Annotated in this window: 40 protein-coding genes and 2 riboswitches; of the genes, 20 read left to right on the plus strand and 20 right to left on the minus strand. The window is 67.7% G+C overall.

All coding sequences use genetic code 11. The features are described 5' to 3' along the window. From N5E02_RS07885 to N5E02_RS07905, 5 genes are all read right to left on the minus strand, one after another. The coding region (locus N5E02_RS07885) for a PepSY-associated TM helix domain-containing protein (protein WP_279946152.1) at window positions 1-1,189 on the minus strand (1,189 nt) is incomplete at its 3' end. 645 nt (window positions 1,190-1,834) lie between these two features. After that, window positions 1,835-2,398, minus strand: a complete 564-nt coding sequence (locus tag N5E02_RS07890) for a TlpA disulfide reductase family protein (protein WP_139727808.1) — start codon at window positions 2,396-2,398, stop codon at window positions 1,835-1,837. Continuing rightward, complete coding sequence (locus N5E02_RS07895; protein ID WP_139727806.1) at window positions 2,395-4,776, minus strand: protein-disulfide reductase DsbD; 2,382 nt, start codon at window positions 4,774-4,776, stop codon at window positions 2,395-2,397. Before N5E02_RS07895 ends, N5E02_RS07890 begins: the two co-directional genes overlap by 4 nt. Beyond that, on the minus strand, window positions 4,773-5,111 hold the full coding sequence (gene cutA, locus N5E02_RS07900) for a divalent-cation tolerance protein CutA (protein WP_139727804.1): 339 nt from the start codon (window positions 5,109-5,111) through the stop codon (window positions 4,773-4,775). The genes N5E02_RS07895 and cutA overlap by 4 nt, the downstream gene beginning before the upstream one ends. Before the next feature lie 68 nt (window positions 5,112-5,179). Further along, the gene (locus N5E02_RS07905; RefSeq protein ID WP_235646051.1) at window positions 5,180-6,955 is read right to left on the minus strand and encodes an endonuclease; all 1,776 of its coding nucleotides are present in this window, start codon (window positions 6,953-6,955) and stop codon (window positions 5,180-5,182) included. A 311-nt stretch (window positions 6,956-7,266) separates the two neighbouring features. Between N5E02_RS07905 and N5E02_RS07910 the strand changes: the two genes are divergently transcribed. The 3 genes from N5E02_RS07910 to N5E02_RS07920 all read left to right on the plus strand — a co-directional run bounded on the left by N5E02_RS07910 (window position 7,267) and on the right by N5E02_RS07920 (window position 10,035). After that, the gene (locus N5E02_RS07910; RefSeq protein WP_005411227.1) at window positions 7,267-7,554 is read left to right on the plus strand and encodes a co-chaperone GroES; all 288 of its coding nucleotides are present in this window, start codon (window positions 7,267-7,269) and stop codon (window positions 7,552-7,554) included. An 81-nt stretch (window positions 7,555-7,635) separates the two neighbouring features. Next, on the plus strand, window positions 7,636-9,285 hold the full coding sequence (gene groL, locus N5E02_RS07915) for a chaperonin GroEL (RefSeq protein WP_005411226.1): 1,650 nt from the start codon (window positions 7,636-7,638) through the stop codon (window positions 9,283-9,285). A 138-nt stretch (window positions 9,286-9,423) separates the two neighbouring features. Then, window positions 9,424-10,035 (plus strand): DUF6445 family protein, encoded by a 612-nt coding sequence (locus N5E02_RS07920; protein WP_053497029.1) that lies wholly within the window; start codon window positions 9,424-9,426, stop codon window positions 10,033-10,035. 69 nt (window positions 10,036-10,104) lie between these two features. Here N5E02_RS07920 and N5E02_RS07925 read toward each other — a convergent pair whose 3' ends face one another. Next, a complete protein-coding gene (locus N5E02_RS07925; RefSeq protein WP_139727800.1) occupies window positions 10,105-11,265 on the minus strand; it encodes a serine hydrolase domain-containing protein in 1,161 nt (386 codons plus the stop codon). A 68-nt stretch (window positions 11,266-11,333) separates the two neighbouring features. After that, window positions 11,334-12,179, minus strand: a complete 846-nt coding sequence (locus N5E02_RS07930) for an aspartyl protease family protein (RefSeq protein ID WP_306463098.1) — start codon at window positions 12,177-12,179, stop codon at window positions 11,334-11,336. A 184-nt stretch (window positions 12,180-12,363) separates the two neighbouring features. Here N5E02_RS07930 and N5E02_RS07935 point away from each other — a divergent pair, with 184 nt between their 5' ends. The 6 genes from N5E02_RS07935 to N5E02_RS07960 all read left to right on the plus strand — a co-directional run bounded on the left by N5E02_RS07935 (window position 12,364) and on the right by N5E02_RS07960 (window position 17,523). Next, window positions 12,364-13,071: a response regulator transcription factor gene (locus N5E02_RS07935; RefSeq protein WP_065178812.1), complete on the plus strand. Its 708-nt coding sequence runs from the start codon at window positions 12,364-12,366 to the stop codon at window positions 13,069-13,071. Between the two features lie 32 nt (window positions 13,072-13,103). Continuing rightward, a complete protein-coding gene (locus N5E02_RS07940) occupies window positions 13,104-14,402 on the plus strand; it encodes an ATP-binding protein (RefSeq protein WP_065186316.1) in 1,299 nt (432 codons plus the stop codon). A 71-nt stretch (window positions 14,403-14,473) separates the two neighbouring features. Further along, window positions 14,474-14,974: a MarR family transcriptional regulator gene (locus N5E02_RS07945; RefSeq protein WP_279946153.1), complete on the plus strand. Its 501-nt coding sequence runs from the start codon at window positions 14,474-14,476 to the stop codon at window positions 14,972-14,974. After that, window positions 14,971-15,711: a DNA alkylation repair protein gene (locus N5E02_RS07950; protein ID WP_065178809.1), complete on the plus strand. Its 741-nt coding sequence runs from the start codon at window positions 14,971-14,973 to the stop codon at window positions 15,709-15,711. The genes N5E02_RS07945 and N5E02_RS07950 overlap by 4 nt, the downstream gene beginning before the upstream one ends. 185 nt (window positions 15,712-15,896) lie before the next feature. Next, entirely contained in the window at window positions 15,897-16,154 is a 258-nt protein-coding gene (locus tag N5E02_RS07955; protein ID WP_005419663.1) for a hypothetical protein, read from the plus strand. Window positions 16,155-16,449: 295 nt separating this feature from the next. Then, window positions 16,450-17,523 carry a 3-deoxy-7-phosphoheptulonate synthase gene (locus N5E02_RS07960; protein ID WP_065186318.1) on the plus strand — a complete coding sequence of 358 codons (1,074 nt, stop codon included), beginning with the start codon at window positions 16,450-16,452 and terminating at the stop codon, window positions 17,521-17,523. A gap of 248 nt (window positions 17,524-17,771) precedes the next feature. On the opposite strand, the gene N5E02_RS07965 is transcribed toward N5E02_RS07960, so the two are convergent. Further along, window positions 17,772-18,389, minus strand: a complete 618-nt coding sequence (locus tag N5E02_RS07965) for a trimeric intracellular cation channel family protein (protein WP_005419661.1) — start codon at window positions 18,387-18,389, stop codon at window positions 17,772-17,774. An 84-nt stretch (window positions 18,390-18,473) separates the two neighbouring features. Continuing rightward, a riboswitch (glycine riboswitch) is annotated at window positions 18,474-18,577 on the minus strand. Window positions 18,578-18,590: 13 nt separating this feature from the next. Next, window positions 18,591-18,680: riboswitch (glycine riboswitch) on the minus strand. 40 nt (window positions 18,681-18,720) lie between these two features. Here N5E02_RS07965 and N5E02_RS07970 point away from each other — a divergent pair. The 3 genes from N5E02_RS07970 to N5E02_RS07980 all read left to right on the plus strand — a co-directional run bounded on the left by N5E02_RS07970 (window position 18,721) and on the right by N5E02_RS07980 (window position 19,946). After that, complete coding sequence (locus N5E02_RS07970; protein ID WP_005419660.1) at window positions 18,721-18,987, plus strand: GIY-YIG nuclease family protein; 267 nt, start codon at window positions 18,721-18,723, stop codon at window positions 18,985-18,987. Between the two features lie 71 nt (window positions 18,988-19,058). Beyond that, window positions 19,059-19,490 carry a nuclear transport factor 2 family protein gene (locus N5E02_RS07975; RefSeq protein WP_032954574.1) on the plus strand — a complete coding sequence of 144 codons (432 nt, stop codon included), beginning with the start codon at window positions 19,059-19,061 and terminating at the stop codon, window positions 19,488-19,490. Window positions 19,491-19,493: 3 nt separating this feature from the next. Beyond that, window positions 19,494-19,946 carry a hypothetical protein gene (locus tag N5E02_RS07980; protein ID WP_065178806.1) on the plus strand — a complete coding sequence of 151 codons (453 nt, stop codon included), beginning with the start codon at window positions 19,494-19,496 and terminating at the stop codon, window positions 19,944-19,946. A gap of 80 nt (window positions 19,947-20,026) precedes the next feature. On the opposite strand, the gene N5E02_RS07985 is transcribed toward N5E02_RS07980, so the two are convergent. Continuing rightward, on the minus strand, window positions 20,027-21,307 hold the full coding sequence (locus N5E02_RS07985) for an NAD(P)/FAD-dependent oxidoreductase (RefSeq protein ID WP_065178805.1): 1,281 nt from the start codon (window positions 21,305-21,307) through the stop codon (window positions 20,027-20,029). A gap of 123 nt (window positions 21,308-21,430) precedes the next feature. Here N5E02_RS07985 and N5E02_RS07990 point away from each other — a divergent pair, with 123 nt between their 5' ends. Together N5E02_RS07990 and N5E02_RS07995 are read left to right on the plus strand one after the other, a co-directional pair. Beyond that, window positions 21,431-22,210 (plus strand): NYN domain-containing protein, encoded by a 780-nt coding sequence (locus N5E02_RS07990; protein WP_049470953.1) that lies wholly within the window; start codon window positions 21,431-21,433, stop codon window positions 22,208-22,210. Window positions 22,211-22,321: 111 nt separating this feature from the next. Beyond that, window positions 22,322-22,942, plus strand: coding sequence for a glutathione S-transferase (locus N5E02_RS07995; protein WP_005419650.1), 621 nt, complete (start codon window positions 22,322-22,324; stop codon window positions 22,940-22,942). 96 nt (window positions 22,943-23,038) lie between these two features. Here the strand turns inward: N5E02_RS07995 and N5E02_RS08000 are convergent, their stop codons facing one another. Beyond that, window positions 23,039-25,216: a primosomal protein N' gene (locus N5E02_RS08000; protein WP_005419648.1), complete on the minus strand. Its 2,178-nt coding sequence runs from the start codon at window positions 25,214-25,216 to the stop codon at window positions 23,039-23,041. A 413-nt stretch (window positions 25,217-25,629) separates the two neighbouring features. Between N5E02_RS08000 and N5E02_RS08005 the strand changes: the two genes are divergently transcribed. The 4 genes from N5E02_RS08005 (at window position 25,630) to sppA (ending at window position 30,817) form a co-directional block, all read left to right on the plus strand. Further along, window positions 25,630-26,634: a hypothetical protein gene (locus N5E02_RS08005; protein WP_095378171.1), complete on the plus strand. Its 1,005-nt coding sequence runs from the start codon at window positions 25,630-25,632 to the stop codon at window positions 26,632-26,634. After that, the gene (locus N5E02_RS08010; RefSeq protein ID WP_032954564.1) at window positions 26,627-27,208 is read left to right on the plus strand and encodes a DUF3106 domain-containing protein; all 582 of its coding nucleotides are present in this window, start codon (window positions 26,627-26,629) and stop codon (window positions 27,206-27,208) included. The genes N5E02_RS08005 and N5E02_RS08010 overlap by 8 nt, the downstream gene beginning before the upstream one ends. A gap of 206 nt (window positions 27,209-27,414) precedes the next feature. Beyond that, window positions 27,415-28,779, plus strand: a complete 1,365-nt coding sequence (locus tag N5E02_RS08015) for an MATE family efflux transporter (protein ID WP_005419642.1) — start codon at window positions 27,415-27,417, stop codon at window positions 28,777-28,779. Between the two features lie 115 nt (window positions 28,780-28,894). Beyond that, window positions 28,895-30,817 (plus strand): signal peptide peptidase SppA, encoded by a 1,923-nt coding sequence (sppA, locus tag N5E02_RS08020; protein WP_065178802.1) that lies wholly within the window; start codon window positions 28,895-28,897, stop codon window positions 30,815-30,817. Between the two features lie 98 nt (window positions 30,818-30,915). On the opposite strand, the gene N5E02_RS08025 is transcribed toward sppA, so the two are convergent. Next, on the minus strand, window positions 30,916-31,128 hold the full coding sequence (locus N5E02_RS08025; RefSeq protein ID WP_279946154.1) for a hypothetical protein: 213 nt from the start codon (window positions 31,126-31,128) through the stop codon (window positions 30,916-30,918). Between the two features lie 111 nt (window positions 31,129-31,239). Between N5E02_RS08025 and N5E02_RS08030 the strand changes: the two genes are divergently transcribed. Beyond that, window positions 31,240-32,016 carry an SDR family oxidoreductase gene (locus N5E02_RS08030; RefSeq protein ID WP_005419635.1) on the plus strand — a complete coding sequence of 259 codons (777 nt, stop codon included), beginning with the start codon at window positions 31,240-31,242 and terminating at the stop codon, window positions 32,014-32,016. A 93-nt stretch (window positions 32,017-32,109) separates the two neighbouring features. Here the strand turns inward: N5E02_RS08030 and N5E02_RS08035 are convergent, their stop codons facing one another. From N5E02_RS08035 to N5E02_RS08075, 9 genes are all read right to left on the minus strand, one after another. Next, the gene (locus N5E02_RS08035) at window positions 32,110-32,820 is read right to left on the minus strand and encodes a hypothetical protein (protein WP_197598661.1); all 711 of its coding nucleotides are present in this window, start codon (window positions 32,818-32,820) and stop codon (window positions 32,110-32,112) included. Window positions 32,821-32,854: 34 nt separating this feature from the next. Next, on the minus strand, window positions 32,855-33,544 hold the full coding sequence (locus tag N5E02_RS08040; protein WP_235649060.1) for a DUF4124 domain-containing protein: 690 nt from the start codon (window positions 33,542-33,544) through the stop codon (window positions 32,855-32,857). A gap of 43 nt (window positions 33,545-33,587) precedes the next feature. Continuing rightward, window positions 33,588-34,178: a Sua5/YciO/YrdC/YwlC family protein gene (locus tag N5E02_RS08045; protein WP_235649061.1), complete on the minus strand. Its 591-nt coding sequence runs from the start codon at window positions 34,176-34,178 to the stop codon at window positions 33,588-33,590. Between the two features lie 131 nt (window positions 34,179-34,309). Then, a complete protein-coding gene (locus N5E02_RS08050; protein WP_235649062.1) occupies window positions 34,310-36,793 on the minus strand; it encodes a DNA topoisomerase I in 2,484 nt (827 codons plus the stop codon). A 193-nt stretch (window positions 36,794-36,986) separates the two neighbouring features. Then, entirely contained in the window at window positions 36,987-37,916 is a 930-nt protein-coding gene (locus N5E02_RS08055) for an RDD family protein (protein WP_279946155.1), read from the minus strand. Between the two features lie 49 nt (window positions 37,917-37,965). Continuing rightward, window positions 37,966-38,724, minus strand: coding sequence for a pilin (locus N5E02_RS08060; protein WP_053496977.1), 759 nt, complete (start codon window positions 38,722-38,724; stop codon window positions 37,966-37,968). A gap of 39 nt (window positions 38,725-38,763) precedes the next feature. Then, window positions 38,764-39,237, minus strand: a complete 474-nt coding sequence (locus N5E02_RS08065) for a DUF494 family protein (protein WP_005419622.1) — start codon at window positions 39,235-39,237, stop codon at window positions 38,764-38,766. Between the two features lie 43 nt (window positions 39,238-39,280). Next, on the minus strand, window positions 39,281-40,408 hold the full coding sequence (gene dprA / locus N5E02_RS08070) for a DNA-processing protein DprA (protein WP_235649063.1): 1,128 nt from the start codon (window positions 40,406-40,408) through the stop codon (window positions 39,281-39,283). Window positions 40,409-40,518: 110 nt separating this feature from the next. Further along, window positions 40,519-41,649 carry a LysM peptidoglycan-binding domain-containing protein gene (locus tag N5E02_RS08075; RefSeq protein ID WP_005419620.1) on the minus strand — a complete coding sequence of 377 codons (1,131 nt, stop codon included), beginning with the start codon at window positions 41,647-41,649 and terminating at the stop codon, window positions 40,519-40,521. Between the two features lie 126 nt (window positions 41,650-41,775). Between N5E02_RS08075 and def the strand changes: the two genes are divergently transcribed. Next, a complete protein-coding gene (gene def, locus N5E02_RS08080) occupies window positions 41,776-42,288 on the plus strand; it encodes a peptide deformylase (protein WP_005419619.1) in 513 nt (170 codons plus the stop codon). Window positions 42,289-42,325: the final 37 nt, after the last annotated feature.

The following is a 42,325-nucleotide window of genomic DNA, read 5'->3' on the forward strand; positions in this document are numbered from 1 at the left end:
GCTGTTCGCCCAGTCCGCTCTGGCTGGCATGCACCACCAGCCACGCTGCGTTGCCGGCGTCGCTGGCCGGCATCGGTAGCGCCTGGCGCAGCCCGCGCGCGGCACGCTGGCTGCGGCGGCGGTCCAGGTACAGCATCCAGCCGGTGATGAAGAACAGGCTCATGCCCAGGCTGCTGAGCATCACCACCACGCGTCCGGGTACACCGAAGTAGCTGCCCGAATGCAGCGCGAACACGCTGGTGGCCAGCTGTCCGCCCGCGCCCTGGCGTGCGTACGGGCGGGCATCGAGAACCGCACCGCTGGCCGGATCGAGCTGCAGCAGGTCATGCGCACGATCGTGGTGGCCGCCGCGCTGCGACGGATCACCGGCCATCACCCGAACATTCAGTGCCTGTCCGGGTTTCTCCGGCAGGCGCAGGTCAATGAAGCCGGCGCGCACGCCCGGCAGCGCGTACAGCGTGGCTTCAATGCGGTGCAGGTCCAGCGACGCATCGGTGGCAACCTGGTGCTTGGCCGCCGGTGGGACGCCCAGCAGCGTGCTGGCCGCACTGCGATACCCGTCGAACGACCACCACAGGCCGGTCAGCGCACTCATCAGGTAGATCAGCAGCACCCAGGTGCCGACTACCGAGTGCAGGCTCCACAGGAAGCCGCGCCCGCTGCGTTTCCACTCCACTGCCAGCCAGCTGCGCCAGTGCCACCAGCGTCGTGGCCAGCGCAGGTAGAGGCCGGACAGGGTGAAGAACAGCAGGGCGATGGCACAGCTGCCGGTGATCCACTTGCCGCGTTCGCCCGCGGCAAGGTGGCGATGCAGGTCCTCGACGAAGTCAAAGAACGCCTGGCCGCGCAGGGCGCTGAAGCGCTCACCGCTGTACGGGTCGAAGTACACCCAGTGGTCCTTGCCGCCGGCAAAGCGCGCGACCGACGGCCGCTGTCCGGTGGCATCGATACGCAGGCGTTGCAGGGGGCGTTCGCTGCCGGCCTGGAGCAGCGGCACCAGTTCACTGAGTGCAAGGGGATGCTGTCCGTCGGCATGGTGCTCGGCGATCTCGGCAAAGCCGGGATTGGCGGCGCGCAGCAGCTCGTCCTCGAAGGACAGCACGGCGCCGCTGAGGCCCATCACGGCCAGGACGGCACCGGCGGTAATGCCCAGCAGCCAATGCAGTTGGAACAGGACGTTCTTGAACATCGAAGGAGAGGGGCCCGGGAGGCTGCCGCCCGCATCCTGCGCAACAGCAAATGAGAATTAGTCGCGGAATTCTCCGTGGCGCGTTGGCTGCGGTCAAGCTGGAGGTACCGGCCGGGCGGCACCCGGCACCCGCGGTAGTGCCGGCCGCTGGCCGGCAACCTCAGAAGCAACAGCCGAAGCAACAGCGGGTTTCCTGTGAGGAGGCGGGGTGGGTCCGGTTGCGGGGGACGGCGCAAGTACGTCCCTGTAGCCTTGGTCACGGCATCCATGCCGCGGACACCCCCTCAACCGGACCCACCCCGCCTTCGACAGTTTCCTGCGATCTGTCGGAACGGCGTTCTGCTTTGGTGGGTGCCGACCGTTGGTCGGCACGGGGTCTGATTCCGTTCTGAATATCGATATCTGACAGATGTGTCGACCAAGGTCGACACCTACCAACAGCCGCGAAGATCTGTCAGAGGTGGGGCGGTGTCGGAGTGCGGGGTGTCAGCCGCATGGATGCGGCTGCCAAGCTTACAGGGACGTACTTGCAGCGTCCCCGCACTCCGACACCGCCCCGCCAACCCACGGAATGCCCGCTTTGGCTTTGGCTGTTGCCGTTGCATTGAGCAGGGTGCAGGGCTGCAAGCCCTGCAAAAAACACCCTCACTTCACCCAGCCGTCGATCTCGCCGTGGGCGAACGGTCCCAGCTTCGCTTTTACCATTCGCCCCTGCGCATCGAACAACACGCTGTAGGGCAGCAGGCCTTGCGCGTTGCCGAGCTGCACGCTGGCATCGCGCGGGCCCGGTGTCTCGATCACGATCGGGTAGTCCACTGGCACCTGCTGCAGGAAACCGCGCACGTCGTCCGTCGTGTCCAGCGCCAGACCCAGCACCTGCACACCGTTGTCGCCCTGGGCATCGGCGAAGCGCGCCAGTTCGGGCATCTCTTTCACGCAGGGCGCACACCAGCTGGCCCAGACGTTGATCAGCAGCGGCCGGCCGGCGAAGTGATCGCGCAGGACCAATGGCTGACCCGCCAGGTCCGGCAGTGTCAGCGCGGGCAACTGATCGCCCACCTGCAGCGTGGGCTTCACGGCCGTCGCCCTGGAAGCCGTTGCTGGCGCGGCAGGTGCTGATGTGCCGGGTGACAGCCGATGCCCGGCCCACAGGCCGAGGCCGGCGGCCAGCACCGCTGTCCACAGCAGCGCTGGCCGTTGCCACTTCATCGTGCGGTGCGCAGCAGCGCTTCCTCGACCACCGCCTGGGTCAGCAGGGTCGGCAGCACGGTCGGCGGCGCGCCGGGGCCGTACACCACGTACAGCGGTACGCCAACCGCCTTGTGCTCTTCCAGGAACGTGGTGATCTGCGGGTCGACGTTGGTGTAGTCACCGCGCATGTACACCGCATTGGTGCGCTTGAGCAGTTCCTTGAACTCCGGCCGTGACAGCACCGCACGTTCGTTGGCCTTGCAGCTCACGCACCAGTCGGCGGTCATGTTGACGAACACCACGCGGTTGTCGGCGCGCAGGCGGTCCAGCAGCTGCGGCGAATACTCGACCACGTTGTCGCTGGCGGCCTGTGCTGCCCTCGCCGGCGGTGCAAGCTGGGTCACGCCCCAGGCCGGAACCAGCGCACCGATCGCCAGCAGCACACCGAGCAGGGTCACCGCACGCGAGCCGGTCCAGCGGTTGCGTTCAAACAGCCACAGGCCGAACGCGAACAGCAGCAGGCCACCCAGCACCAGCGCCATGCCGTCCACGCCGCGCTGCTTGCCCAGCACCCACAGCAGCCACAGCGCAGTGGCGTACATCGGGAAGGCCAGCACGTGCTTGAGCGTTTCCATCCACGGGCCGGGCTTGGGCAGGCGGCGTGCCAGCGCTGGCACGAAGCCGATCAGCAGGAACGGCAGCGCCAGGCCCAGGCCAAGGAACAGGAACACGGTCATCGCCTTCAGCGGTGGGGCAATGAAGGCGTAGGCGATCGCACCGCCCATGAACGGGCCGACGCAGGCACTGCCGACCACGCAGGCCAGCGCACCGGTGAAGAAGTCACCGGCCGGGCCGCTGCGGCTGGCCAGCGACTGGCCAAGATTGCCGATGCCGCCGCCGAGGGTGAATACGCCGGACAGGCTCAGGCCCACCGCGAACATGATGTAGGCCAGCGCCGCCACCACGCCCGGGTGCTGCAGCTGGAAGCCGATGCCGACGGCGTTGCCGATCGCACGCAGGCCTACCATCAGCGCGCCGATCCCCGCGAACGCGACCAGCACGCCCAACGTGTACCAGAGGGCATGGCTGCGCGCGCGCTCGGGGCTCTCGCCGCTCTGCGCCAGGCTCAGCACCTTCAGCGACAGGATCGGCAGCACGCAGGGCATCAGGTTCAGTACCAGGCCACCGGCCAGCGCCAGCAGCAGCACCCAGACGAACGATCGGTCCGGGTTCGGGGTGGTCGCCGGCGGACGCGTGCGCAGGGCGTTGCCATCGCGCGCATCGGCGGCGAACTCATTGCGCGCGCCCTCACTGCCGCTGGCGGCGGGAGCGGCGTTGCCGTCGTTGGGTACGGTCGGCAGCAGGCGCAGCGGTACGCCATTGGCGGATTCACGCGGCGCACCGGCAGCGCCCAGCGCATTGACTGCTTCCTCGCGCACTGGCGCCTGGCCGGTGCCGGCGTTGAGCTTGCCGGCCGGAATCGACAGCTTCACCCGACGGGTCATCGGCGGGTAGCAGATACCATCGGTCTGGCAGCCCTGGAAGGTCACCACCAGGGTGCTGTCGACCGCATCAGTAACGGTGCGGCGCAGCGGCAGCGGCACTTCCACCTGGTTGAAGTACACCGAGACATCGCCGAAGTGCTCGTCGCGATGCGACTGCGCGGCCGGCCAGCGCGGCTTGTCGGCGAGCACGCCGGCGCTGCCTTCCAGCTTCAGCGAAGTGCGGTCGCGGTACAGGTAGTAGCCGGGTGCCGGGCTGAAGCGCAGCAGCAGGGTGTTGCCGTCGCTGGCGATGGCATCGAAGCCGAACGCCTGTTCCGACGGCAGCGGCAGCGCCTGGCTGTTGTTGGCCGCGCCCGGCAGGCGCAGGCCACCGCTGTTGCCGGCACCGGCCAGCGGGTTGTTGAACGGACTGGCGGCACCGGTACGCGCGGCAGGCACCACGGCCGCCGCACCGGCACCCGGCAGGGTGACCTGCACCACGCGCTTCTGCGGTGGGTAGCAGACGCCGGCATCTGCGCAGCCCTGGTAGCGGACTTCCAGGCTGATGGTGCCGGCAGCGTCCGTCGGCGTGCCGGGCAGGGTGGCCTGCAGGCGCTCGCGATAGGTTTCGACCTCGCCGAAGAAATCATCGTGGTGCCTGTCACCCTTGGGCATCTGCAGCGTGCCGGCATTGAAGGCCGGATCCGCCTTGACGCTGGTGCGGTGGCGATACAGGTAGTAGCCCGGTGCGATCTTGAACTGCAGCTGCACCTGGCCCCGTTCGGGGGCAGTGGCGGTCAGCGCGAACGCCTGGTCCACCGGCAGCAGGTCCTTCTCATCCAGGGCCAAGGCGGGCAGCGAGAGCCACAACAGGGCGCACAAGGCGGCGCCACGCGCAAACAGAGTCTTCAATCAGTGTCCTCCCGGGTCTGTGCCCGGATCCAGTCCAGATATGCCGGCAGGCCGGCCCGGGTTTCGACCGCGATGCACTCCGGGAGTTCATACGGATGCAGTTCGACGATCCGGGCGATTGCGTCATCGACGCGGCTCGCGGTGGTCTTTACCAGCAGCTGCAGCTCGGCATCGGTGGTCACCTCGCCCTGCCAGCGGTAGGTGGACTGCGCGCCATCAAGGCGGGTCACGCACGCGGCCAGGCGCTCGCCGACCAGCGCGTGCGCAATGCGCTCGGCACTGGCCCGGTCCGGGCAGGTGGTCAACAGCAGCAGGACGGGATCGACGATCGGCATGACCGCCGAGTATAGGGCCGCCGCCGGGTCAGGGCCCGGCGGCGGCAGTGGACCGCTGCGTTGCGCGGTCAGTTGGCCAGCTGGCAGGTGGCTGGCTTGGCCGAGGTGAACAGGGCCGGGGTCGCCCACTCGGGGTGGTCGATGAACGGGTTGCGATTGCCCTGGAAGCTGTAGACCACGTCATTGCGGGCACGCTCGGCATCATCCGGCGGATCGGACAGGTGCCAGTCGATCAGCGTCGACAGCAGGCCCATGTAGGCCGGCGAACTGCTGGTCTTGACGATCTTGCTGCGGTCGTCGGTCAGCTCCAGGTCCGGCTCGGACTGACCGGTGGCCGCATCCTTGCCACCCTCATAGCGGATGGCCATGTACATCACCGCACGCGCCATGTCGCCCTTGCGCTTGCCCCACACCTCGAAGGTGCCGGTGTTGCCGTCCGGCGTGCGCACCCAGTTGGAGTTGCCCGGGTAGCCGCCGCTGCCGCCGCCCTGCCCATTGTTGGCTTCGGTGGCACGCTCGCCGCAGCTGGCATCGCACTTGGCGAACGGCTTGTTGCCACGGTCGGCGTTCCACTGCGCGTCGGTCAGGTACAGCATGTGGGTGTCGGTGTACGGCGCGTAGGGCAGGCCCTTGTCACCGGTGGTGGTGGCAAAGCCCAGCGAGTTCGGCCAAGTGTGCTCGCGGTTGTAGGTCAGGCCGCTGCCGGTGCCCGCACGATCACTGACCTTGGCGTAGCTGCGGTTGCGGTACGCATCGAGGATGCGGTTCGGGTTGTTCGGATCCTCGTCGGCGATTTCCAGGATGGTCCAGGTGCTGGTGCCCGAGCCGCTGTACGGGTAGGCGGTATGGCCCTTGATGGTGGCGTGCAGCGAGCAGCGCAGCTGGCTGGGGCTGTTGGTGTTGACCCTGGAGTAGTAGCCGGCCGGCACGCCCGGGTTGCCGCCGGTGCTGGCCACGGTGAAGGCGATGCGGCTGTCGGCGGCCGGATGCGCGCCCTGCAGGTCGGTGATGCGCGCGGCGCGGATGTCGAAGCGGCAGGCTTCACCGGCCACCAGCGCGGTATTGGTGGACAGCTTCACGCTGCGGCCGCTGGCCGGGAAGGTCAGCGGCACGCTGCCGGAGGTGCCGCAGCTCAGGGCGAAGGCGCCACTGGCCAGGTTCACCGTCTCGCTGAACACCACTTCCAGGTCGGCGGCAGCGGGGAAGGTGCTGCTGCCCTGCGCCGGGGTGGTGGTGGAGACTGACGGCGGCGTGTTGGGGCCTGGCGTGCCACCGCCGCTGAAGGTCTGGCCGTTGTTGCAGCTGCCGAACGTCTGGCCGGCAGATTCGGCCCAGGTGAAGTGGGCGTACTGGCTGCCGCTGCCGGTCAGCTGCAGCGAGGTGCCCGGCGCGGTGCTGTTGCTTTCGGCCACCGGGATGTTCTGGCTGGTCATGCCCGCGGCGGGGCCACCGGAGGCGGTGATGGCGCCCTCGTAGCTGAGGAACTGGACCACCTTGCCGCTGGCATCGACCAGGGCGATGCCGTCGTTCGGACCATTCTGGAGGCCGTTGGTCGGATAGTTGACCACGGCGATGGTGGCGCTGCCGCAGCCGGCGGCGGTGCCGGCCGGGACCGGATTGTTGGCGTAGACGGTGGCGGCCGACGGGTTGCTGCCGTTGTAGAGGTACAGGCGGTAGCCGGACAGGTCCTCACCGGCAGTGGCTACGACCTCGATCGCTTCGCCGACGTCACCGGCGGCGGTGCTGTCGTCGTAGTGCAGTTCATTGATGAAGACCTCGGCCTGGACCGGCGCAGCGGCCAGCGCCAGCAGGCAGGCGGCGGCAAGCGGGGACAGCAATCGCATCGACTACTCCTTGTGATTGGGAATGCCTGACCGAGCCTAAGGCCGATCCAGTGACACTTTGTCGTAAATGAACGTCAGATATCTGACAGTGCGACGCTTGTCACCGAAATTGATCTGGACCGACGCCCTGGCCGAGGCGCGCGGGCGAAAAAATTTTTTCATTCCGCCCTTGAAAGGGGGCGGCAGGGCTCCATCTCTGCCCTGCTCCCGACGTTGTCGGGTTTCTTCACGTGCGGTTCTGGCACTCGCCTGGGGTGAGTGCTAACATCGCCGGACTTTTTTAGACCAATCAATCACTTAAGAGGTCTCCTATGAGCATCAAGCCGCTGCACGACCGCGTTGTGGTCAAGCCGATCGAAGCCGACGAAATCTCCGCCGGTGGCATCGTCATCCCCGACTCGGCCAAGGAAAAGTCCACCAAGGGTGAGGTCGTGGCCGTCGGCCCCGGCAAGCCGCTGGACAACGGCAACGTGCGCGCGCCGTCGCTGAAGGTCGGCGACAAGGTCATCTACGGCCAGTACGCCGGCAGCTCGTACAAGAGCGAAGGCGTCGAATACAAGGTCCTGCGCGAAGACGACGTGCTCGCCGTCATCGGCTGAGCTTCGGCGCGACCTGTTTCAACCTGATCCCAAACTCCCAGCCGCCGGGCCTCGTCCGGCGCTACCAATGAGGTAAATGCAATGGCTGCCAAGGATATTCGTTTCGGTGAAGACGCCCGTTCGCGCATGGTGCGCGGCGTCAATGTTCTCGCCAATGCCGTCAAGGCCACCCTGGGCCCGAAGGGCCGCAACGTCGTGCTGGAAAAGAGCTTCGGCGCCCCGACCATCACCAAGGACGGCGTCTCCGTCGCCAAGGAAATCGAACTGGCTGACAAGTTCGAGAACATGGGCGCGCAGATGGTGAAGGAAGTTGCGTCGCGCACCAACGACGATGCCGGCGACGGCACCACCACCGCCACCGTGCTGGCCCAGGCCCTGATCCGCGAAGGCGCCAAGGCCGTTGCCGCCGGCATGAATCCGATGGACCTCAAGCGCGGTATCGACAAGGCCGTTTCGGCTGCCGTCGCCGAGCTGAAGAACATCTCCAAGCCGACCGCCGACGACAAGGCGATTGCCCAGGTCGGTACCATCTCGGCCAACTCGGACGAGTCGATCGGCCAGATCATCGCTGACGCGATGAAGGAAGTCGGCAAGGAAGGCGTCATCACCGTTGAAGAAGGCTCGGGCCTGGACAACGAGCTGGACGTGGTCAAGGGCATGCAGTTCGACCGCGGCTACCTGTCGCCGTACTTCATCAACAACCAGCAGTCGCAGACCGCTGACCTGGATGATCCGTTCATCCTGCTGCACGACAAGAAGATCTCCAACGTCCGTGACCTGCTGCCGGTACTGGAAGGCGTCGCCAAGGCCGGCAAGCCGCTGCTGATCGTCGCTGAAGAAGTCGAAGGCGAAGCGCTGGCGACCCTGGTGGTCAACACCATCCGTGGCATCGTCAAGGTCGTGGCCGTCAAGGCCCCGGGCTTCGGCGACCGCCGCAAGGCGATGCTGGAAGACATGGCCGTGCTGACCGGCGGCACCGTGATCTCCGAAGAAGTCGGCCTGTCGCTGGAAAAGGCCACCATCAAGGACCTGGGCCGCGCCAAGAAGGTGCAGGTCTCCAAGGAGAACACCACCATCATCGACGGCGTCGGCGACAAGGCCAACGTTGATGCACGCGTGGCGCAGATCAAGACCCAGATCCAGGACACCTCGTCGGATTACGATCGCGAGAAGCTGCAGGAACGCGTGGCCAAGCTGGCCGGCGGCGTTGCGGTGATCAAGGTCGGCGCCTCGACCGAAATCGAAATGAAGGAAAAGAAGGATCGCGTCGACGACGCCCTGCACGCCACCCGTGCAGCCGTTGAAGAAGGCGTGGTCCCGGGCGGCGGCGTTGCCCTGGTCCGCGCGATCACCGCGCTGGCCGGCCTGAAGGGTGCCAACGAAGACCAGAACCACGGCATCCAGATTGCCCTGCGTGCGATGGAAGCCCCGCTGCGCGAGATCGTGGCCAACGCCGGCGACGAGCCGTCGGTCATCATCAACAAGGTCAAGGAAGGCACCGGCAGCTTCGGCTACAACGCGGCCACCGGCGAGTTCGGCGACATGCTGCAGTTCGGCATCCTGGACCCGACCAAGGTGACCCGTTCGGCCCTGCAGAACGCGGCCTCGATCGCCGGCCTGATGATCACCACCGAAGCCATGGTTGCCGAAGCTCCGAAGAAGGACGAGCCGGCCATGGGCGGCGCTGGTGGCATGGGTGGCATGGGCGGCATGGGCGGCATGGACTTCTAAGTCCACGCCTCCGGCGGTCGTTGCCGGCCTCGGTCGGCACGCCTTCCCGATGTGATGTTAAAGAAGAACCCCGCCGCAAGGCGGGGTTTTTTGTTGCCCGGTTGCCGTCGCCGCAGTGCATCGCTACGCTCGGTGACCATGCCTACCTCGTTCATCGTCGTTGACGACTTCCTTTCTCCCGCCGATGCGCAGGGGTTGCGCCAGGCGGCACTGGGCCTGGACTATCCCGTCCAGGAGGGCGCATTCCCCGGCCGCAATTCACAGCAGCGGCTGGAGCTGGATGGCCTGTCCGGCGCGGTCTCGCGACTGGTCAACGAACCGCTGCGGCCGGTCAACCCGCTGCAGTCGCACGGCAAGTTCCGCCTTACCCTTGCCGGCGACATCGGCCGCGCCAAGGTACACGCCGACCACTCGCACTGGTCGGGCATTCTCTACCTGAGTGCACCGGAGCACTGCGAGGGCGGCACCGAGTTCTTCCGCCATCGCCGTACCGGCACCGAGCGCATGGCCCTGGACGCGGCGGAGCTGGCCGCATTGGGCTACGCCAACGGCGGCGACATGCATCGCGACATCATCGAGCGCGACAGCAACGACGACAGCCAGTGGGAAATGACCATGCGCATTCCGATGCGCTTCAACCGGCTGGTGCTGCTGCGGCCCTGGTTCTGGCACACCGCCGGGCCAGCGTTCGGTGATCGACCGGAGAATGGCCGGCTGGTGTACCTGATGTTCTTCGAGCAGGCGCGCTGAGGAGTGCCATCCACGCATGGCGTGGATGCTCCCCCTGGCCGCGTTCGCCATGCAGGCGTCATCGCACCCTCATTCGACGAATACCTTCGCCGCGCCATACTCCCACTGCCACGGCACGCCGGTATCGCCCAGTACGAATGCCACCAGTGCCGGGAACGCAGCTTCCGCCCGTACATCGTTGCCCAGGATCACCACGCAGCGTCTGTACCGTTCGATGCACACCAGCGTGTTGCCGACCGCATCGTCGTGGCCACCCTTGTAGAAGCCTGCGCCCTGCGGGCCGCGGAACGTCACCACGCCCAGGCCTGAGGCCAGATCCTTGCGTTGCTGCGCCACGGGCAGCTCCGGCTGCAACGTGGGGAACTGGCTGGCGGTGGTGATCGGCAGCTGCGGCCGCACCAGTTCCCTGCGCATTGCAGGCGACAGCCCATCGCCGCGGACATAGCCGGCAGCGAAGCGCGCCATGTCGGCGATGGTGGTATCCATCGAACCGGCCGCACGCACGCGGCTGCGTTCATCGTGCGGCTCGGCCGTGCCTTCCGCCGTCCAGCCATCGGCCAGGTTGGCGGCGAAATCCTCACGCCACATCATGCTGGTGCGGACCATGCCGAAGCGGTCGAATACCTGCCGCTGCATCAATGCACCCACGTCCTGGCCAAGCCGTCCACGCTCGATCACGAACTGCAACAGGATCAGCCCTTCGCCGGAATACCCATAACGACTGCCCGGATCGAAGTGGAACTTCAGGCGGCCATCGGGTTCCAGGAACCCGAAGTTGGCAAAGCCACTGGAATGGTTGAGCAGCAGGCGCGGAGTGAGCTGGCGCCAGCGCGCATCATCGGTCAGTACGCTGTAGTCGGCGTACTTCTTCGGCTCTGGCGGGTAGTCCGGCAGCGGCTTGTCCAGCGCCGTGGCGATGCTGGCGTCCAGCTCGATCCGTGCGTCCTGGGCAAGCTGTGCGACCAGGTGGCCGAACGCCATCTTGGTCAGCGAGGCGGCGTACATCACGGTATCGGTGCGCAGCGGCTCGCCTGCGGCGTTGCGTTCGCCGTAGGCGGCCACGTGTACCACCTTGCCGCCATCGATCACCGCCAGCGCCATCCCGCGCGCATGGGCCGCCTGCATCAGCCGCTGTGCTTCGGCATCGATGCGCGCGGGCGAGGGTAGCGGCGGCGCGGCCAGCACGGCCGGCGGGAGCAGCGTCAGCAACAGCAGGACAGCACGGCGCATGCGTGGAACTCCTGGCGGGACGTGGCGCGATGCTACGCCTGCCAGCTCCCGCCGTCATGCGCCAGACGTCAGCCGGGTCGGCGCAGGCAGATCCGCGCGGCACCCGCACCGATGTCCACCTGGCCACCGCGCATCGCGTCGGCACCGAGGATCAAGGCCGGTCGCGCCTCCAGGCCGATCGCCCTGAACACCGGCAGTTCGCTGATCCGGACCTCCATCGGCGGGTGCTGCCAGTTGCCGCCGGTCATGCCGGGCAGGGTGTACAGCCAGGTTGCCTGTGCACCGCCACCCAGCCCCTCGGTGCCCTCTTCACGTGCACGCACCCGAGCATCGCTGCCGTCGGTGCGCAGGCCCAGTGCGCGGGCTGCTTCGGCGTTGAGGACGGTCTGCGCGGCACCGGTGTCGACCACGGCGATGGCGTCCACGCCGGGCGTACCCAAGGCAAGCGTGATGAAGCCGAACTGGCGCAGGCCGTCATCGCGGCCGGGCAGCGCATTGGGTTGGCAACCCGGTCCTTCCAGGTCCAAGCCGCCGGGTGTCCACAGCGCCAGTTGATTGCGGCCGAAGTCCCAACGGGTGTCCCAGCGCCCGGTCAGGTCGTTGCCGATCAAGCCGTCAATGGCCGGATCATCGCCCTTCGCCAGCGATGACAGGTCGACCTGCATGCCGCTGGCCTTCAATTGCCAGCTGCCCAGCTGCCACGCTGTGCTGCGCATGCGCTGCAACCGCGCCGCCTTCGCGCTCGCGCCCTGGGCCTGCGACACTGCCGCTTCCGCATCCTGCAAACCGTAGCGCCGCACTACGCGTGCATCGACCAGGGTTGCCCCGGCGGCACTGTCGACCACGAAGCGCAGCGGCTCTGAACGCCCGTCCAGCGAGACGGCCACTGCCGGATGACCGCCCTGCATCCACATCGGCAGGACGTGCTCGGCGGCATCGGAGGCGAGCGCCGGCAAGGGGATGGCGAACAGGGGCAGCAGGAACAGGCGCAAGGGGAGACTCCGCAGTGATCGTGGGCGACCATTGGCGCGCAGCGGCGTATCACCGCGATATCGGCGTTGATACCGTCCTGATACACAGGTGCGGGATACTGGGCGAATGAACACTCCCATCCGCGTCATCGTCGTCGATGACGATGCCAGCATTCGTGACGCCATCGCCGACCACCTGCTGCTGCACGGCTACCAGGTGCGTGTGGCGGCGGATGCAACAGCGCTGGACGTGTTGCTGCAGGTTGAACGTCCTGACCTGATCATCCTCGACTGGATGATGCCCGGTGAGGACGGCCTGTCGGTATGCCGCCGGCTGCAGGCGCGGGCGATCCCGATCCTGATGCTGTCGGCGATGGGGGCCGCGCCGGATCGCGTGATCGGCCTGGAGATGGGCGCGGACGACTACCTGGCCAAGCCGTTTGACCCGCGCGAGCTGTTGGCGCGGGTTCGCGCGCTGATGCGCAGGCAGGACAAGCTGCGCGCACAGGTGGCCAGCGAGCTGCGGTTTGATGGCTGGCGATTGCTGCCTGACCAGCGTCGCCTGTTCGCGCCGGATGGCGCCGAACTGGTGCTGAGCCGCGGTGAATTCTCCCTGCTGCTGGCACTGGCTGAACGTCCCGGGCGGGTGCTGGCGCGCGAACAGCTGCTGCAGTTGAGTCGCGGAGAAGCCAGTGACAGCGTGGACCGTGCCGTCGACCTTGCGATCAGCCGCCTGCGCCGCAAGCTCGGGCAGGCCGCGTCCGGCGCTGAAGCCCTTGTGCAGACACTGCGTGGCGAAGGGTACCGCTTCAACGCGGAGGTAGGGGTGTTGTGAGCAGCCGGTGGTCAACCACCCGCTGGATCGCGATGCTGGCCTTGGCCAGCCTGCTGCTGGCAACCCTGGTCAGCGTGGCGGTAGTGGGGTGGATGCCCCGGCCCGCGCCGCCACCGATGCGGCTGGACCATGCGATGCAGGTGCTGCGTGGGGAACAGGCGCCGGCGCCACTGGGATTGCATATGTCGACGCAGGACGCGCCACCCCGGGGCAGCGCCAGTGACTGGCTCACCCAGTTGGCGGCGCTGCAGATGGACCTGCCGGCCAGGAATGTACGCCTGGTGTGGACGGGGCAGGGCAGGGCGCCCGATGTGCAGGTCATCGAGGGTGGCGCGGTACTGGACGCCTCCGCTCGTGCTGGCGTGCTGAAATCGCAGGCCGCGTTGCTGACCGCCATGCAGTGGCCGCCGTTCGAACTGGGGATGCGGCAAGCCGATGGCCGATGGCGGGTGGTCGGCAGCGACCACAGTGAACTGGCGGCCTGGCGCCGCCAGGTGATGCTCGCCCTGCTGGGCGGTGCGATCCTGCTGGCCCCTCTGGCGGCGTGGGCGTCGATCCGGTTGGGGCGCCCGCTGCGACGCCTGGCTGAAGCCAGCGCACGGGTCGACCTGCAGGCCGAAACGCCATTGCCTGATGACGGTCCACGCGAAGTGCAGGTACTGGCCACAGCGATCAGCACCGGTCGCGAACGTCTGCGCGCCCAGGCACGGGACATGACCCATATGCTGGCGGCCGTGGCGCATGACCTGCGCACGCCCCTGACCGGCCTGCGCCTGCGCGCGGAGTTCGCTCCCGCGCCACAGGCCGCCAGGATGGTGGCAGACATCGAGCGCATGGATACGATGATCGAGCAGGTGCTCGACTACGCACGCGGTGAGCTGCAGCCGTTGCAGATGCGGATGCTGGATCTTTCAGCGCTGCTGGAGGACTGCGTGCAGGCGGCGCTGCTGCGCGGGGTCGACATTTCCCTTCAGGGCCCGGATACGTTGCCGTGGCATGGCGATGCGCTGCTGCTCCGGCGCGCGGTCGACAATCTCATCGACAACGCCGAGCGCTACGCGGGCGCCGTGGAGCTGTGGGTCGCCATGGCGGGGGATGGAGTGCAGCTGGACGTGATGGACCGCGGCCCTGGCATCGCCGAGATCGATCGCGCACGCCTGCTGCAACCGTTCCAGCGCAGCGAGGGCTCGCGTAGCCGCGCCACCGGGGGCGCCGGACTTGGACTGGCCGTGGCTGCCAACGTGGCGAAGCGCCACGCGGGCGAACTTCAGCTGTTGCACCGCGAGGGCGGGGGGCTGATCGCGCGGCTGCTGCTGGGACGCACTTCCTGAGTCAACTCCGATTTGCTTCCACTGGCCACTCCTCCATATGATTAGGTGCCTAATCATTCAGTGAGGAAAGGATGATCGAAGCCAAGCATAAGGCGTTGCTGGAGGAAGCGCAGCGGCGCGGCCACGCCAACATCGCGCAGCTGCGCCTGTGCTTCCAGCTGCTCTCGTTGTCCTCGTCGATCGATCGCGACTGCGCTGCACGGTTGGCACCGCACGGGCTCAGCGAGGGTCGCTTCATCTTGCTGTTCCTGCTGCACGGGGCCGGCGGCGCACTGGCGCCGCACGCGCTGGCCGAGCGCGCTGGCGTGACCCGGGCCACCATCAGCGGCCTGCTCGATGGCCTGCAGCGCGAAGGCCTGCTGCAGCGTCGCAGCGATGACGAGGATGGCCGTCGTCTGCAGATCGTGTTGACCGCACCGGGCAAGCGTTTGGCCGAGTCGCTGTTCGAGCGGCACACACAATGGATCAGCGGCCTGTTCAACGGCCTGGATGCTGATGAACGGCAGCAGCTGTCACAACTGCTGCACAAGGTCTGGCAGCACACGGACACCGGGCGGGAAGCCTCCGCATGAGCACGCCCATTCCCGCGGAACGGCTGCGTGCACTCAACAGCGGTGGTGCCGCTGCCACGCATCTGGCCGAATGCCTGGCAGTGGATTTCGCCGCGCTGTTGCAGGGGGTGGCACCTGTGCTCGAGCCGGAAGCGCTGCAATGTATGCGCGACGCCTCCGGCAAGGGCATCACCCAGCGCATGGCGCTGGCGGCGCGGTTGCTGCACGAATCCGGGCAGGGTGATCCCGCGCACTGGCAGGCACACGCATCAGACACCGTGCGTGGCTGGGCCTGCTACCTGATTGGCAGCGATGCCGGCGCGGCGCTGCCGGCCAAGCTGCGGGCGATGCGTCCGCTGGCTGACGACCCGCACTTCGGCGTGCGCGAATGGGCATGGCTGGCGCTGCGCAGCGACATCGTTGCCGCACCGTTGCAGGCGCTTGAGTACCTGCAGGTGTGGACGCAGGAAGCATCGCCTTACCTGCGCCGCTTCGCCTGCGAAGCGCTGCGCCCACGAGGCGTGTGGTCCACGCATATCGCGCTGTTCAAGCAGCATCCAGAACTCGCGTTGCCGATGCTGGAAGCAATGGCCAACGACCCGGAGCGCTACGTGCAGGACTCGGTCGGGAACTGGCTCAACGATGCCGGCAAGACTCGCCCGCAGTGGCTGCGTGAGCTGTGCGCACGATGGCAACAGCAGCACCCTGGCGATGCCAATGCCTACATCCGCAAACGCGCCATGCGCTCGTTGCGGTAGTGCCGGCCGCTGGCCGGCAACCTCATCAACCTCAAGGAAGGCCTTCCATGTCCTACACCCTCATCGAGCTCTACACCGCTCTGGCCACCTTGTAACAGCGCCTCCGGAGGCGCATGGCACATGCGTCTGTCACCCGGACGCGGTAAACAGGACATTGCCCATGTCCATCCGCAGGGAAGTTGATCATGCAGAGCACGCTCCAGGTAACGCTGTACGGCCCGCAGGGCGATACGCCGGCACTGCAGCTGCCGCAGATGGAAGGGCCCTCGGTGGCCATCCCGGAAGCGGTACTGCGCCGGCTGGTGTCCGATCTCTACACCACCCGTTCCCTGCTCAATCCCGAGCAGCTGGACGAGGCCCGGCAGGAGCTGGACCGCGTGCTGGAGCGCTGGGCCGACATCCACGAAGGCCTGCTGCTGGACGTGGAAGTGCATGGCAGATGAGCGACGTTGCACAGCGGCCACCACGTGCGCTGCGCAGTCAGGCGCATCACTGAACCGCGCCCCCAGTTGCGGATGAAACATTTTGCACTGCGCAAAAGCTGTGCTATCAATAGATCCCATGAACGCAGCCGCTACCCGCTTTTACTGGTATTACTTTCCGAAGCCACTGGCGGAGGAAGGACTGCGCTCACCCTGAAGAAAGCTTCAGACGCATTCCCGAAAGCCGCCAGCGAACCTGGCGGCTTTTTTCATGCCGCCACGCTGGGGACCCCCAACGTTCCGGAGATCTCCTGCAATGCCCCCGCACACCGACGACCTGCGTATCCGCACCATCGAACCGCTGACACCGCCCGCCCAGCTGCTGGCGATGCTGCCCTGTGACGATGAGGCTTCCGACACCGTCAGCGCCTCGCGCGCGGCCCTGCACCAGATCCTGCACGGCCGTGACGACCGCCTGGCGGTGGTGGTGGGCCCGTGCTCGATCCACGACCCGAAGGCCGCCATCGAGTACGCCCAGCGCCTGAAGCCGCTGCGCGACGCGCTGGCTGGCGAGCTGGAAATCGTCATGCGCGTGTACTTCGAGAAGCCGCGCACCACGGTGGGCTGGAAGGGCCTGATCAACGACCCGGACCTGGACGGCAGCTTCAGGATCGACAAGGGCCTGCGCATCGCCCGTGGCCTCCTGCGCGACATCAACAAGCTCGGCCTGCCGGCCGGTGTTGAATTCCTCGATGTGATCTCGCCGCAGTACATCGCCGACCTGGTGGCATGGGGCGCGATCGGCGCACGCACCACCGAAAGCCAGGTGCATCGCGAGCTGGCTTCGGGGCTGTCGTGCCCCGTCGGCTTCAAGAACGGCACCGATGGCAACGTGAAGATCGCCGCCGACGCGGTGGGTGCGGCATCCAACCCGCATCATTTCCTGTCGGTCACCAAGCAGGGTGGCACTGCCATCGTGTCGACCACCGGCAACCCGGATTGCCATGTGATCCTGCGCGGTGGCAAGCAACCGAACTACGACGCTGGCAGCGTGGCTGAGGCCTGCCAGGTGCTGGCCAAGGCCAAGCTGCCGGCGCGCCTGATGATCGATGCCAGCCATGCCAACAGCCTGAAGAACCCCGAGAACCAGCCGAAGGTGATCGACGACATCGCCGCTCAGATGGAAGACGGCGAACAGCGCATCGTGGGCGTGATGATCGAGAGCCATCTGGTCGGGGGCCGCCAGGAACTGGTGGAAGGCCAGCCGCTGGTCTACGGGCAGAGCATCACCGATGGCTGCATCGACTGGGACACCACCGTGACGGTGCTGGAGCGACTGGCTGCGGCCGTGCGCGCCCGTCGCGACGTGAAGGTGTCCGAAGCCGCCTGAGTGCGGCACGTGTGTGGATGGCGGCCAGCGCCTGCGGGGGTGCGGCCGCGATCAGGGCCGGCCGGAGTTGGAGACCGGCCCATCTGCACCGGCGATGCGCCTGGCGCTGCGCATGAGCGACAGCGCCAGGTACATCGCCGGGGTGGTGATGCCGATATTTGTAGCGTCGAGCCATGCTCGACGTGCGCGCGACGCGCGTTGGCGTCCTGCAAAGCGCAGTCGAGCATGGCTCGACGCTACGAAGAGGCTCAATGCACTTCGTCGTGGTACACGAACTTCGGCATTTCCCAGCGATAGTGGATCGCCAGCAGGCGCAGCGCGAAGCCGCCGCCCAGGCAGCACAGGATCGCGGTGGCGTCGGCCACGCCCCAGTGCAGCAGCAACAGATACGCCGCGCCGGTCAGCAGCGCGATGATCGCGTACAGCTCCTTCTGGAAGATCAGCGGCACCTCGTTGCAGAGGATGTCGCGCAGCACGCCGCCGAACGCGCCGGTCAGCATGCCGGCGATCAGCACGATCGGCATCGCATGGCCGGCCTCGCGCGCGATCGAGCAGCCGATCAGGGTGAAGGCGATCAGGCCCAGGCCATCGAGCACCAGGAAGGTGCGCCGGAAGTGGTGCATCCAGCGCGCCACCCAGGTGGCGATCAGCGCCGCGCACACGGTGAAACCCAGGTACTCGGGATGCTTCACCCAGCCCAGCGGATAGTGGCCGAGCAGGATGTCGCGCAGCGAGCCGCCCCCGAGGGCGGTGACGCAGGCGATCATGACCACACCGAACAGGTCCATGCGGCGGCGGCCGGCAGACAGTGCACCGGTCATGGCTTCGGCGGAAATGGCAACCAGGTAGATGATGGACAGCAGCATGGAACAGGCTCCGGGCGCGGTGGGGCCGGCCATGCGCAACTGCCACCACTGCCTGCGCAATGACGGGATGACGATGACCGGTGCCGCTCCCGCTGTCCTTTTGCCTGAGAGTTCAGCGGCGTTGGCCGCGTGCCCCTTCGGCGGATCGTCCCGGGCGTGCCCGGTGACCTCTCTCCAGCTCGGCGAGTCGAATGCATGGTTGGTGGGATTCCAGCCCACCGGCCTGAGCGATCATGGGAGCCTGCGCCTTCGGCGGGCGCCAGCGCGGCGCCACTCTCCTGCATTCGGGCGCCAGTATATCCGCTGCAGTGCAGCACGGCATAATCCGGGCATGGCCCCGTCCCTCCGCCCGTGGTTCCTGTACCTGCTCGAATGCCGCGATGGCAGCTATTACGCCGGCATCAGCACCGACGTGGATGCGCGTTTCGCCGCCCACCAGGCCGGCAAGGGCGCGCGCTACACCCGGGCCCGGCCACCGCTGCGCGTGCTGGCCGTGCGCGAATACCCGGACCGGGCCGCCGCCTCGCGGGCCGAGTGGCAACTCAAGCAGCAGCCGCGCGAACGCAAGCTGGCCTGGCTGCAGGCGCCGGTCCTGTAGATCCACGCCACGCGTGGATGGGCTACCCGGCCCATGCGATGATCGCCCCGCGCCCAGAGCTGGAGACCCGGATGTCCACGATCGCCCTGCTGTTTGCTCTTTCCGCAGCAACGAGCCCTGCCCCCGACCCGGCCACGATCGCGGCCATCGAAGCCACCTGCCATGACTACGTCGATGGCCAGCTGGAGGCGGACCCACAGCGCGTCGCCCGCTCCCTGCATCCGGACCTGGCCAAGCGCGCTGTGCTCGGCGATACACCCGACGAACGCCTGGGCCTGCGCCGGATGTCGAAGGAAGAACTGGTCTCGCTGACGAAGCAGGGCGCGTTGAAGACCCCGAAGGATCAATGGGATCGTCGCTGCACGGTGCTGGACGTGACCGGCAACGCGGCCTCGGTGCGGCTGGAGACCCCGTGGTTCGTCGATTACTTCCACATGGGGCGCTTCGACCAGCGCTGGGTCATCGTCAACGCGTTGTGGTATCCAAAGCCGAAGGCACAGTGAGCGATGCGTGCCGCCGGCAAAGCATGGATCTCCGTCGTCGTGCTGGTCGCCGGCATCGCGCTGCTGCCTGGCCTGCTGTACCTGCTCGGGCTGGCATTGGCAGGCGGTCGGCCGACGCCGGCCGACCGTGCGCCCAGTGGTGTGGCTGCGTGTAGCAGCGAGCCACGGGCGGGATACCAGCCGATGAACCCCTGGCGCTTTACCGCCCAGTTCTTCGACAAGGACGCGATGAAGAAGGTGCCTGAAGTGGAGCGGGAGGCCTTCTGGATTGCCCGGCGCTACCTGTGGCGGCAACCGCAGCGCGGCATGCTGCGCTGGCATCTCAGCAGTACCGCACTGACGATCTGGATCACCCGGCATTGGAGTGCCGCGCAGATTGCCGACACCGCGAGGAAGGAGGACTTCTGCCGGACCTGGTCGAAACGGCGGGTGCCCGGTGGCCCGATGAACCAGTAGATCCACGCCATGCGTGGAGGGTGTTGACCGGGTCAGAGCCCTTTCCTGTGGAAAGGGATCCGACCCCGTTGCGTGCAGCCCTACCGCCTCGGCCGCCGGTCATCCTGGTCATCACCGAAGATGATCCGCGCACTGCGCTGGTAGCTCCAGTACGCGACTGCCCAGTTCAGCAGCACCACGATGCGGTTGCGGAAGCCGATCAGGAAGAACACGTGCGCGGCCAGCCAGAACCACCAGGCCAGCACGCCGGAAAGCTGCAGCCGGCCCAGGTGCACGATCGCGGCCATGCGGCCGATGGTGGCCAGGTTGCCGTAGTCGGCGTACTTGAACGGGCCGGGCTCGGGCTTGCCGTGCAGGCGCGCGCGGATCACCTCGGCCACGTACTTGCCCATCTGCTTGGCGGCCGGTGCCACCCCGGGTACCGGCTTGCCGTCGGCCTGGCTCAGTGCGGCCAGGTCGCCGGCCACGAACAGCTCCGGGTGACCGGGCAGGGTCAGGTCCGGTTGCACCGGCACGCGTCCGGCGCGGTCCAGTGGCACGTCCAGCGTGCGCGCCAGCGGTGAAGCGGCCACGCCGGCGGCCCAGACCACGGTGCGCGCCGGTACGAACTGTTCGCCGAGCTTGAAGCCCTGGCTGTCGATGTCGCTCACCGGGGTACCGGTCAGCACTTCCACGCCCAGCTTTTCCAGTTGGCGGCGCGCCTTCAGCGAAAGCACATCCGGGAACGAGGACAGCACGCGGGGCCCAGCCTCGACCAGCCGCACCCTGGCGCTGGCCGGGTCGATGTGGCGGAATTCGTTGCGCAGCGTGTGGCGCGCGATCTCGGCCAGGGTGCCGGCCAGTTCGACGCCGGTGGGACCACCGCCGACGATGGCGAAACTCAGCCACGCCGCCTTCTTCGCCGGGTCCGGTTCGGCCTCGGCGCGTTCGAACGCCAGCAGCAGCTTGCGGCGCAGCGCGATGGCATCGTCCAGCGTCTTCAGGCCGGGCGCATCATCGGCCCACTGATCGTTGCCGAAGTAGGCGTGGGTGGCGCCGGTGGCCAGCAGCAGGCTGTCGTAGTCCAGCGTGCTGCCATCGGCCATGCGGATCTGCCGCGCCCGCTTGTCGATGGCCACCACTTCGCCGAGGCGGACTTCCACATTGCGCTGGTGGCCGAGGATGTGGCGCAGCGGCGCGGCGATATCCGGCGCGGACAGGCCGGCGGTGGCCACCTGGTACAGCAGCGGCTGGAACAGGTGATGGTTGCGGCGATCGACCAGGGTGATGCGTATGCGCTCGCGGGCCAGGGCACGGGTGGCCCAGAGACCGGCAAAACCGCCGCCGACAACGACCAGGTGGGGAACGCGCTCGCGACTCATCGACTCACTCCAGTGGGGGCATCGGGGGAAGCGCCTGGCATCTTCGCACGGCGGCCACCTGTCACGTCAGCGCCTGCCCGGATCGGCGATACTCGGGTTCAGGCAACGGCCCGTGAGGAGCCCATGAGCGAACCGGAAAAGCGCATCGCCCTGTTGATCGACGCCGACAATGCGCCGGCCTCGAAGATCGACGAGGTCCTGGCGGAAGTCGCCCGCTACGGCGTGGCCAACGTGCGCCGTGCCTACGGCAACTGGAAGAGCCCGCGACTGAAAGGGTGGGAAGCGGTGCTGCATGAGTATGCGATCCGACCGATCCAGCAGTTCGCCTACAGCAAGGGCAAGAACGCTTCGGACATGGCGATGGTGATCGATGCCATGGACCTGCTGTACGCGCGCAACCTTGATGGCTTCGCCATCGTCTCCAGCGATGCGGACTTCACCCCGATGGTGATGCGCCTGCTGACCGATGGCGTGAAGGTATATGGCTTCGGCGAGAAGAAGACGCCCGAGCCATTCGTCAATGCGTGCTCGAAGTTCACCTACCTGGAGGCACTGGGGCAGACCCATGCCAGCGTGCCCGATGCCGAACAGGCGTCCAGCGAGCAGGCCTCGAACGAGCCGGTGGCCAACGACGATGCGCGTCCACGCAAGAGCGGTGCGGAAATGCGCAGTGACACCCGGCTGGTGAAGATGCTGCGCCGTGCGGTGTCCGCGGCCGAGGGTGAGGATGGCTGGTCGCACCTCGGCCCGGTCGGCAGCCAGATCGGCAACCAGGCCTCGTTCGATCCGCGCAACTATGGCTACGGCAAGCTCAGCGACCTGCTGGCGGCGATCGGCCTGTTCGAGCTGAAGAAGGACGGCAAGTCGTCCTACGTGCGCGCGCTGCCAAAAAAGAACAGGTAGTGCCTGCTGCTGGCCGGCAATGCCCGGATGCCAGATCCCGCATCCGGCACGCACATCTCCACCCGATCAGGCGTATCGTTGCCGCTCGCATTGCCAGCAAGGAAAACCCGCATGTTGAAGATCTGGGGCCGCCGCAATTCTAGCAACGTCCGCAAGGTACTGTGGTGCGCCGAGGAAATCGGCCTGCCGTACGAATCCATCGAAGTCGGTGGCAGCCATGGTGGTACGCAGACCCCGGAGTACCAGGCGATGAATCCCAACGGCCTGGTGCCGGTGATCGAAGACCACGGCTTGCCGCTGTGGGAATCGAACACCATCGTGCGCTACCTGAGCGCCCGCTATGCACTGGGCACCCTGTACGCTGAGGACCCGATGGAACGCGCCCAGGCCGAGAAGTGGATGGACTGGAGCACGTCGCGGATGGCGCCGCTGTACAGCGACCTGGTCTGGGGCATCATGCGCACCGCGCCGGCCGACCGCGATGAAGCGCGGATCAATGCCGCCATCGTGCGCGCCGGTGACTACCTGGCGATGGCCGACGCTACCCTGGCCAGGCAGCCGTGGCTGTCGGGCGAGAAGTTCGCGATGGGCGACATCCCGCTGGGCTCGCTGGTCTACGCCTGGTACGAGCTGCCGATCCAGCGACCGGAGCTGCCGCATCTGGCTGACTGGTATGCGCGGCTGCGTGAGCGCCCGGCCTACCAGCGCGGCGTGATGTCGCCGCTGACGTAAGCGAAGGCGTCCGGGGTCAGAGCCCTTTTCTGCGAAAAGGGATCCGACCCCAGGGCATCGGGGTCGGATCCCACCCGACGGGTGGGCTCTGACCCCTCAATACAGGTCCGTTGGATCCACATCCAGCGACCAGCGCACCTTGCGTGCTTCCGGCAGCGCATACAGCTGCGGAACCAGCTGCGCGAGCACGCCATGCAAGGGTGGCCGCTGCGGCGCCGACAGCAGCAGCTGTGTGCGCTGGTAGCCCGCGCGCCGCGGCATCGGCGCCGGCATCGGGCCGTACGCCTCCACCACGTTCTGCTCGCCCAGCAACTGCCGCGCAGCCAGCAGGAACGCATTGGCGTGCTCGACCTGCTGCGCTTCGGCGCGCATCAGCGCCAGGTGCGCGAACGGGGGGAACCCTGCGGCTTGCCGCTGGTTCAACTCGGCCTGCGCGAACGGGTGGTAGCCACCGCTCACCAGGGTTTCCAGCAGCGGGTGACCAGGGTGATGGGTCTGCAGCCAGACCTCGCCGGGGTCACGCGCACGTCCTGCACGACCGGCCACCTGGATCAGCTGCTGCGCCAGCTTCTCGCTGGCGCGGAAGTCGGCGGAGAACAGGCCTTCGTCGATGCCGACCACCACCACCAGGGTCAGCTTCGGCAGGTCGTGGCCCTTGGCCAGGATCTGCGTGCCGACCAGGATGCCGGGCTGGTCGCCCAGTTTCGCCAGCTGCTGCTCCAGCGCATCGCGGCGTGAGGTGGTGCCACGGTCGATGCGCACCACCGGGAAATCGGCGAAGGCGGCGGTGAGGTGTTCTTCCAGGCGTTCGGTGCCGATGCCCTGCGGCTGCAGCGCCAGGCTGCCGCAGGCCGGGCATGCCAACGGCGCCGGTTGGCGCGCGCCACAGTGGTGGCATTGCAGGCGTCGGCCGCCGCCATGCACGGTCATCGGCGCATCGCAGCGCTGGCACGGCGCGGTCCACCCGCAGTCGTGGCACAGCAGCACCGGTGCGTAGCCACGGCGGTTCTTGAACACCAGCACCTGCTGGCCACGCTGCAGGTGTTCGCCGATGCCAGCCAGCACATCGGCCGAGAGGCCATCGTGCAGCGGCCGCTTGCGTACATCGAGGATGCGCACGCGCGGTGGCCGCGCATCGCCGGCGCGCTGCTTCAGGCGCAGGTGCGTGTAGCGCCCGGCGTAGGCGTTGTGCAGCGTTTCCAGTGAAGGGGTGGCGCTGCCGAGCAGCACCGGAATGCCCAGCGCCTTGGCGCGCACCAGAGCGAAATCGCGCGCGTGGTAACGGATGCCGTCCTGCTGCTTGTAGCTGCCGTCGTGTTCCTCGTCGACGATCAGCAGGCCGGCCTGCGGCAATGGCGTGAAAACCGCCGAGCGGGTGCCGACGATGACCCGCGCTTCGCCTCGGGAGGCGGCCGCCCAGACGCGCGCGCGCTCGTTGTCGTTCAACCCCGAATGCAAGGCGTGCACGGCGATGCCCAGGCGGCCGCGGAAACGTGCCAGGGTCTGCGGGGTCAGGCCGATTTCCGGTACCAGCACCAGCGCCTGCCTGCCCTGCGCCAGGCAATGGATGATCGCCTGCAGGTAGACCTCGGTCTTGCCGCTGCCGGTCACGCCGTCCAGCAGGAACGGCTGGAAGCCGTCGGCAGCGTTGATCGCAGCCACCGCCCCGGCCTGGTCCGGGTTGAGCGTGGGGCCGGGCAGCGGCTGCGCATGCTGCGGTGCCACCGTCATCGCCACGCGCTCGGCCAGCTCGCGCTTGGCCAGGCTGCGTGCAGCGGTGCGCCAGTCGGCCATGCGTTCGCCGAGCACGTCCTCATCCACGATCGCTCCTGCCAGCAGCTCGGCCAGCTGCCGCGGACGGCTTCCGGCGCGCAGCTTTTCGCGCTGGGCGTGGCCTTCGGTGGTCAGCTGCCAACCCCAGTGGTGGGTGTCGGGCAGGGCCTCGCCATGGCGCAGCGGGCCGGGCAGGGCGGTGCTCAGCACCTCGCCCAGTGGCGCATGGGTGTAGCGCGCCAGCCACTGCAGGCTCTGCCAGAGTTCGCCCTGCAGCAGCGGCTGCCGGTCGCACCAGGCCAGCGCCTGGCGCAGTCCCTGGCCGTCGTCGGTCTGGCCGTGGCCGGCCACCACGCCGACCAGCTCGCGGTTGCCGAACGGCACCTTCAGGCGGCAGCCGACCGCGGCCGTGGGGCCATCGCCCTCCGGCGACAGGTAGTCGAACAGGCGGGGCAGGGGGACGGGCAGGGCGACCTGCAGGGTCGGAATGGGTGAAAGCATCGGGCCAGTGTAACGGGCCATGCACGCGCGAATGGCAGGGGGCAGACGTGCCCGGGCGACGACCGTTGAATCATAAATGTCACCTAAATATCGGTGTCCATTGGAGATTCAGTCTTATCCACACGTTCTGTGGATAACGTTGTGCGTTACCGGTCGACGGGAACGCAGGAGGCCGATGGCGACGAGCTCACCCTTGGGTTGGTCAAAAAATCGCCACACTTGAAAGGCATTCAAAATCAACAACTTGAGTGTGAAACATTGCTGAAACAGAGTGAATTCAGCGGCATGCCGCAATTTCCCGCGCGGGGAGCGTGGTGCTGTGCACAACCTGCAGCACGAAGTGCCTGTGGGCGCAAGTCCTACGGGTGCCGATGGGCTGCCGCTATCATGCCGGCAGACCTTTGGAGTGACCGATGACGGCTGTGCCCGCCCCTGTTTCCTCGACCGCGGCCGGCGCGCTGTCGGCGTTCCTGCGTGGCGTCGAACGCCGCGCCCTGGTGGTGGCTGAACTGCAGTGCGGCGATGCCGCCCGTGCCGAGCAGACCCTGGTGGCAGTGATGCGCGCGTTTGCAGCGGTCGCCAGCGACCTGCCGATGGCGCAATGGCCGACCCGCTTCTGGACCCTGCTGGGCCAGCGCCAGGCGCTGCGCGAGCCGGCGGGCGGGCAGTGGGCGCCGTCGTTGGCCGCGTTGGGCGCGATGCCGCCACTTCCACGACTGGCGCTGCTGCTGCGGGTGGGCGGCAGCCTGGACGAGGGCATCGCCATGCGCGTGCTCGACCAGGACGAGGCCGGTTACCAGCACCTGCTGGCCGATGCCTGCCCGCGTGATGCCCAGGGCCGGCCCGATGCCGTGGCCTGGCGCCAGTTGGCCGAGCAGGTACAGACCCGTGTCCGTGACCTGCCGGCCGCACGCCTGCAGCAACTGCAGCAGCCGGCCGCACCCACCACCCACAATGAAGCACCGGCCTCCAGCTGGCGCGCACCGCAGCGGGACGAGCGTGCGGCCGCCAACGGCAAGCGCCGCCGCGCGAATGCCAGGCCGCGCTGGCGCGGTCCGCTGATCCTGCTGGTGACCGTGGCGGTACTGCTGGCCGCCGCGCTGGGGTGGCGCCACCTGCAGGGACATTCGTTCGGCAGCGATGCACCCTTGCCGGAGGGCGTGGTGGGCGAAGCCGGTCCGGTGACCGTGGAAGCCCTGCCACCGAGCAAGGTGGACGCCACACCGGACGCGGGCCAGGCGCAAGCCAATGATGACGCAGCGATGCTGGCAGATCGCGACTACCCGCTGGTCGCCGATGCCGACCTGTACGCGTGGACTGCCGCGGGCGGCCCGCTGCCGGTGGATGAATCGCAAGCCAAGCCGAGCCGGCCGGAGCCGGCCAGTGCCACGCTGGAAACGGCTGCCGCCGATGAATAAGTCCGTGCTCGCCAGCCTGCTGCTGGCCCTGCCGCTGTCGCTGTCCGCCGCACCGCAGCCGTTGAGCGTGCCGTTGCCGCCACCGGTTCCGGGCAGTTCGCCGGCCACGCCGGCGTCGGCCGCTGCAACAGCACCTGCCGAATTCGCTCAGCTGGATACGCAGCAGCAGCGACAGCGCCGTGCCGACTACGCCGCCTGGCGCGCATTGCCGGAAGCAGAGCGCGAGCGCATCCGTCAGGCGGCTGCGCGCTTCAATTCGCTGCCGGCCGATCAACAGCAGCGCATGCGGCAGCAATTCCAGGCGCAGGATCAGGCGTTCCGCGCCGGATGGCGGCTGGGCCCGCAGCTGGGCCTGGAATTCCCCAAGCTGCACGGACTGTTCGGATTCGTGCCACCGGAGCAACGCGAGACCGCGCTGGCCGTGCTGCGCCAGCTCAACCCGGCGCAGCTGGCCCAGCTGGCCCTGGTCGCGCAGCGCACGCCGCCGCAGGAACGCGACACGGTACGCAGCGCCTTCCTCGCCGTGCCCGCCGCCGAGCGCGACAGCTGGCTAAAGCGCCAGGCCGGCCAGTAGAAAAGGGGACGGAGGGGATTAAGTCGTATCAGGCCAGTCAGTGCCGAATGCGACTTAATCCCCTCCGTCCCCTTTTTGCTTGGGGCGGCTGAAACCCAGCATTCACGCCATGTCATGGGAATGCAGGCGCCGCCCGCGTAAGATGGGCGCCCGCAACCCGGTGCCTGTGCCCTTCGCGCGCAACCGCAGTTCGCGTCAAGCACCTTATGTCTACTGCAACCTCCACGCCGCGCTTCAGCAAGGAAGTCGGCGCCACCGGTCTGCTCGCCCTGCCGCTCGTGCTGGGCCATGTGTCCACCGGTCTGATCTCCTTCGTCGACAACGTGATTGCCGGCCACCACGCTACGGCGACCCTTGCCGCAGTCACCATCGGTACGGCGTTGTTGTGGCTGCCGATGCTGATTCCGATCGGCACCCTGATCTCGCTCACCGCTTCGGTGTCGCAGCTGCACGGCGCCGGCCGCGAGCGCGAGATCGGCCCGCTGTTCCGCCAGGCACTGTGGCTGGCGCTGGGGCTGGGGCTGATCATGTTCACCTTCCTCACCGTGGTGCCGCCGCTGCTGCCGGCCTTCGGCATCGCGCCGGACATCGTGCCGGGGGCGACTGCGTTCCTGCATGCGGTGCGCTGGGGTGGCCCGGCGCTGACCCTGTACTTCTGCATGCGTTATCTCAGCGAGGGCATGCACTGGACGCTGCCGACCATGCTGCTCGGCTTCGGTGGCCTGCTGGTGCTGGCGCCGATGGGCTACGTGCTGGCCAATGGCAAGCTCGGCTTCCCGGAGTTGGGGGCCGAGGGCCTGGGCATCGCTTCGGCGGTGATGATGTGGCTGCAGGCGACCGCATTCGCCCTGTATCTGTGGCGGACCAAGCGCTTTGCCCATCTGCAGCTGTTCTCCCACTTCGAGGGACCGCGCTGGAAGGCGATCTGGGAGCTGCTGCGCACCGGCCTGCCGATCGGCATCACCGTGCTGATGGAAGGCGGCCTGTTCATCGTCACCGCCTTGCTGATCGGCCGCCTGGGTGCCAATGAAGCGGCGGCACACCAGATCGCGATCAACGTCGCGCAGCTGTGCTTCATGATCCCGATGGGCGTGGCCGAGGCCACCACCGTGCGCGTCGGCCATGCGGTCGGCCGTGGTGACGGCTTCGGCGTACGGCGTGCGGCGTGGGCCGGTTACGCGATCATCATGGGCACGCAGACGTTGTCAGCGGCGGTGCTGCTGTTCGGCCACGATGCCATCGTCGGTGTGTACACCAACGACCTGGCAGTGGCCGGCCTGGCCTCGACCCTGCTGCTGTACGCGGCCACCTTCCAGTTCCCGGACGGCATCCAGGTGCTGTCGGCGGGTGCGCTGCGCGGCCTCAAGGACACCCGCGTGCCGATGTTCATCGCCATGTTCGCGTACTGGGGCCTGGGCATGCCGCTCGGCGCCGGGCTTGGCCTGGGGCTGGGCATGGGCCCGCAGGGCATGTGGATCGGCCTGATCGTCGGCCTGACCGCCGCTGCCATCCTGATGGGCTGGCGCCTGCGCCGCAGCAGCCAGCGCATCGGGCAGTCCGCGCTGTCCTGATCGTCCTGCCCGCCATGCCGACCCATGGCGGGCGATCCCCTGACTTGTGTCCGATGCCGCATCACGCGGCACCGGCTATGCTGGTACCACGGCAAGAAGCCATCCGGAGCGTTCCATGAATCAACCCGTGCCCCCGCTGCCCCCGGCGCGTCGCAACCCCGTCGCCAGTTTCTTCATCGGGCTGTGGGACGTCATGAACTTCACCCGCCGGTTGATCCTCAACCTGGTGTTCTTCGGCCTGCTGTTCCTGTTGCTGGTGATGTTCGTCATCGCCGCCGGCATGGGTGCCGGTGCCAGCAAGTCGCTGCAGGACCGCACGACGCTCGTGATCGCGCCGGAAGGCCGCCTGGTCGAGCAGTTCAGTGCCGATCCGGTCAGCCGCGCACTGGCCAAGGCCGTGGGTGACAACGGTGCCGAAGAGATCCAGCTGCGCGACCTGCTGCGGGTGATCGAGTCGGCCAAGGAAGACAAGAAGATCGAGCGCGTGGTGCTGGAGCTGGACAAGCTGCAGCCGTCGGGCTTCGCCTCGCTGCGTGAAGTCGCCGCCGCGCTGCAGGACCTGCGCGCTTCCGGCAAGCAGCTGGTGGCCTACAGCGAGAGCATGGGCCAGTCGCAGTACCTGCTGGCTGCACAGGCCGACGAGGTCTACCTGGACCCGATGGGTTCGGTCGTGCTCGAAGGCCTCGGCCGCTACCGCCAGTACTTCCGCACCGGCCTGCAGGACAAGCTGGGCGTGGACGTGCACCTGTTCAAGGTGGGCGAGTACAAGTCCGCGGCCGAACCGTACGTGCTTGACGCCGCGTCGCCGGCCTCCAAGGAAGCCGACCTGTTCTGGATGAACGATGTGTGGCAGCGCTACCTGGGCGACATCGCCAAGGCGCGCCGCCTGGATCCGGCACAGCTGGCTGCCGGCATCGACACGCTGCCGGAAGGCATTGCCGCCGCCGGTGGCGACCTGGCCAAGTTCGCGCTGCAGCAGAAGCTGGTGACCGCGCTGAAGACCCGCGAGGAATTCGAGGATCTGATGATCGAGCGCGGCGTGGCCGACGAAGACGCCGACGGTGGTTTCCGCAACGTCGACTTCGGCCGTTACCTGGCCCTGCTCGACGCCCGCCGCAACCCGGTGGACTCGCGTCCGCAGGTGGCCGTGGTGGTGGCTGCCGGCGAGATCAGCGGTGGCGACCTGCCGGCCGGCCGCATCGGCGGCGAGTCGACCTCAGCGCTGTTGCGCGCCGCGCGCGACGACGACAACGTGAAGGCCGTGGTGCTGCGCGTCGATTCGCCGGGCGGTGAGGTGTTCGCCTCCGAGCAGATCCGCCGTGAAGTGGTGGCGCTGCAGGCCGCTGGCAAGCCGGTGGTGGTGTCGATGGGCGACCTGGCTGCCTCCGGTGGCTACTGGATCAGCATGAATGCCGATCGCATCTACGCCGATCCGTCGACCATCACCGGTTCGATCGGCATCTTCGGCATGGTGCCGAACTTCAGCCGCGCGCTGGACAAGATCGGCGTGCACACCGATGGTGTCGGCACCACCCGTTTCGCCGGTGCATTCGATGTCACCCGCCCGATGGATCCGGCCGTGGGCCAGGTCATCCAGTCGGTGATCAACAAGGGCTACGCCGACTTCACCGGCCGCGTCGCCGACGCCCGCAAGAAGCCGGTCGAGGCGGTGGACGAGGTGGCCCGCGGCCGCGTGTGGAGCGGTGCGCAGGCCAAGGAACGCGGCCTGGTCGATGCCTTCGGTGGCCTGAAGGATGCCGTGGCCGACGCTGCCAGCCGTGCCAAGCTGGGCAAGGCCGACGCTTATCGCGTGCGCTACATCGAGAAGGCGGCCACGCCGTTCGCACAGTTCGTCAGCGGTTTCGCTGGCAGTCGTGCCGGTGCCTGGATGCTGTCCGATTCGGGCATGGCGCGGATGATGCTGGCACGCACGATGCCGGAAGTGGACACTCAGTTGCGCTTCGTCGAGAACGCGGCCCGCGAAAAGGGCAACGGCGCACCGGTGAAGGCGCTGGCGTACTGCTTCTGCGGGTTCTGACCGGCAACGCTATCGAATGAAAACGCCCGGCTCAGGCCGGGCGTTTTCGTTCATGGGGTCGGATTCCTTGGCTTCGCAAAGGGCTCTGACCCCACCGGTCATTGCGCCGCGTCGGCCTCGGCCTTGCGCTCACGCGCGGCAGCATCATCGACGGTTTTCTGCACGCCCTTGGCGCGGTCCAGCGGCTCCTGCATCGCATGCGACATCGCTTTGGGTACCGGTGGCTTCTCCGGGTTCGGCGTCGGCGGACGCTGGCAGGCAACCAGCTGCACGATGGCCAGCAGGGACAAGAACAGGATCAGGATGCGCATGGCGGTACTCCGCGGTGGGCGTTCGCGCAGTGTCGCATCTCCGGCAACGCGCTGCCGTGAGCGCGTATCCTTGCGGCATCGAAACACAGCGGGCGCGGCCCCGGAGGACACATGACCCAGCAACGGTGGCGCCTGGACGGCCAGACGGCCCTGATCACCGGCGCCAGCGCCGGCATCGGCCTGGCCATCGCGCATGAACTGGCGGGGCTCGGCGCCGATCTGATGATCGTCGGCCGCGATATCGACATGCTGGAGACCGCGCGCGACGAACTGCTGGATGTGTATCCGCAGCACCAGGTGCATGCGCTGGCCGCGGACGTCTCCGATGACGAGGACCGCCGCCAGATCCTGGACTGGGTGGAAGACCACAGTGATGGCCTGCACATCCTGGTCAACAACGCTGGTGGCAACGTCACCAAGGCAGCCACGGAGTATTCCGAGGACGAGTGGCGCAAGATCTTCGAGACCAACCTGTTCTCGGCCTTCGAGCTGTCGCGCTACGCGCATCCGCTGCTGGCCCGGCACGCGTCGTCGTCGATCGTCAATGTCGGCAGCGTGTCCGGGCTGACCCACGTGCGCAGTGGCGTGGTCTACGGCATGACCAAGGCCGCGATGCACCAGATGACCCGCAACCTGGCCGTCGAGTGGGCCGAGGATGGCATCCGGGTCAACGCGGTGGCGCCCTGGTACATCCGCACGCGGCGCACGTCCGGTCCATTGTCGGACCCGGACTACTACGAGGAAGTGGTCAACCGCACGCCGATGCGCCGCATCGGTGAACCGGAGGAAGTGGCCGCAGCCGTGGGCTTCCTGTGCCTGCCGGCGGCCAGCTATGTCACCGGCGAATGCATCGCAGTGGATGGCGGTTTCCTGCGCTACGGCTTCTGATCATGCGGTGGTAGTGCCGGCCGCTGGCCGGCAACCACGAGATCTTCAGGTGATTGCAGTTGCCGGCCAGCGGCCCGCACTACCGCATGGCAGTCACCCCGGTACCGGGCAGTTGCTGGCCTCCAGCACGCCCTGCAACCGTTCGCGTTCGCCCCGGGCCTTGTCGCGGTTCTCCGGTGAGGCGAACCGCTCGCGGCCACGTGCGTCGCGGAAGCGTTGCTGCCAGCTGCTGCAGCGCTGCGCTTCCGGCAGTTCCTCGCAGCGGTCGCGCACCACTTCGCAGCCTGCAGCATTGACCGGTGTGGCGCCGCCCAGGCCCTGCACGGTCATCAGTTCGCAGCGGCCGGGGGCAGCTTCGTATTCGTGCAGGTAGCCACCGCCCTGGCTGTCGGTGCACTGGAAGATGGGCGGCAGCGGCGGCTTCGGCGGCGCATTGCTGTCCGGCGCGGCATCAGCCTGGCGTGGCAGCGATGCACTGTCGAGTATCAGATCGCCGCCTTCGCGTTCGACCATGCCGGCTTCCATGATCGTGCGTCCTTCGCCGGGGCGGCGGGGGCTGGGCGCGGAAGCCGGCGGCATACCCGCCGCCGCCGGTTCGGGTGGCGACGGCACAGGGGTCGGCGTGGGCGGCGCACTGGCAGCGGCCGGAATCCGCACCACCTGCTGCTTGCTGCCGGCAGGGCAGGGCGTACGTTGCAGGGTGGGCACATCGCTGTTGCTGGAGGTGCAGCGGTAGATCACCCCGTCGTCGGCCACTGCGTTGCCGGCGAACAGGCCCAGGGCCAGCCAGATCAGGTTCTTCATGCGCACAGCGTACATGCCACGGCAGGTGCTGCGCTCAGCGGTCGCAGTCCCGCGACAGGCGTGCGTCGATGCCACGCTGTTCGTTGCTGATGGCAGTACGCTCGCTCTGCAGCGCACTGTTGTAGCGGCGGTCCAGTTCCCAGCGGCGGTCGCGCAGGCGCGCGCAGACTTCCTGCGGCGGCAGCGCATGGCAGCTGTCGCGGACCAGCACGCTGCCGGCCGGAACCTGCACACCGACACCCACCGCGGGCGGCCGGTAGCCGGTTCCTTCACCGATGGGGGTGCCGACCGGCGTGCCGAAGGCCGGGCGTGGGCCGGGATGGACCGGGCCGTGGTGCCCGTGCGGAAGCCAGACGCTGGTCCACAACGGTACCCAGCGCGGATTGCCCTCGTTGTTGTCGCTGGTATAGCGGCGACCGTCGTCGCTCACGCATTCGTACAACGGTTGTGGTGGCTGGAGGTAGACGTGGCGGACCTCACGATCACGCATCACCGGAACCTCGTCCGGCCGGGCGGGTGCCGCGTCGCTGCGCACCACCCGGGGGGCCGGGTCGCGCGGGCGCTGCAGGTCACGCACTTCCTGCCGGCCACTGCTGCAGGGCTTGTCCTGCAGGGCCACGGCGCCGTTGCTGGCGACACAGCGGTACACGCGCACGTCCTCGGCGGCGGGTGCGGTCCATGGCAGCAACAGGCACAGGCCCAGGGCGGTGCGCAGCAGGTTCATGGCGGCAGGGTGCGTGATTGTCCGCGGCAGTGCAATCGTCCGCTCAGGAGCGCAGCACGTTGCCGCTGAGCGCGTCGCGGATCGGGGTCGGTTGGGCCAGGCCACCGGTCTCGCCATCGAGCAGGCCATCGAGCAGGCGCAGCAGGCGCGGATCCAGCTCGGCGCGACTGCGTGCCGGCGGTTCACCTGCCAGGTTGGCGCTGGTGGAGACCAGCGGCCCGCCCCAGGCGCGGCACAGGGCGGCGACCAGTGGGTGGGCGCTGATGCGTACGGCGATGCCGCTGTGTTCACCGGTGACCCACGGTTGGGCGCGCGGACCGGCCGGCAGGATCCAGGTGTTGGCGCCCGGCCAGCTGGCCAGAACCGCACGCTGGCGGGCGTCGGGCAGCGCCTGCAGGCGGACCCAGCCCTCCAGCTGCGACAGTTCGGCGGCGACCAGGATCATGCCCTTTTCGATCGGGCGCTGCTTCAGCCGCAGCACCGCGTGCACCGCGGCTTCATGTGACGGATCGCAGCCCAGGCCCCAGACCGCCTCGGTCGGATAGGCAATCACGCCACCGGCGCGGAGCGTGGCGACAGCAGAGTTCAGGGTGAGTTCTTTCATGACGGCGACCGGCCCGGCGTGGGCGTCCATTATCCCCCCGCCGCGTGCAGAAGGGGGGGAACGCACCCACTCGGTAGTGCCGGCCGCTGGCCGGCATCCGACGCTTCCAGGTGTTGCCGGCCAGCGGCCGGCACCGCCCCTCATCCGCGCATGGCGTGGATCTACTTCTTTGCAGCGGTCTTCTTGACGGCCTTCTTCGCCGGTGCCTTCTTTGCGGCAGCTTTCTTCACAGCCTTCTTGGCCGGCGCTTTCCTGGCCGCGGCCTTCTTCGGCGCTGCTTCCTTCTTCACCGCAGCCTTCTTGGCCGGTGCCTTCTTCGCAGCGGCCTTCTTGGCGCCGAAGCCCTTGCGCACCGGCTTGCCGGTTTCTTCCATCAGCTGCTGCACTTCAGCCAGGGTCAGCGATGACGGCTCGCGATCCTTGGGGATCTTGCCGTTCATCCTGCCATCGCTGATGTACGGGCCGAAGCGGCCGTTCAGCACCTGGATGTCGCTGCCCTCGAACTCCTTGATGATCCGGTTGCGCGCGATCTCTTCCTTCTCTTCGATCAGGAATACGGCGCGGGCCAGGTCGATGGTGTACGGGTCGTCTTCCTTCTTCAGCGAGGCGTAGGTGCTGCCGCGCTTGGCGAACGGGCCGAAGCGGCCGATGCCGACGCTGACCGGCTCACCATTGTCCTCGCCCAGTGCGCGCGGCATCAGGAACAGTTCCAGCGCGTCTTCCAACGAGATGGTGTGCATCGACTGGCCGGGGCGCAATGAGGCGAACTTCGGCTTTTCCTCGGCGTCCTCGGCGGTGCTGCCGATGGCGGCATACGGCCCGAAGCGACCCAGCCGCACGCTGACCGGCTTGCCGGTCTTGGGGTCGGTGCCGAGCTCGCGCGCGCCACTGGCCTCGGCGCGGTCGACCGATTCCTTCTTGTCTTCGACCAGTTCCTTGAACGGCTCCCAGAAACGGGCCATCAGCGGGATCCATTCTTCCTCACCGCGCGAGACGGCATCGAGCTCGTCCTCAAGCCTGGCGGTGAAGTCGTAATCCACGTACTGGGTGAAGTGGCTGGACAGGAACTTGGACACCGCGCGGCCCACGTCGGATGGGCGGAAGCTGCGGCCTTCCATTTCCACATACTTGCGGAACAGCAGGGTCTGGATGATCGAGGCGTAGGTCGAGGGACGGCCGATGCCGTACTCTTCCAGCGCCTTCACCAGCGCCGCTTCGGTGTAGCGCGGCGGTGGCTGGGTGAAATGCTGTTCGGCCAGGATGCGTTCCAGCGGGATGCGGTCGCCCGGCTTCATCGCGGGCAGCTTGCGGCCCTCATCCTCGTCCTCGGCGCTCTTGTTGTCCTTGCCTTCCTCGTACACGGCCAGGAAGCCGGGCACGACCACGGTGGTGCCGCTGGCGCGGAACACGTGTTCGCTGCCGGCCGACAGGTCGACGCTGACCGTGTTGAGCGTGGCCGGGATCATCTGGCAGGCCACCGCACGCTTCCAGATCAGCTCGTACAGGCGCCGCTCGTCGTCGGTAAGGAACCGGGCGACCTGCGACGGGGTGCGCAGGGCCGAGGTCGGGCGTACGGCTTCGTGCGCTTCCTGGGCGTTCTTCGACTTGGTCTGGTAGGTGTTGGGCTGGTCCGGCAGCGAGGCGATGCCGTAGTCGCGGGCGATCACGTCGCGGATCTCCGCCAGCGCGTCCTGCGACAGGTTCACCGAGTCGGTACGCATGTACGAAATCAGGCCGACGGTGCCTTCGTCGCCGATGGCCACGCCTTCATACAGCTTCTGCGCCACCTGCATGGTCTTGCGGGTGGTGAAGCCGAGCTTGCGCGAGGCTTCCTGCTGCAGGGTGGAGGTGGTGAACGGCGGCGCCGGGCGGCGCTTGCGCTCCTTGCTGGCGACGTCGGTGACGTGCAGCGAGCCCTGCGCGGCCTGCTGGATGCGCATGCGCGCCGCTTCAGCGGTGTCGCCATCGGTGACGGTGAACTGCTCGAACTTCTGCCCGTCCAGTTTGACCAGCTTGGCATTGAAGTGCTGGGACGGGTGCGCGCACTCGGCAGCGATCGACCAGTACTCGCGGGCGATGAAGGCTTCGATCTCTTCCTCGCGCTCGACGATCATGCGCAGCGCCGGGCTCTGCACGCGGCCGGCAGACAGGCCGCGCTGCACCTTGCGCCACAGCACCGGCGACAGGTTGAAGCCGACCAGGTAGTCAAGTGCGCGGCGGGCCTGCTGGGCGTCGACGAGGTCGCTGGCGATCGCACGCGGCTGGCTGATCGCTTCCTTGATGGCGCGCGGGGTGATCTCGGTGAACACCACGCGCTGCATCGGCTTGTCCTTGACCAGCCCGCGTTCCTTCAGGATCTCGGCGATATGCCAGCTGATCGCTTCACCCTCGCGATCCGGGTCGGTTGCCAGCAGGATGTCGTCGGCGCCCTTGGCGGCCTTGGCGATCGCATCGACATGCTTTTCGTTCTTGTCGATCACGTCGTAGTGCATGGCGAACCCGTTGTCCGGGTCGACCGCGCCTTCCTTCGGAATCAGGTCACGCACATGCCCATACGAGGCCAGGACGGTGTAGTCCTTGCCGAGGTATTTGTTGATCGTCTTGGCCTTGGCCGGCGATTCGACGATGAGCAGGTGCTTGGGCATGGCAGCAGTGTCTGTGGGGCGAGCCGCAGGGAAGGGGCCGCTAGGGTGGAGCAAACGGCCGCATTAGTGAAGCGGCCACGGACAAATCAATACGCTGAACGCCCGGTAGTGTGCCGGGCGTTCAGGTTTCACCTTATTAGAGGAATCACGCTCGGCCAGCCCCTGTCAAGCAGCCAGACGTGAGGATGGCCGTTCATGAGGCCATCTTGGCGATGAAGCCGACCGCAGCCACCAGCAGCACCAGGCCCGCCACCGTCAGCAGGCCGGTCAGTACCAGGATCACGATGGTGACCGTACCCAGCTCATGGCGCTGCAGCTGCGGCTGGTCGGTGTAGGCCCAGCGGTCGACCACCAGGGTGTCGCAGATCATGTCGTGCAGGCCCTGCTTGCGCTCGGTGAAGGCGGCCATCAGGAAGCCGATGCCCAGGGTGAAGCTGCTCAGCAGCATGGCCCAGTAGCGACCGAAGGCGCGGCCACGGGTCAGGCGGTCACCATTGCTGCGCACGACCTTGATGCCGACCGCCATCTTGCCCAGCGTGGCGCCGCCCTGCGAGGAATGGAACCAGGTGTAGTAGGCCACGCCGATGACCATGTTGATCAGCGCGCTGGCCAGCTGCGCGACGATTTCGATGGAGGTCTCGCCACTGCCCACCGCGCCCATGCTGGCGCCAAGCACCACGCCGATGATGGCGCCGATGATGCCGCCCGGCACGGCCAGCACGACGTAGTCGATCATGTAGGCCGCGACGCGCTTCCAGAAGCCGGCGTAGACCACCTCGCCGCCGATCACCGGCCGCGCGCCACCGGCAGCGGCGGCGGCCGGTGCGTTGTAGGGTGAGCTGCTGAGCGCGCCCGTGCCAGGCAGCGGCGCAGTGCCGTTGTCGATGGCGGCGTAGTCGCTGCGCAGGTCGAAGCCGCCACTGGCAGTGGCGGTGCTGGCGTCGGCCAGCGTCTGCAGGCCCAGTTCATCGACCACCTGGCGCAGTGCAGCCCACTGGGCCATGCCTTCGCGCCAGACCAGGGTGTCCAGGTTCAGTTCGCCGCGCTGGAAGCGCTGGCGGATCTCCTGGACCGACAGCGGGCCCTGGCGTTGCTGTCCTACGGCGTAGTACCACTCAGTCATTGCATGTTCCCTGTTGGATCGTCCTTGGAGGTGCTGCCGTGCGCGTGGCTCAGCCGCGGCACGACGTCGGCAGGTACTTGTCGTCGCTTTCACCGCTGCATTCCCAGCGGCCGCTGTCCCGATCATATTCCAGCCACAGCAGGTCGCCATCGAGGCTCTTGCCGGGCACGGCCAGCGTTGCTTCGATGCCACAGTGACCGTTGTTGAAGCGGCCGATGTTCACCGCCGACAGGCCGGCCTGGGTGAAGTCACCCGGGGCCGGGAAACCGGCATCGTTGGCGCCGGGGCAGCGGCCTTCATCGTCGGCGAAGTGCTGCACCTGCTGTTTCAGCGGCTGCAGGGCATTGACCGCGGTCGCGATCCTGGCACGCACGGTGTAGTCGTTGTATGCGGGCAGGGCGATCGCCGCGAGGATGGCCATGATCGGTACCAGTACCAGCAGCAGGCCGCCGCCGATGATCGCGGTCAGGGCGCAACCGGAGAGCTTCTTCTTCGGCGGTGGCAGAACCCCGGCTGCCGCTTGGGTGGCATAGGGCGTGGACGGCGGCAGCACAGGCGGCTGCGGCGGAGGGGGGGCCACCGGTTCCGGTTCCGGCTCGGGTTGCTGGGCCGGCGCAGCAACGTCCAGCGCCGGCACGATCAGGCCCAGCTCGTCGACAACGGTGCGCAACGGCTGCCATTGCGGCAGGCCGTCGCGCCAGACCAGGGTGTCCAGGGAGATCTGGTTGTTTCGGAACAACTCGACCAACTGTTCCGCCGGCAGCGGGCCTTGCTGCCGGTTGCCTTCTGCATGGAACCACTCGCTCACGGGGACGCTCCTGAATGCGCTATGCCCCCAAGTGTACGGTCAGTGAAGGGGTTCTGGCTCGTCCATGAACATCTGCGTCTCCATCCAGGCATAGGCCGCTTCGGAGCCGGGCTGGTTGAACAGCACCATCAGCACGACCCATTTCAGGTCGTCCAGGTCCAGTTCGTCCTGGTCCAGGGCCATCGCCCGGTCCAGCACCAGCTCGCGCTGGTCGGCGTCGAGGATGCCGTGCTGTTCCAGGTACAGCAGGAAGCCGCGGCATTCCACATCCAGCTTGTCCAGCTCGGGGCCATGGTAGATGCGCACGGGGCCGTCGACCCGCGCCTGGGCCACGCTCGGCCGCTGGGCGGCCAGGGCATCGAGCCAGTCGAACGCCTTGTTGATCTCGGTGGGGCTGAAACCGGCCTGGATCAGGCCGTTCTGCAGCGAATCGCGGTCACGGATCAGGTCCGCATCTTCGCTGAAATAGTGTTCAAACAGGTACAGCAGTACATCCAGGATGCTCTCTTTCATTGCCCCTCGGCCTGCGTCGCGCGACGCTGTGGAGGTGAAGAAACTAGGGAGTTCGACAGTAGCGGCCGTGTACGCACACCACGATTCCCGCCAGTTCCATGGCAAGCAGCATGGAGGACACCTGGGACGCCGTCAATCCACAGCGCGTGATCAGTGAATCCATACCGCTTGGGTTGTGGTCCAGGGCTCGCCACAAGCACTGGTAGTCAGGGTCGTCGGCCCAGCGCGCCGGCAGGAGGGCCGGCAGTGCCTGTTCAGTGGGGGTGACCAGCCGCGATTGCAAGCCCGGCAGCTGCTGGCGAAGGGCGGGGGCGAGCAGTTCCAGAACCTCCTCGGGGCGCTCGACCAGCGCCGCGCCCTCGCGGATCAGGCGGTGGCAGCCCGCCGCGCGCGGGTTGAGCACCGATCCGGGCAGGGCACAGACCTCGCGGCCTGCCTCGGCGGCCAGGCGCGCGGTGATCAGCGCGCCCGAACGCTGCGCGGCCTCGACCACCACGGTGGCCAGCGCCAGCCCGGCCACCAGCCGGTTGCGCGCGGGGAAGTGACCTGGGCGGGCCGCCGTACCCGGCAGGTACTCGCTGAGCACCACGCCCTCGGCGGCGATGCGCGCCTGCAGCTGGGCGTGGCTGTCCGGATAGGCGCGGTCAGGGCCCGTGCCGATCACCGCCACGGTGCAGCCACCGGCCTCGAGCGTGGCCTGGTGCGCAGCCGCATCGATGCCTGCGGCCAGGCCGCTGGTCACCGCCAGGCCCGCTTCGACGAAACAGCCGGCAAAACGCGCGGCCAGTGCGCGCCCGCCCGGGGTGGGGGAACGGCTGCCGACCAGCGCCACCGACGGGCGCCAGGCCAGGCTGGGGTCGCCGGCGACGAACAGCGCCAGCGGCGGGTTGGGCACCTCCAGCAACGAGGGTGGAAAGGCCGGATCGGTGCAGGGCAGCAGGTGATGGTTGTCCTGTTCCAGCCAGCGCAGGGCGGCTGCACGCGCCCGGGCGTCGGGACGTTCCAGCGCGGCGCATTGCTCCGGCGTGCAGCCGTGCGCGCGCCAGTTCGCCGGGCCTTGCGCGATGGCGGCTTGCGCACCGCCCGCGGCCTGCAGCAGGGCCCGTCGTGGCGCCAGTGCGCCTCCCGCCATCAACAGGCGCAGCAGCGCCTCATATGCATGCATGGTCATCCCCCACTATCGGCCGCACACAACAAAGGCGCCCTAGGGCGCCTTCGCACGTGATCGTCAGGTTTTCCCGCAGACGCCTGCCGGGCAGCGGCCGGCACGCCCGGCAACGGTTACTTCGCGTCCGGGTGCAGCGCGTTGTAACCCACCTGCACCGGCTTCACGCCCTGCATCACCAGCGCGTAGCTGACGTTGTCGAAGGTACGGAACACCATCGCGTGTGCGGCATACTCATCCGGCAGCGAGACCCGGCCCGCGCCGGTGCTGAGCGAGTCGTCCATGCGCGAGGAGTTCGGGTACTTCATGCGGTGCGCCACATGGCGGCCCGGGCGCCACAGCGAGAACACGGTGCCGTTGTCCACGCCCTGGGCACGGCCGGCCGAGATCGCGATCACGTCGCGCGGGCCACCGGCATTGAACATGTCGGTGACGGCCAGCACGCGCACGTCCACACCCTCGACACCGGCAGCGGGTACATGAGGGATGAACTGCAGGTCGTACGGCTTGGCTTCGACCGGCACCAGGCGGTCACCGGCGCGCACTTCGCGGCCGCCGTCGTTCTTGTCCAGCACCAGCGTGGAGGCCTCGACCTTGCCGCCGGCAATCTGGGTGATGGTGCCGGTAGCGACCTGGGCCAGCTCGTAGCCGAGCACGCCACGGCGGGCGTTGGGCGCGTTGTAGGCCTTCCACAGGTTGCCGCTGCCCGGGGTCACGTCGCCATTGGCGGTCAGGTCTTCGGTCGGCTTGGGCTGGGCGTACCGTACGGTCGGGCGTACCACGGCCCAGCGCTGGCCCACCTGGGCATCGGCCAGGCGCACGTAGACGGTGTCACCGCCGGACACGCGCAGGCGGCTGTCCTCCAGGCCGACCACGTAGGGCAGCTGCTTGATGCTGTCGACAACGCTCAGCTGCTTCAGGAACGGCTCGACCTGGGCCAGCGGAATGGCGTCGATCGGGGCCTCCTGGCGCGGGCCGGCCTGGGACACGGTCACCCGGTCCAGGTAGGCAAGGCTCAGCACGTCACCTGGATAGATCAGGTGCGGGTTGGCGATCTGCGGATTGGCTTGCCAGATCTCCGGCCACAGCCAAGGCTTCTGCAGGAAACGTGCGGCGATATCCCACAACGTATCCCCTTTTCGGACCACATAGGTGTCCGGGTGCCCGCCATTCACTTCCACGGCGGTAGCATAGGCAGCCACGGTCAGCATCGCCGCGGCGACGACCGTACGAAAACGAAGCAACATAGGTGTGAAGCCCTGATTCCCCAACAGGTCCACGCACTATAGTCCAGAAACCGGGGCGCAAGGCAAGCGTTGGAGCTAGAATCTGCGACGTATGCCGGCGTGCCGGCCCCCTATCCGGAAACAGCCATGGCCCTTCTCCCCATTCTCGAGTTCCCCGATCCGCGCCTGCGTACCAAGGCTGCGTTGATCGACGCCGCCGAAGTCACCACGCCGGCCTTCCAGGAACTGATCGACAACATGTTCCAGACCATGTACGACGCCCCGGGCATCGGCCTGGCGGCCACCCAGGTGGACGTGCACAAGCGCTTCATGGTCATCGATGTCAGCGAAGAAAAGAATGAACCGCATGTGTTCATCAACCCGGAAATCGTCGCCAGGGACGGGGGCCGGGTGTACCAGGAGGGCTGCCTGTCGGTCCCGGGCATCTTCGCCGACGTCACCCGCGCCGACACCATCACCGTGAAGTACCTGGACCGCAACGGCCAGGAACAGCAGCTGGAGGCGGGTGAAGTACTGGCCACCTGCATCCAGCACGAGATGGACCACCTGGACGGCAAGCTGTTCATCGACTACCTGTCGCCGCTCAAGCGCGAGATGGTCCGCAAGAAGCTGGCCAAGCAGCGCAAGCACGTGGCGTGATCGCCCATCCGGGCCGCCCTTCGGGTGGCCCGTGCCT

The organism is Stenotrophomonas sp. GD03777, assembly GCF_029842485.1.
Lineage (GTDB): Bacteria > Pseudomonadota > Gammaproteobacteria > Xanthomonadales > Xanthomonadaceae > Stenotrophomonas > Stenotrophomonas sepilia.

Bases quoted from the DNA above. Each gene is read 5' to 3' on its own strand.
- groL (WP_005411226.1), top strand. From the start codon at position 7,636: ATGGCTGCCAAGGATATTCGTTTCGGTGAAGACGCCCGTTCGCGCATG.
- dprA (WP_235649063.1), bottom strand. From the start codon at position 40,408: ATGACCATGCATGCATATGAGGCGCTGCTGCGCCTGTTGATGGCGGGA.
- N5E02_RS07995 (WP_005419650.1), top strand. From the start codon at position 22,322: ATGTTGAAGATCTGGGGCCGCCGCAATTCTAGCAACGTCCGCAAGGTA.
- N5E02_RS07920 (WP_053497029.1), top strand. From the start codon at position 9,424: ATGCCTACCTCGTTCATCGTCGTTGACGACTTCCTTTCTCCCGCCGAT.
- N5E02_RS07890 (WP_139727808.1), bottom strand. From the start codon at position 2,398: ATGAAGTGGCAACGGCCAGCGCTGCTGTGGACAGCGGTGCTGGCCGCC.
- N5E02_RS07975 (WP_032954574.1), top strand. From the start codon at position 19,059: ATGTCCACGATCGCCCTGCTGTTTGCTCTTTCCGCAGCAACGAGCCCT.
- N5E02_RS07910 (WP_005411227.1), top strand. From the start codon at position 7,267: ATGAGCATCAAGCCGCTGCACGACCGCGTTGTGGTCAAGCCGATCGAA.
- N5E02_RS08050 (WP_235649062.1), bottom strand. From the start codon at position 36,793: ATGCCCAAGCACCTGCTCATCGTCGAATCGCCGGCCAAGGCCAAGACG.
- N5E02_RS07945 (WP_279946153.1), top strand. From the start codon at position 14,474: ATGATCGAAGCCAAGCATAAGGCGTTGCTGGAGGAAGCGCAGCGGCGC.
- N5E02_RS08040 (WP_235649060.1), bottom strand. From the start codon at position 33,544: ATGAACCTGCTGCGCACCGCCCTGGGCCTGTGCCTGTTGCTGCCATGG.
- cutA (WP_139727804.1), bottom strand. From the start codon at position 5,111: ATGCCGATCGTCGATCCCGTCCTGCTGCTGTTGACCACCTGCCCGGAC.
- sppA (WP_065178802.1), top strand. From the start codon at position 28,895: ATGAATCAACCCGTGCCCCCGCTGCCCCCGGCGCGTCGCAACCCCGTC.
- N5E02_RS07925 (WP_139727800.1), bottom strand. From the start codon at position 11,265: ATGCGCCGTGCTGTCCTGCTGTTGCTGACGCTGCTCCCGCCGGCCGTG.
- N5E02_RS08005 (WP_095378171.1), top strand. From the start codon at position 25,630: ATGACGGCTGTGCCCGCCCCTGTTTCCTCGACCGCGGCCGGCGCGCTG.
- N5E02_RS08000 (WP_005419648.1), bottom strand. From the start codon at position 25,216: ATGCTTTCACCCATTCCGACCCTGCAGGTCGCCCTGCCCGTCCCCCTG.
- N5E02_RS07905 (WP_235646051.1), bottom strand. From the start codon at position 6,955: ATGCGATTGCTGTCCCCGCTTGCCGCCGCCTGCCTGCTGGCGCTGGCC.
- N5E02_RS08025 (WP_279946154.1), bottom strand. From the start codon at position 31,128: ATGCGCATCCTGATCCTGTTCTTGTCCCTGCTGGCCATCGTGCAGCTG.
- N5E02_RS07965 (WP_005419661.1), bottom strand. From the start codon at position 18,389: ATGCTGCTGTCCATCATCTACCTGGTTGCCATTTCCGCCGAAGCCATG.
- N5E02_RS07970 (WP_005419660.1), top strand. From the start codon at position 18,721: ATGGCCCCGTCCCTCCGCCCGTGGTTCCTGTACCTGCTCGAATGCCGC.
- N5E02_RS07980 (WP_065178806.1), top strand. From the start codon at position 19,494: ATGCGTGCCGCCGGCAAAGCATGGATCTCCGTCGTCGTGCTGGTCGCC.
- def (WP_005419619.1), top strand. From the start codon at position 41,776: ATGGCCCTTCTCCCCATTCTCGAGTTCCCCGATCCGCGCCTGCGTACC.
- N5E02_RS07955 (WP_005419663.1), top strand. From the start codon at position 15,897: ATGCAGAGCACGCTCCAGGTAACGCTGTACGGCCCGCAGGGCGATACG.
- N5E02_RS08045 (WP_235649061.1), bottom strand. From the start codon at position 34,178: ATGGACGCCCACGCCGGGCCGGTCGCCGTCATGAAAGAACTCACCCTG.
- N5E02_RS08015 (WP_005419642.1), top strand. From the start codon at position 27,415: ATGTCTACTGCAACCTCCACGCCGCGCTTCAGCAAGGAAGTCGGCGCC.
- N5E02_RS07940 (WP_065186316.1), top strand. From the start codon at position 13,104: ATGCTGGCCTTGGCCAGCCTGCTGCTGGCAACCCTGGTCAGCGTGGCG.
- N5E02_RS08065 (WP_005419622.1), bottom strand. From the start codon at position 39,237: ATGAAAGAGAGCATCCTGGATGTACTGCTGTACCTGTTTGAACACTAT.
- N5E02_RS07990 (WP_049470953.1), top strand. From the start codon at position 21,431: ATGAGCGAACCGGAAAAGCGCATCGCCCTGTTGATCGACGCCGACAAT.
- N5E02_RS07950 (WP_065178809.1), top strand. From the start codon at position 14,971: ATGAGCACGCCCATTCCCGCGGAACGGCTGCGTGCACTCAACAGCGGT.
- N5E02_RS08030 (WP_005419635.1), top strand. From the start codon at position 31,240: ATGACCCAGCAACGGTGGCGCCTGGACGGCCAGACGGCCCTGATCACC.
- N5E02_RS07960 (WP_065186318.1), top strand. From the start codon at position 16,450: ATGCCCCCGCACACCGACGACCTGCGTATCCGCACCATCGAACCGCTG.
- N5E02_RS08055 (WP_279946155.1), bottom strand. From the start codon at position 37,916: ATGACTGAGTGGTACTACGCCGTAGGACAGCAACGCCAGGGCCCGCTG.
- N5E02_RS08075 (WP_005419620.1), bottom strand. From the start codon at position 41,649: ATGTTGCTTCGTTTTCGTACGGTCGTCGCCGCGGCGATGCTGACCGTG.
- N5E02_RS07985 (WP_065178805.1), bottom strand. From the start codon at position 21,307: ATGAGTCGCGAGCGCGTTCCCCACCTGGTCGTTGTCGGCGGCGGTTTT.
- N5E02_RS08035 (WP_197598661.1), bottom strand. From the start codon at position 32,820: ATGAAGAACCTGATCTGGCTGGCCCTGGGCCTGTTCGCCGGCAACGCA.
- N5E02_RS08010 (WP_032954564.1), top strand. From the start codon at position 26,627: ATGAATAAGTCCGTGCTCGCCAGCCTGCTGCTGGCCCTGCCGCTGTCG.
- N5E02_RS07930 (WP_306463098.1), bottom strand. From the start codon at position 12,179: ATGTGGATGCAGGGCGGTCATCCGGCAGTGGCCGTCTCGCTGGACGGG.
- N5E02_RS07935 (WP_065178812.1), top strand. From the start codon at position 12,364: ATGAACACTCCCATCCGCGTCATCGTCGTCGATGACGATGCCAGCATT.